This window comes from Ruegeria sp. BHSA191, assembly GCF_059613325.1.
Genome location: NZ_JBXWSH010000002.1, coordinates 1 through 55,548, shown reverse-complemented (window position 1 = coordinate 55,548; position 55,548 = coordinate 1). Strand labels below are relative to the sequence as shown.

53 protein-coding genes, 1 tRNA gene, 1 other RNA gene and 1 riboswitch (1 of these 56 only partly in view) are annotated in these 55,548 nt (G+C 62.0%); of the genes, 33 read left to right on the top strand and 22 right to left on the bottom strand.

From position 1 onward, the window contains the following. Positions 1–993, bottom strand: partial view of a sulfoacetaldehyde acetyltransferase gene (gene xsc / locus AC2FNS_RS02160; RefSeq protein ID WP_496710724.1) — the 5' portion only. The gene continues 786 nt to the left of window position 1, outside the view; only the first 993 of its 1,779 coding nucleotides appear in the window; the start codon lies at positions 991–993; its stop codon lies beyond the left edge, outside the window. A 124-nt stretch (positions 994–1,117) separates the two neighbouring features. After that, the gene (pdxR, locus tag AC2FNS_RS02155) at positions 1,118–2,578 is read right to left on the bottom strand and encodes a MocR-like pyridoxine biosynthesis transcription factor PdxR (RefSeq protein ID WP_496689230.1); all 1,461 of its coding nucleotides are present in this window, start codon (positions 2,576–2,578) and stop codon (positions 1,118–1,120) included. Between the two features lie 128 nt (positions 2,579–2,706). Between pdxR and AC2FNS_RS02150 the strand changes: the two genes are divergently transcribed. Both AC2FNS_RS02150 and AC2FNS_RS02145 read left to right on the top strand, forming a co-directional pair. Further along, positions 2,707–3,015, top strand: coding sequence for an ArsR/SmtB family transcription factor (locus AC2FNS_RS02150; protein ID WP_496680411.1), 309 nt, complete (start codon positions 2,707–2,709; stop codon positions 3,013–3,015). Continuing rightward, on the top strand, positions 3,008–4,039 hold the full coding sequence (locus AC2FNS_RS02145; RefSeq protein ID WP_496797437.1) for a permease: 1,032 nt from the start codon (positions 3,008–3,010) through the stop codon (positions 4,037–4,039). Before AC2FNS_RS02150 ends, AC2FNS_RS02145 begins: the two co-directional genes overlap by 8 nt. Positions 4,040–4,087: 48 nt before the next feature. Here the strand turns inward: AC2FNS_RS02145 and AC2FNS_RS02140 are convergent, their stop codons facing one another. Beyond that, the gene (locus AC2FNS_RS02140; RefSeq protein ID WP_496803763.1) at positions 4,088–4,477 is read right to left on the bottom strand and encodes a hypothetical protein; all 390 of its coding nucleotides are present in this window, start codon (positions 4,475–4,477) and stop codon (positions 4,088–4,090) included. 54 nt (positions 4,478–4,531) lie between these two features. Next, positions 4,532–5,293: a DUF1013 domain-containing protein gene (locus tag AC2FNS_RS02135; RefSeq protein WP_496710722.1), complete on the bottom strand. Its 762-nt coding sequence runs from the start codon at positions 5,291–5,293 to the stop codon at positions 4,532–4,534. 130 nt (positions 5,294–5,423) lie between these two features. Here AC2FNS_RS02135 and AC2FNS_RS02130 point away from each other — a divergent pair, with 130 nt between their 5' ends. Then, entirely contained in the window at positions 5,424–6,053 is a 630-nt protein-coding gene (locus AC2FNS_RS02130; RefSeq protein WP_496710721.1) for a ribonuclease T2 family protein, read from the top strand. On the opposite strand, the gene AC2FNS_RS02125 is transcribed toward AC2FNS_RS02130, so the two are convergent. Continuing rightward, positions 6,050–6,538 carry a hypothetical protein gene (locus tag AC2FNS_RS02125; protein WP_496710720.1) on the bottom strand — a complete coding sequence of 163 codons (489 nt, stop codon included), beginning with the start codon at positions 6,536–6,538 and terminating at the stop codon, positions 6,050–6,052. The two genes, AC2FNS_RS02130 and AC2FNS_RS02125, sit on opposite strands and share 4 nt — an antisense overlap. A gap of 169 nt (positions 6,539–6,707) precedes the next feature. On the opposite strand from AC2FNS_RS02125, the gene AC2FNS_RS02120 reads away from it, so the two are divergent. From AC2FNS_RS02120 to AC2FNS_RS02095, 6 genes are all read left to right on the top strand, one after another. Then, positions 6,708–7,583 carry a carbon-nitrogen hydrolase family protein gene (locus AC2FNS_RS02120; protein ID WP_496797438.1) on the top strand — a complete coding sequence of 292 codons (876 nt, stop codon included), beginning with the start codon at positions 6,708–6,710 and terminating at the stop codon, positions 7,581–7,583. Between the two features lie 88 nt (positions 7,584–7,671). Then, positions 7,672–7,890, top strand: a complete 219-nt coding sequence (gene infA, locus AC2FNS_RS02115) for a translation initiation factor IF-1 (RefSeq protein WP_005620785.1) — start codon at positions 7,672–7,674, stop codon at positions 7,888–7,890. Positions 7,891–7,901: 11 nt separating this feature from the next. Next, positions 7,902–8,480 (top strand): Maf family protein, encoded by a 579-nt coding sequence (locus tag AC2FNS_RS02110; RefSeq protein WP_496710718.1) that lies wholly within the window; start codon positions 7,902–7,904, stop codon positions 8,478–8,480. Next, positions 8,477–9,499: a ribonuclease E/G gene (locus AC2FNS_RS02105; protein WP_496680424.1), complete on the top strand. Its 1,023-nt coding sequence runs from the start codon at positions 8,477–8,479 to the stop codon at positions 9,497–9,499. Before AC2FNS_RS02110 ends, AC2FNS_RS02105 begins: the two co-directional genes overlap by 4 nt. Continuing rightward, entirely contained in the window at positions 9,496–9,678 is a 183-nt protein-coding gene (locus tag AC2FNS_RS02100) for a DNA gyrase inhibitor YacG (RefSeq protein WP_496689214.1), read from the top strand. The genes AC2FNS_RS02105 and AC2FNS_RS02100 overlap by 4 nt, the downstream gene beginning before the upstream one ends. Positions 9,679–9,757: 79 nt before the next feature. Continuing rightward, positions 9,758–9,832: transfer RNA gene (locus AC2FNS_RS02095), tRNA-Phe, on the top strand. Positions 9,833–11,279: 1,447 nt separating this feature from the next. Here AC2FNS_RS02095 and AC2FNS_RS02090 read toward each other — a convergent pair. Next, complete coding sequence (locus tag AC2FNS_RS02090; RefSeq protein WP_496710717.1) at positions 11,280–12,167, bottom strand: helix-turn-helix domain-containing protein; 888 nt, start codon at positions 12,165–12,167, stop codon at positions 11,280–11,282. A gap of 326 nt (positions 12,168–12,493) precedes the next feature. Here AC2FNS_RS02090 and AC2FNS_RS02085 point away from each other — a divergent pair, with 326 nt between their 5' ends. The 4 genes from AC2FNS_RS02085 to AC2FNS_RS02070 all read left to right on the top strand — a co-directional run bounded on the left by AC2FNS_RS02085 (position 12,494) and on the right by AC2FNS_RS02070 (position 17,405). Continuing rightward, a complete protein-coding gene (locus AC2FNS_RS02085) occupies positions 12,494–13,927 on the top strand; it encodes an amidohydrolase family protein (RefSeq protein WP_496710716.1) in 1,434 nt (477 codons plus the stop codon). An 88-nt stretch (positions 13,928–14,015) separates the two neighbouring features. Then, complete coding sequence (locus tag AC2FNS_RS02080; protein WP_496710715.1) at positions 14,016–15,404, top strand: metal-dependent hydrolase family protein; 1,389 nt, start codon at positions 14,016–14,018, stop codon at positions 15,402–15,404. Between the two features lie 58 nt (positions 15,405–15,462). After that, entirely contained in the window at positions 15,463–16,230 is a 768-nt protein-coding gene (locus tag AC2FNS_RS02075; RefSeq protein WP_496710714.1) for a DUF3299 domain-containing protein, read from the top strand. Then, the gene (locus AC2FNS_RS02070; protein WP_496710713.1) at positions 16,227–17,405 is read left to right on the top strand and encodes a carbohydrate porin; all 1,179 of its coding nucleotides are present in this window, start codon (positions 16,227–16,229) and stop codon (positions 17,403–17,405) included. The genes AC2FNS_RS02075 and AC2FNS_RS02070 overlap by 4 nt, the downstream gene beginning before the upstream one ends. Before the next feature lie 770 nt (positions 17,406–18,175). Here the strand turns inward: AC2FNS_RS02070 and AC2FNS_RS02065 are convergent. Further along, positions 18,176–21,037 (bottom strand): ATP-binding protein, encoded by a 2,862-nt coding sequence (locus tag AC2FNS_RS02065; protein ID WP_496710712.1) that lies wholly within the window; start codon positions 21,035–21,037, stop codon positions 18,176–18,178. A 195-nt stretch (positions 21,038–21,232) separates the two neighbouring features. On the opposite strand from AC2FNS_RS02065, the gene AC2FNS_RS02060 reads away from it, so the two are divergent. Then, the gene (locus AC2FNS_RS02060; RefSeq protein ID WP_149776248.1) at positions 21,233–21,514 is read left to right on the top strand and encodes an Os1348 family NHLP clan protein; all 282 of its coding nucleotides are present in this window, start codon (positions 21,233–21,235) and stop codon (positions 21,512–21,514) included. A gap of 6 nt (positions 21,515–21,520) precedes the next feature. Beyond that, entirely contained in the window at positions 21,521–23,500 is a 1,980-nt protein-coding gene (locus AC2FNS_RS02055; RefSeq protein WP_496710711.1) for a RiPP maturation radical SAM C-methyltransferase, read from the top strand. A gap of 62 nt (positions 23,501–23,562) precedes the next feature. On the opposite strand, the gene AC2FNS_RS02050 is transcribed toward AC2FNS_RS02055, so the two are convergent. The 7 genes from AC2FNS_RS02050 to AC2FNS_RS02020 form a co-directional block, all read right to left on the bottom strand. Beyond that, positions 23,563–24,246 (bottom strand): type 1 glutamine amidotransferase domain-containing protein, encoded by a 684-nt coding sequence (locus AC2FNS_RS02050; RefSeq protein ID WP_496803762.1) that lies wholly within the window; start codon positions 24,244–24,246, stop codon positions 23,563–23,565. A 33-nt stretch (positions 24,247–24,279) separates the two neighbouring features. Further along, entirely contained in the window at positions 24,280–25,308 is a 1,029-nt protein-coding gene (curA, locus tag AC2FNS_RS02045) for an NADPH-dependent curcumin/dihydrocurcumin reductase (RefSeq protein WP_496710709.1), read from the bottom strand. Positions 25,309–25,344: 36 nt separating this feature from the next. After that, the gene (locus tag AC2FNS_RS02040) at positions 25,345–25,758 is read right to left on the bottom strand and encodes an organic hydroperoxide resistance protein (RefSeq protein WP_496710708.1); all 414 of its coding nucleotides are present in this window, start codon (positions 25,756–25,758) and stop codon (positions 25,345–25,347) included. A gap of 61 nt (positions 25,759–25,819) precedes the next feature. Further along, the gene (locus AC2FNS_RS02035) at positions 25,820–26,410 is read right to left on the bottom strand and encodes a TetR/AcrR family transcriptional regulator (protein WP_496710707.1); all 591 of its coding nucleotides are present in this window, start codon (positions 26,408–26,410) and stop codon (positions 25,820–25,822) included. 114 nt (positions 26,411–26,524) lie between these two features. After that, the gene (gene recR, locus AC2FNS_RS02030; protein WP_496710706.1) at positions 26,525–27,118 is read right to left on the bottom strand and encodes a recombination mediator RecR; all 594 of its coding nucleotides are present in this window, start codon (positions 27,116–27,118) and stop codon (positions 26,525–26,527) included. Between the two features lie 46 nt (positions 27,119–27,164). Continuing rightward, positions 27,165–27,509, bottom strand: coding sequence for a YbaB/EbfC family nucleoid-associated protein (locus AC2FNS_RS02025; protein ID WP_170360889.1), 345 nt, complete (start codon positions 27,507–27,509; stop codon positions 27,165–27,167). Between the two features lie 86 nt (positions 27,510–27,595). Further along, positions 27,596–29,350 carry a DNA polymerase III subunit gamma/tau gene (locus tag AC2FNS_RS02020; RefSeq protein WP_496710705.1) on the bottom strand — a complete coding sequence of 585 codons (1,755 nt, stop codon included), beginning with the start codon at positions 29,348–29,350 and terminating at the stop codon, positions 27,596–27,598. Between the two features lie 155 nt (positions 29,351–29,505). On the opposite strand from AC2FNS_RS02020, the gene AC2FNS_RS02015 reads away from it, so the two are divergent. Continuing rightward, the gene (locus tag AC2FNS_RS02015; protein ID WP_496710704.1) at positions 29,506–30,009 is read left to right on the top strand and encodes a protein-tyrosine phosphatase family protein; all 504 of its coding nucleotides are present in this window, start codon (positions 29,506–29,508) and stop codon (positions 30,007–30,009) included. A gap of 3 nt (positions 30,010–30,012) precedes the next feature. Here AC2FNS_RS02015 and AC2FNS_RS02010 read toward each other — a convergent pair whose 3' ends face one another. Together AC2FNS_RS02010 and AC2FNS_RS02005 are read right to left on the bottom strand one after the other, a co-directional pair. Next, a complete protein-coding gene (locus tag AC2FNS_RS02010; protein ID WP_496710703.1) occupies positions 30,013–30,420 on the bottom strand; it encodes a hypothetical protein in 408 nt (135 codons plus the stop codon). A gap of 87 nt (positions 30,421–30,507) precedes the next feature. Continuing rightward, a riboswitch (cobalamin riboswitch) is annotated at positions 30,508–30,723 on the bottom strand. 28 nt (positions 30,724–30,751) lie between these two features. After that, positions 30,752–31,324, bottom strand: coding sequence for a TetR/AcrR family transcriptional regulator (locus tag AC2FNS_RS02005; protein WP_496710702.1), 573 nt, complete (start codon positions 31,322–31,324; stop codon positions 30,752–30,754). 83 nt (positions 31,325–31,407) lie between these two features. Here AC2FNS_RS02005 and AC2FNS_RS02000 point away from each other — a divergent pair, with 83 nt between their 5' ends. Beyond that, complete coding sequence (locus tag AC2FNS_RS02000; RefSeq protein ID WP_496710701.1) at positions 31,408–32,265, top strand: alpha/beta hydrolase family protein; 858 nt, start codon at positions 31,408–31,410, stop codon at positions 32,263–32,265. Positions 32,266–32,327: 62 nt separating this feature from the next. Here AC2FNS_RS02000 and ffs read toward each other — a convergent pair. Together ffs and AC2FNS_RS01990 are read right to left on the bottom strand one after the other, a co-directional pair. Next, an RNA gene (ffs, locus tag AC2FNS_RS01995) (signal recognition particle sRNA small type) lies at positions 32,328–32,424 on the bottom strand. A 40-nt stretch (positions 32,425–32,464) separates the two neighbouring features. After that, positions 32,465–34,384 carry a bifunctional 2',3'-cyclic-nucleotide 2'-phosphodiesterase/3'-nucleotidase gene (locus AC2FNS_RS01990; RefSeq protein WP_496710700.1) on the bottom strand — a complete coding sequence of 640 codons (1,920 nt, stop codon included), beginning with the start codon at positions 34,382–34,384 and terminating at the stop codon, positions 32,465–32,467. Between the two features lie 144 nt (positions 34,385–34,528). Between AC2FNS_RS01990 and nudC the strand changes: the two genes are divergently transcribed. Further along, positions 34,529–35,512 carry an NAD(+) diphosphatase gene (gene nudC / locus AC2FNS_RS01985; RefSeq protein ID WP_496710699.1) on the top strand — a complete coding sequence of 328 codons (984 nt, stop codon included), beginning with the start codon at positions 34,529–34,531 and terminating at the stop codon, positions 35,510–35,512. A 38-nt stretch (positions 35,513–35,550) separates the two neighbouring features. Continuing rightward, a complete protein-coding gene (locus tag AC2FNS_RS01980) occupies positions 35,551–36,018 on the top strand; it encodes an SRPBCC family protein (protein ID WP_496710698.1) in 468 nt (155 codons plus the stop codon). 20 nt (positions 36,019–36,038) lie between these two features. Here the strand turns inward: AC2FNS_RS01980 and AC2FNS_RS01975 are convergent, their stop codons facing one another. Continuing rightward, entirely contained in the window at positions 36,039–36,872 is an 834-nt protein-coding gene (locus AC2FNS_RS01975; RefSeq protein WP_490360572.1) for a prephenate dehydratase, read from the bottom strand. 119 nt (positions 36,873–36,991) lie between these two features. Between AC2FNS_RS01975 and AC2FNS_RS01970 the strand changes: the two genes are divergently transcribed. The 5 genes from AC2FNS_RS01970 to AC2FNS_RS01950 all read left to right on the top strand — a co-directional run bounded on the left by AC2FNS_RS01970 (position 36,992) and on the right by AC2FNS_RS01950 (position 43,358). Next, positions 36,992–37,501: a c-type cytochrome gene (locus tag AC2FNS_RS01970; RefSeq protein WP_496680455.1), complete on the top strand. Its 510-nt coding sequence runs from the start codon at positions 36,992–36,994 to the stop codon at positions 37,499–37,501. A 169-nt stretch (positions 37,502–37,670) separates the two neighbouring features. After that, positions 37,671–39,581 carry an extracellular solute-binding protein gene (locus AC2FNS_RS01965; RefSeq protein WP_496710697.1) on the top strand — a complete coding sequence of 637 codons (1,911 nt, stop codon included), beginning with the start codon at positions 37,671–37,673 and terminating at the stop codon, positions 39,579–39,581. Between the two features lies 1 nt (position 39,582). Continuing rightward, entirely contained in the window at positions 39,583–40,677 is a 1,095-nt protein-coding gene (locus AC2FNS_RS01960; RefSeq protein WP_496710696.1) for a microcin C ABC transporter permease YejB, read from the top strand. Continuing rightward, a complete protein-coding gene (locus AC2FNS_RS01955; protein ID WP_496710695.1) occupies positions 40,678–41,784 on the top strand; it encodes an ABC transporter permease in 1,107 nt (368 codons plus the stop codon). After that, positions 41,781–43,358: an ABC transporter ATP-binding protein gene (locus AC2FNS_RS01950; RefSeq protein ID WP_496710694.1), complete on the top strand. Its 1,578-nt coding sequence runs from the start codon at positions 41,781–41,783 to the stop codon at positions 43,356–43,358. The genes AC2FNS_RS01955 and AC2FNS_RS01950 overlap by 4 nt, the downstream gene beginning before the upstream one ends. On the opposite strand, the gene AC2FNS_RS01945 is transcribed toward AC2FNS_RS01950, so the two are convergent. Then, positions 43,355–45,283, bottom strand: coding sequence for an elongation factor G (locus AC2FNS_RS01945; RefSeq protein WP_496710693.1), 1,929 nt, complete (start codon positions 45,281–45,283; stop codon positions 43,355–43,357). The genes AC2FNS_RS01950 and AC2FNS_RS01945 overlap by 4 nt on opposite strands. A gap of 211 nt (positions 45,284–45,494) precedes the next feature. Continuing rightward, positions 45,495–46,850 carry an oxygen-independent coproporphyrinogen III oxidase gene (hemN, locus tag AC2FNS_RS01940; RefSeq protein ID WP_496710692.1) on the bottom strand — a complete coding sequence of 452 codons (1,356 nt, stop codon included), beginning with the start codon at positions 46,848–46,850 and terminating at the stop codon, positions 45,495–45,497. Between the two features lie 61 nt (positions 46,851–46,911). Between hemN and fnrL the strand changes: the two genes are divergently transcribed. Together fnrL and AC2FNS_RS01930 are read left to right on the top strand one after the other, a co-directional pair. Beyond that, positions 46,912–47,655: a transcriptional regulator FnrL gene (fnrL, locus tag AC2FNS_RS01935; RefSeq protein WP_496682877.1), complete on the top strand. Its 744-nt coding sequence runs from the start codon at positions 46,912–46,914 to the stop codon at positions 47,653–47,655. A 101-nt stretch (positions 47,656–47,756) separates the two neighbouring features. Further along, the gene (locus AC2FNS_RS01930; protein WP_496682874.1) at positions 47,757–48,011 is read left to right on the top strand and encodes a GlsB/YeaQ/YmgE family stress response membrane protein; all 255 of its coding nucleotides are present in this window, start codon (positions 47,757–47,759) and stop codon (positions 48,009–48,011) included. 44 nt (positions 48,012–48,055) lie between these two features. Here the strand turns inward: AC2FNS_RS01930 and AC2FNS_RS01925 are convergent, their stop codons facing one another. Further along, positions 48,056–48,895 carry a universal stress protein gene (locus AC2FNS_RS01925; protein WP_496682871.1) on the bottom strand — a complete coding sequence of 280 codons (840 nt, stop codon included), beginning with the start codon at positions 48,893–48,895 and terminating at the stop codon, positions 48,056–48,058. Between the two features lie 195 nt (positions 48,896–49,090). Between AC2FNS_RS01925 and ccoN the strand changes: the two genes are divergently transcribed. From ccoN to AC2FNS_RS01890, 7 genes are all read left to right on the top strand, one after another. Then, complete coding sequence (gene ccoN, locus AC2FNS_RS01920) at positions 49,091–50,698, top strand: cytochrome-c oxidase, cbb3-type subunit I (protein WP_496682869.1); 1,608 nt, start codon at positions 49,091–49,093, stop codon at positions 50,696–50,698. A 14-nt stretch (positions 50,699–50,712) separates the two neighbouring features. Next, positions 50,713–51,441, top strand: coding sequence for a cytochrome-c oxidase, cbb3-type subunit II (ccoO, locus tag AC2FNS_RS01915; RefSeq protein WP_496682866.1), 729 nt, complete (start codon positions 50,713–50,715; stop codon positions 51,439–51,441). Between the two features lie 10 nt (positions 51,442–51,451). Further along, positions 51,452–51,637, top strand: coding sequence for a cbb3-type cytochrome oxidase subunit 3 (locus AC2FNS_RS01910; protein ID WP_496682863.1), 186 nt, complete (start codon positions 51,452–51,454; stop codon positions 51,635–51,637). Next, a complete protein-coding gene (gene ccoP, locus AC2FNS_RS01905; RefSeq protein WP_496710691.1) occupies positions 51,634–52,503 on the top strand; it encodes a cytochrome-c oxidase, cbb3-type subunit III in 870 nt (289 codons plus the stop codon). Before AC2FNS_RS01910 ends, ccoP begins: the two co-directional genes overlap by 4 nt. A 406-nt stretch (positions 52,504–52,909) precedes the next feature. Then, positions 52,910–54,331 carry a cytochrome c oxidase accessory protein CcoG gene (gene ccoG, locus AC2FNS_RS01900; RefSeq protein WP_496803761.1) on the top strand — a complete coding sequence of 474 codons (1,422 nt, stop codon included), beginning with the start codon at positions 52,910–52,912 and terminating at the stop codon, positions 54,329–54,331. Between the two features lie 3 nt (positions 54,332–54,334). Then, positions 54,335–54,793 (top strand): FixH family protein, encoded by a 459-nt coding sequence (locus AC2FNS_RS01895; protein ID WP_496710689.1) that lies wholly within the window; start codon positions 54,335–54,337, stop codon positions 54,791–54,793. Between the two features lie 4 nt (positions 54,794–54,797). Next, on the top strand, positions 54,798–55,548 hold a 751-nt coding region (locus tag AC2FNS_RS01890; protein WP_496803760.1), incomplete at its 3' end, for a cation transporter.

Sequence of the window (55,548 nt, the reverse complement as noted above, 5' to 3'; positions counted from 1 at the left end):
GCTCAGCTGGTTCAGGATGCCGGTCGCCACCTTGGCCGCGTCACCCACGATGCCCACGGTGACCTTCTTGGTCAGGCCGATTCGGTCGGGGTTGATGTCAACTTGGATGATCTTGGCGTCGGCTGGCCAGTATTCCATGCCATAGCCCGGCAGGGTCGAGAACGGGTTCAGGCGGGTGCCGAGGCACAGCACAACGTCGGCCTCCTTGATCAGCTCCATTGCAGCCTTGGACCCGTTGTAGCCCAGCGGGCCGGCGAACAGCGGGTGGCTGCCGGGGAAGGCGTCGTTGTGCTGGTAGCCGACGCAGACCGGGGCATCCAGACGCTCGGCCAGCGCCTTCGAGGCTTCGATCCCGCCCTTGGACAGAACCACGCCGGCACCGTTCAGGATAACGGGGTTCTTCGCCTTCGAAAGCAGCTCGGCCGCCTGGGCCACGGCGGTTTCACCGCCCGAGGGGCGCTCGAACTCGACGATGGCGGGCAGTTCGATGTCGATCACCTGGGTCCACATGTCGCGCGGGATGTTGATCTGGGCCGGGGCGCTGGCGCGCTTGGCCTTCATGATGACCCGGTTCAGCACCTCGGCCACGCGCGACGGGTCGCGGACCTCTTCCTGATAGGCGACCATGTCCTCGAACAGTTTCATCTGCTCGACTTCCTGAAAGCCACCCTGACCGATGGTCTTGTTCGCGGCTTGCGGCGTGACCAGCAGCAGCGGGGTGTGGTTCCAGTAGGCGGTCTTCACGGCAGTGACGAAGTTGGTGATGCCGGGGCCGTTCTGGGCGATCATCATCGACATCTTTCCGGTGGCGCGGGTGTAGCCGTCGGCCATCATGCCAGCCGATCCTTCGTGAGCGCAGTCCCAGAACATGATTCCGGCCTTGGGGAACAGGTCCGAGATCGGCATCATGGCCGAACCGATGATCCCGAACGCATGTTCGATCCCGTGCATTTGCAGCGTTTTTACAAAGGCCTCTTCCGTGGTCATTTTCATCTGGGCGATCTCCGAACAGGGGTGAAAACAGGCAGGCGCGCCGCCTGGGTCGCCATAGGTTTTGGCGCAATGCCGGCCACCGGGTTAGGGCCAGTCGGGCAATCGGCTTAGGTCCAGAGCGCGGTCAGGTTGCCTGAATCGCCCCGGCGATCCTGGCGATCCCGTCGGGAATGCGGTCGGACGAAATCGAGGAATAGCCCAGCCTGTAGAAGTTGCGCGGACGGTTCGGGCCGGAAAAAAACGGCGCGCCGGGTTCGATGTGAACACCCTGTTTCTGCAACTGCCGCGCCAGTTCGGCGGTATCGACATGGTCGGGGGCCCGCATCCACATCGACGAACCGCCGAACACCCCGCGTCCGGCGACGGTCAGCCCGTGCCGCTCGATGGCCTCTTCCATGGTCTGCCGGCGGTGCAACAGGGCTTTGGACATGCGGCGGATCTGGGCGTCATAGTGCCCCAGCGACAGGAAATAGGCCGCGGTGCGCTGGATGTGGCCCGGCGGATGCCGGAACACCAGCGACCGAAGGGCGCGCGCCTCGCGGATGAAGGCCTCGGACCCGACCATGTAGCCCAGCCGCAGACCCGGAAACAGCGATTTGGAGAAACTGCCGACATAGATCACGCGGCCGTCCTTGTCCAAGGACTTGAGCGCCGGGGAGGGGGCGCCTAGAAAGGCCATCTCGAATTCATAGTCGTCTTCGACGATCATTGCGTCCAGCGCGCGGGCGCGTTCCAGCAGGTCGTGGCGCCGCGCCACGGGCATGGTCGCCGTGGTGGGGCATTGGTGGCTGGGCGTGGTGTAGATGACATCGGTGTCATCGGGGATGGCGTCAGGCGGCAGCCCGTCCTGATCGACGCGCAGCGCCGCCATGGTGGCATCCGAGCAGCGCAGCAATTCATGCAGCGCGTAATAGCTGGGATCTTCGATCGCTGCCTTGCGCCCGTGTCCCAGAAGGATGCGCGAGGTCAGCCACAGCGCGTTCTGCGCGCCCAGCGTGATCAGGATTTCCTCGGGCCGGGCCGCGATGCCACGGCGGGGCAGCGTGTGGCGGGCGATGAATTCGACCAGCAGCGGGTCGTCCTGATCCACATAGTCGCCGGTCAGTGAGTCGAAATCCTTGTGCCCCAGTGCTCGCACCGCGCACAGCCGCCAGTTGGCATGGTCGAACAGGGTGCGGTCGGGCTGACCGTAGATAAACGGATAGCGGTAGTCCCGCCAGTCCTGCGGTTTGGTCAGAACGTCGCCGTCCGAAAACCGGCGGGCCAGCGCCCTGTCCCAGTCGACAGTCTCGGCGCCGCGCTGGACCGGCGTGTATTTCGGCGGAACCGGCGCGTTCTCGGACACATAATAGCCCGATCGCCCCCTGGCCGTCAGATAGTCATTCGCCAGCAGCTCGGTATAGGCCAGCGTCACGGTGATGCGGCTGACGCCCAGATGTGCGGCCAGCTTGCGTGACGAGGGCAGCTTTTCGCCCACGTGAAATCGCCCCGACAGGATGCCCTCGGCGATCATCTGCTGGATCTGCGCCTGCAGCGTGCCTTGCCCGTCCGGCTTCAGAAAGAAGGTGTCAACTGAAATCCCCATACCTCGTTATAGGGTGGACCTAAGGTGCGGGCAATCTGGACTTATCCTTGATCACCCTCTTCCGGCATTGACATGTCTCTGATAATAATTCTATAAAACTAGAAATTTAGTTTAATGGAGGGTAGAGCATGTGGGAAAAAGCGGCAGCAGGGTTTTCGGCCATGGGGTCCGAAGCCCGATTGCAGGTGCTCAAGACCCTGGTGCGCGCCGGCGAAGACGGGCTGAGCGTCGGAGAAATCCAGAGCCGGACCGGCATCGCCCCGTCGACCCTGGCCCATCACCTGCGGTTTCTGGCCGCCGGCGGCGTGGTCGAACAGGAAAAAGTGGGGCGCAGCACGATCAACCGGGCCTGTTTCCACGAACTGAAGAACCTCGCGCAGTTCATTCTCAGCGAATGCTGCGCGGACCAGCAAGGAAAGGCCGCCAACGATGGCTGAGTTGACGCAGACCCCAAAGGCGGCTGGCAAGCGCCTGACCGACTATCTCAAGACCCCTTGGGCGCCGATTGTGGCGATCCTTGCCTTGGTTGCCGTGCTGGACCCGGGCAATTGGGTCGCTGTCGTCAGCTTCGCGGGAAGGGCGCTGGCGCATACCGGTCAGTACATCCTGTTTGCGGTTCTGTTGCTTTCGTATCTCAAGGCCACGGGAGCGGAAACGATGGTGGCCCGCGCCTTTGAGGGGCGCGAAGCCCGGATGATCTTTCTGGCCGCCCTGTTCGGCGGGCTGGCGCCGTTCTGTTCCTGCGAGGTGATTCCGTTCATCGCCGGCCTGCTGGCCCTTGGCGCGCCGTTGTCGGCGGTGATGGCGTTCTGGCTCAGCTCGCCTCTGATCGACCCGCCGACCCTGCTGATCACCGCCGGTGCGCTGGGCTGGCCCTTTGCCATCGGCAAGGCCGCGGCCGCGGTGGCCTTGGGCCTGTTCGGAGGCTTTGCCGTGCGCTTTCTGATGCGTCGCGGGGCGTTCGCCCGGCCGTTGCGCCGGTACGAGCCGGCCGGATGCTGTGGCTGCGCCCCGAAGCAAAACGAGAAGCCCGTGTGGAAGTTCTGGCAGGTGCCCGAGCGCCGCGCCCGGTTCCGGGCCGAATTCGTGCAGAATGCCCTGTTCCTTCTGAAATGGATGGCCTTTGCCTATGTGCTCGAGGCGCTACTGGTCAGCTATGTTCCGGCGGACCTGATCGCGCGCGCGGTCGGGGGCGAGGGCGTGGTTCCGATCGTGATCGCGGCCTTCGTGGGCATGCCCGCCTATCTGAACTCGTATGTCGCGCCGCCGCTGCTGGCCGGGCTGATGGAACAGGGGATGAGCGCCGGCGCGGCCATGTCGTTCATGATCGCGGGCGCGGTCAGCTCGATCCCGGCCATGGCTGCAGTGTGGTCGCTGGTCAAAGCACGTGTCTTTGCGGCCTACCTGGGCCTTGGCATCAGCGGCGCGATCGCGGCAGGTTTCCTGTTCCAGATGCTGTGAAACGCATGCCACCCGGCGACGGTCCGGGTGGCGTAGCCCGCCGGCCGATCAACTGCCCGCGCAATATTTCGGCAGCTTGAACCGGTATCGCGGTTCGCCGCTATCCATGTAGACGCGCTTTTCAATGCAGGCGGTCGTGCCGACGGTCTGCGCGATCGGGGCCTCGGTCGCCGTGATCGAAGCGGCAGACCCATCCGGCAGGCGCACCGAAGCAATCACCCCGTTCTTCAGGTCACCGTTGATCGGCGTCGCCGACAGGACCGGCACGGTCAGGAAGGCCTCGTGTTCATGCCTGCCATCACCGCTCAGCAACAGCAGGGCCGCCGCCACTCCGATGACGCTGACGCCACCGAGAATGATCAGTCCCTTGGTTTTCATGAATGCGTAGATCGAGACCGCCCGGTGCGGCCCGACGACTTTGGACAGTATGTTCAGCATAATCCGTTCCGATGAAAAAGGCCCCGTACCTGCGCGGTCGGGGCCCAAATCTGATTAGTTGCGATGGTCATCCTCGTCGTCTTCTTCGGCACCGCCCTTGGGCAGGTTGAAGAAGCTGTCGGCATCGACGATCGGTTCCGCGTCCTTTTCTTCTTCGTCGTCATCGGACAACGAGAAGGTTTCCAGCCCCTCGATTGCCGTGGGGATCTTGGGCGCGGCGTCCATCTCCAGCGACTGTTCGGTCGAGACCAGCTTGCGGCGCTCGTCATCGCTCATCACGCCACCTTCGGCGGCCTTCTTGGCAGCGGCCTTCTGAACGGCTGCATCCAGTTCGGACTGTTTGCACAGGCCCAGAGCCACCGGATCGATCGGCTGCATGTTGGCGATGTTCCAGTGGGTGCGCTCGCGGATCGACTGGATCGTCGGCTTGGTGGTGCCGACCAGTTTCGAGATCTGGCCGTCGGAAAGTTCGGGGTGGAACTTGACCAGCCACAGGATCGCGTTGGGACGGTCCTGCCGCTTGGACAGCGGGGTATAGCGAGGCCCGCGGCGTTTTTCCTCGCCGGCCGCGGCCGGGTTGAACTTTAGCTTCAGCTTGTGCAGCGGATCCTTCTCGGCCTTGTCGATCTCTTCCTGGGTCAGCTGGTTGTTGGCGATCGGGTCGAACCCTTTGACGCCGGCGGCCACATCGCCATCGGCGATGCCCTGAATTTCCAGCTCGTGCATGCCCACGAAATCCGCGATCTGCTTGAAGCTGATCGTGGTATTGTCCACCAGCCACACGGCGGTCGCCTTGGCCATCAGGGGTTTTGCCATGAGCCCGTCTCCTTTGAATACATCTGTCCCGTCGCCGGAATTCGGCGGCCCCGAGGTCTTGGGGCAGGTTTCCGTTGTCGGGGAACTCGGGGCGTATATAGTCGCGCAAATGCCGGAAGGGAAGAGGCGAATGCGTTGGGTGGTTCTGTGGGCGTTCAGTGCGGTGGCCGCGCTGGCCGAGGGCGAGAAGGCAGGGAAATTCGACTATTACGTGTTGTCGCTGAGTTGGTCGCCCAACTGGTGCGCCCGCGAGGGCGACGCGCGCGGGTCCGACCAATGCGATGCGCGCCACGATCACGGCTGGATCCTGCACGGGCTGTGGCCGCAATATCACCAAGGCTGGCCGTCGTATTGCCCAACGCCCAAAGCGCCGCCCTCTCGCGGGATGACCCGTGAAATGCAGGATATTCAGGGCAGTTCCGGCCTGGCCTGGCATCAGTGGAAGAAACACGGCACCTGTTCGGGCCTGTCCGCGGCAGACTATTACGCGCTGTCGCGGCAGGCCTATGAGCGCATCAACCGCCCCGCGGTGTTCCGCAAGCTGGACAAGCCGGTCAAACTGCCGGCGCGCGTGGTCGAGGAGGCCTTTGTCAAAGCCAACCCGGGGCTGGAGCCGGACATGATCACCGTCACCTGCAACAGCGGATACATCGAAGAAGTGCGCATCTGCATGTCGCGTGAACTGGACCCGGTGCCCTGCGGGCGGGACGTGATCCGGGACTGTACCGCCTCGGACGCGGTGTTCGATCCGATTCGCTAGAGCTTCTTGTTCTGGCAGTCGCGGGCATAGTCCAGTGCCTTGGCGGTGCCTTTCAGGTCGATCGCCAAAACCCGCTCGCCCGCCGGATTGTAGACCGTCATCGTCTTGTTCCGAGCGATGGCGGTAACAAAGTTCCGGTCGGTGAAGAACACGGTCGCACCGGGCACCCGATCCTGCTTGAAGCCGATGGCGGTGGCGTCAAAGCTCTTGCCATCCAACTCGAACCGAATCGGATAGGATTTGCCGGGCTCGATGTCGCCCCAACCCTTGTGGAAAACGGTGAAATAGCCCCGATTGTCCAGCGCGTCATAGCCCAGACGCACCACCGACAGGTCCTGATACACCGTTTGGATCAGGCAGCCGTTACCCAGATTGGGATCCATCATGATGTTCCAGCCTTCGACGAACCCCTTGTCTATCAACTGCTGTGACCAAGCGGAGGTGGCGGTGAAGGCGGCAAGAACGAGCGCGATGACGCGGGTCATGGTCGGAATCTCCGGGCAAACAGGGTTCAGACCCGCAGGTTAGAGAAGTATCGTCAGATTTCAATCGGATCGCGACTCGATCCGGGACCTTTCGCCCTGCCGAAGGACCTGTACACCCGGCAATCCCGCCCATACAGTTCGTGCGAATTCGTTGGACAGGACCCGCAGGATGAAACTTGCCACCGCCGCATACCCTCTCAGCTGGCTGGATAGTTGGGCGCAGTATGAAGACAAGCTGGCCGACTGGGTTGCGCAGGCCGCGGGGCAGGGCGCGCAGTTGCTGGTGTTCCCGGAATACGGTGCAATGGAGCTGTCAACTCTGGATGGTGCTGAGGTGGCCGGCGACCTGGAGCGCTCGATCCAGGCCGTTTCCGACCGGATGGAGGAAGTCCACACCCTGCACCGGCGCCTTGCTGTCGAGTACAATGCGTACATTCTGGGCGCGTCCGCACCGGTGAATGCAGGGCAGGGCCGCCCCGTGAACCGGGCCGCGTTCTACTCGCCCGCCGGTGGCCACGACCACCAGGACAAGCAGATCATGACCCGGTTCGAGCGCACCCCTTGGAAAATCGCGCCGGGAGGGCCGCTGAAACTGTTCGACACGGCGTTGGGCAAGATCGGCATTCTGATCTGCTATGACAGCGAGTTTCCTCTACTCGGCCGCGCCCTGTCCGAGGCGGACCTTATCCTTGTTCCGTCCTGCACCGAGGCCCTGTCGGGCTATTGGCGCGTTCGCATCGGTGCGATGGCGCGGGCGTTGGAAAACCAATGTGTGACCGCGATGGCCTCGCTGGTCGGCGACAATGACTGGTCTGAGGCGGTCGACAAGAACACCGGCATGGGCGGAGTGTTCGGCCCGCCCGATGTGGGCTTCCCCGAAACCGGCGTTCTGGCACAAGGCAGCTTGAACCGGCCGGGCTGGACCTATGCCGAGGTCGATCTGGACGCGATCGCACATGTGCGGGCTGATGGCGGGGTTCTGAACCGGTCACACTGGTCGGAACAGGATCCCCGCGTCCAATCGGTCACATTGTCGCGCCTTTAGGCGATTCCGCCCTTGAAAAATTGGCAAAAGGGGACCATTTAAGCGCACACCTGCGGATTCCGCGGGACAACGCAACAATGGAGACAACATGGCCAAGGAAGATACGCTCGAATTTCCCGGTGTCGTGAAGGAACTCCTGCCCAATGCGACGTTTCGGGTCGAGCTGGAAAACGGCCATGAAATCATCGCACATACGGCAGGCAAGATGCGCAAGAACCGCATCCGCGTTCTGGCCGGCGACCGTGTTCAGGTCGAGATGACCCCCTATGATCTGACCAAGGGTCGGATCAACTACCGCTTCAAGTAACGCCTGCCGCAATGGCGTTCATCCTGGGATCGGGCAGCCCCAGACGGCTGGACCTGCTGGCGCAGCTTGGCTTGCAGCCCGATACGATTGCTGCCCCCGACATCGACGAGACGCCGCGCAAGGGGGAATTGCCCTTGCGGTATTGCGCGCGTATTGCCCGCGAGAAGGTGCATGCCGTGCAGGCGAACCCGGACGATATCGTCTTGTGCGCCGACACGACGGTTGCGCTGGGCCGACGCATACTGGGCAAGCCCGAAGATGCCGGCCAGGCCGCCGAGTTCCTGCTTGCCCTGTCGGGACGTCGCCACCGAGTGATCACCTCGGTCGCGGTGCGTCGCGGTGATCGGGTGCTGCAACGCGACGTTGTCAGCCAAGTCAAGGTCAAGCGTCTTTCGGACGTGGAAATCAACGCCTATCTCGCCACCGGCGATTGGCAGGGCAAGGCGGGTGGCTATGCCATTCAGGGTCCCGCGGGTGCGTTCATTCCATGGATCTCGGGTTCGTTCACCGGGATCGTCGGGCTGCCCCTGGCGGAAACCGCCGGGCTGTTGCAAGGCATCGGCTACCCTCTGTATCGCGAGGCATCATGAAAGGTCGAACGATCATCCTGGATCACATTCAGGGCCGCGAAGCCGCCGCGTTGATGGTGGATGGCAAACTGGATGATTTCCTGATCGCCGCCGATGCGCCTGCCCCTGGGACTATCTATCGGGCCCGGGCCGAGCGGCCAGTCAAGGGGCAGGGCGGAATGTTCCTGAGCACCCCGGATGGTCCGGCTTTCCTTCGGCAGGTCAAAGGGTTGGCGCCGGGCGAAATGCTGCTGGTGCAGGTCACGGGTTATGCCGAGCCGGGCAAGGCCCTGCCGGTGACAAACCGCATCCTGTTCAAAAGCCGCTATGCCATCGTCACGCCGGATGCGCCCGGGCTGAACATCTCCCGCTCAATCCGCGATGACGAGGAGCGCGACCGGCTGCTGGTGATCGCGCATGAGCAGATGGACGGCAGCCCCTTCGGTCTGATCCTGCGCTCCGGTTGCCAGGGCGCGGATGCCGATGAGATCGCCGAAGACATCGCCGCCATGCGAGCGCTGGCCGAACAGGTCGTGAATGACACCGGAAACGCGCCGGAAACGCTGTCTCAGGGTGACGCGCCGCATGTCCTCGCCTGGCGCGAATGGGTGGAGCCCGCCGAGGTTTCGACCCAGGCGGGCGGGTTCGCGGACCATGGCGTACTCGAGGCGTTGGACACCGCACGCGGCGCATCCCATCCCTTGATGGGTGGGGCGCATATGTATATCGAGCCCACCCGGGCGTTGGTGGCCGTGGACGTGAACACCGGTTCGGATAGCTCGCTGGCGGCGGGAACAAAGGCCAATTTCGCCTGCGCCAAGGAACTGCCGCGTGCCCTGCGCGTGCGGGGGCTGGGCGGGCAGATCACGCTGGACCTTGCGCCGATGCCCAAGAAAGACCGGCGCGGATTCGAATCCGCACTCCGCGCTGCCTTTAGGGCAGACAGCGAAGAAACCGTTCTTGCCGGCTGGACACCGCTGGGGCATTTCGAGTTGCAGCGCAAACGTGGCCGCATTCCATTGTCGGAGGTCCTGAAATGAGCTGTCCGATCTGCGGAGAAGATACGGTCCAACGGTTTCGTCCATTTTGTTCGAAACGCTGCGCGGACATTGATCTGGCCAAGTGGCTGAACGGCTCCTATGCGGTTCCGTCGCAGCGCGAGGAAGACCTTGATGGTGAGATTCAGGATGCTGTCGAAATCAAGGATCGCCCACACTGAAAAAATCTGAAAAAGCCTCTGGACACGGCGTTTGGCAAGTCATAGAAGGCCTGCACCCAACGGCAAACGCCGTTCCCGTGCCCGGGTAGCTCAGGGGTAGAGCAGTGGATTGAAAATCCTCGTGTCGGTGGTTCGATTCCGCCCCCGGGCACCACTTTTTAAAGCAAAATCAGAACACTAGTCCTCGCACAGTTTTAACTTTGTGCTTTACACACTCATCGCACAGTTTTGAAGTGCGTTGATTGAGGGGTTTGCGGGTTGAAAAGCTGTATTGGACACAGTGTTTGGAATCAATGTGTTGACCACAGCAATCCCAACACAGTCTTTGCCCCACCGTGTTTTGGAACACACTCGAAGACAGCGTTTTTTAGCGTGGTTCGACCACAAAGCTTCTGAGCTATTCAACTGGTCAACGGAAAAAGCAAAACGCCCAGCACAGCTGCCGTTGTCGCTCCTACGGGCCATGCGTTCAGCGGCATCTGCCGCTTCAAAAAGCTCAGAAGCCCGCTGGTACGCAATCTTATCCGTCTGCGTCCCGTACTTGATCGGGGCTACCCCTTCTTGGCGGTTTCGCTTCGTTCCGCCCAAAGTGGGGTGTCGCGCCACTTGCTTAGGTCATCTCCGGCGATCAGTGCCAACGTGTAGTCTCGGTACAAAGGACTGAGAGACTGTAGCGTGGCTTCAGTAGACAAGAAGTCTTTCGCCTAGGTGTGTAGTTCGTTCCACCTCAGTGGAATGCCCTTCTTTGACTTGTTCTACCAAAGCTCGCAGGGCTTTTGGCAAATTGCCACGTCACGCCCACGTTCGATGGGTTCCGTCTTCCTCTCGAAAGAAGGTGCGTCACTTCAAGAGGTCGTCCACCAAAGCTCGTCCCCGTCCTTGTGAACCCAAATATCGCCAACGGTCTCAGCGACAGTAGTCATCAAGTTGAACCAGCGAGAGCTGTCGCCTTGGTCGGTTTCTTTCCTGCCGCAGTGGTGTCACTGGCTATGCGGCTGGACACATAACCCTCGCGGTCAGACACTCGGCTATGACCTGATCAGCGGGTGTCAGGAATTGTTCCACCATAGTCCGCCGCGCTTCCAGCCCGAGGCCGGATCGCCCCTGCCGTTCGGTCGAAACCCGTTATAAAACAACATACTCGGCCATGCCTTGCCCTCTCCGTAAACGACAAACCAGCGTTTGTTGTAGAAGGCTTCGGATTTCTTGGACCAGCGGGCAACAGGTTTTGCTGAGGTGCGTTGTGGCTCCAGTCATGTGGGGGCATGGCTGTTTGTCATCTGACATTGCGCGTCAGATTGGCGAACGAGCAAGATGCGGACGAACAGGTCAATTGTTTGCGGTAGACGGGTGTCTGCCTTTGTTTCCAATTACTCCCTTCGTCAGCACCAGTTGTGGAAACGCGTTGTATGTTTGATCGGCTTGAGGGCAGAAAAAGCTCCCAAGGTAAAGTTTTTCCTAAGAGCCAAATTGCAGCTCCAACATCGAGCATGCGGAGCCCGCATTCGGTGCACGCTCAACTGCTGCATTCAGCCAAAAAAAATCTTTGCTCATTGTCAACCAGTGAAATTTCAGATGTTGGTTGCAGAGATGTTTTGAGTTTAGACGCCTCTCCTGAATTGAGATGGTGTCATTCCTGTGCTTCTGATGAAAGCTCGCGTGAAATGCGCCTGGTTGGAGTAACCCAAGGATTTCGATATCTCAAATATCGTTAACTCCGGCACCTTCAGCATGTCTATTGCGGCTTTTGTCCGTTCCCGGGACAGAATTTCGGAAAAGCTGGTCCCTTCTTTTTGAAGATCGCGCTGCAGGTGACGGTCACTTAGGCCAAGCAACCGTGCGATGAATTGTAGTGACAAGCGTGGATCGTAGAGGTAGGTGCAGACCAGTGCGGCAATGGCGCGCGTCGTGGGAACCATCTGATCATGTGTGTCAGGATCGGGCAAAATGACCGCCTCTGAAACCATTTCCCCGCGTTCGATGTGGATTTCCGTGACCGGCTGAGCAAACCGAAGTCTTTCTTCCGCGGATTGGGCCAGCCATTCGAGGTCGGGGTGATGATCCGACTGTAGGTTCAGCCGCTTCGGAGCCCAGGACGGTCCCAGTGCACTCCGGATGGTTTCTAGCATGAGTTGAAGGACATAGAGTTCAACCTGCCGGATCTGCTCGCGATCGCCGGCAATGGCGTTGCGGCCGAAAACCAGACCATTCCAGACCGGTCGAACAAAGAAATCGGCTCTGCTGTATTCCAGCTTCGCCATTTTGCAGAAGGTGACCAAGCGTTCGAAAAGTGTTTTCTGATCATAAAGTTGCCGCAGGGCGCCATGCATCTGCACGCTGGAAACGGATCCGGCATCAAAGCCGATGTCGAATTTTCCGGTGCTCGTCGCGGCTTCGCTTGCGATTGTCCAGAGCTGGTGCTCCGCGATCATCAGCTCCGGTTCTTGTATCATACGTTCGTCGATATCGACAGCTTGCAGGAGTTTCATTGGGTCACAGCCAGCGTCTTCGCAGGCAATCGCGAAGTTCAGCGCGTACCTAAGTTTTACGACTGCGACCAACACCTTCCGCCATCATCAGAGCGCACACAACGTAGTATCGCAAGGCATTTACCATTTTGCGACCTCAAATTTACCATTTCATCCTGAAACCGAAAAACTGTTAGGCGGCCTCTTTCACGCCTAGTACGCTTTTCGTGCGAGGAGCTAACATTGCCGCCTATGATTTTTCTGTGCGCGAGACACTCAAACAAAGTAATCGATGATCGGCCGAGGCTCCCACATGCCGAAACAAGACCAGGGGAGTCCGACAAATCATGTCCAAGACAATAACCGCAACGGCGGTCGTTGCAGTGCTGGCGATCGCGTCACCTGCGGTTTCGCAGGAAAATACGCCGCCGCCGATTCTGTTCACCAATGCAAACGTGTTCGACGGTTTCAGCCCCGATTTGATCATGGGGGCGAACGTGCTGGTGGAAGGCAACGCGATCACGCAGGTTTCGACCGACCCCATCGATGCGCCGAACGCATTTGTCGTCGATGTCGGTGGCAAGACGATGACGCCCGGTTTCATCGACATGCACCAGCACGTGATGCTGAACCCGCCGGAGGGGACGGCCGCCTATCAGACCCGCTGGGACGATGCGGCGGGCGGTGCCATCGCGCTTCAGTACATGAACGATCACATGCTGATGAAGGGGATCACCACGATTCGGGACATCGCCGGCGATCCACTGGATATTGCCAAGGCCATCGACATGGGCCTGGTCCGGGGGCCGCGTGTCTACTCGTCGGGCGGCGCTATCGGCCAGACCGGCGGTCACAGCGACTGGGCGGGGCGCAACGTGCCGCCGGCCACGCTTGAGAACGGTCAGGACATGGGGCAGCTGACGTCGAATACATGGGTGACCGATGGGGTCGATGATGTGACCCGCGCGGCGCGCCTGAACTTCCGGCGCGGCGCTGCGTTTCTCAAGGTCATGGGCGGCGGCGGCGTGGCCAGCGAATTCGATCCGCTCGAGATCCTCGGGCTTGCCGAGGACGAGGTCGCCCGGGCCGTCGAGATCGCCAGGGACAATGGCACCTATGTCGCCGTGCATGCCTATCACGACGAGAGCTACGACCGGCACCTGCGGCTCGGCACCCGCTCGTTCGAGCATGGCTTCCTGATCTCGGAGGACATGGTCAAGCGCATGGTGGCGAAATACAACGAAACGAAAGACATCGTCTGGAGTTTCCAGTGTTATGTCAGCGTGAATACCTTCGGATCCTACGAGAGCATGCCGGCCTTCTTCACGCACGAGCAGAAGCTCAAGGGCGTGGCGGTTGGCGAAGGCGTACGCGCCATGTCCAAGTGGATGAACGACTATGGCATGTTCATCATCGGAGGCTCGGACATGTTCAGCCCCGGCCTGGTTGAGAAGATCAAGGAGGACATCGTGTGCCCCACGTCGGTCGGGTTCAGCCCGGCACAGGCGCTGAAGCACTACACGGGCAACGCGGGTATCGTGCTGAAATGGTCCGGGCCCAAAGATCCCTATCCGACCTATCACCTCGGCCGGATCGCGCCGGACAGCTATGCCGACATCCTGATCTGGGACGGTAATCCTTTGGAAGACATCAACCTGATCCTCGATGAGAGCAAGCTGCAACTCGTGATGAAGGATGGTCGCGCCTACAAGAACACGCTGGTCGAGAGCGACAGCATTATGTACCGCCCGGCGGTTCGTGAGCCGCAAGTCTATCCATGATCATCTGATCTGGATCGCGCGGGGCGGTTTCTACCTCGGCCGCCCCGCGGTCAAAAGAAGCTCAACAGAAAATTTGCAGGGGACCGCAATGCGAAAACCTCTCATTGTCGTACTGTCGTTTGCACTCGCCTCAGGCGCGATCGCTCAAGATGAGCCGCGACAGCTTTTGTTTACTAATTGCAACGTGTTCGACGGTGTCGCGGACAGCCTCGCCAAAGGCCGCAACGTGTTGATCGAAGACAATCTTGTCGCGTCCATCGGGGATGCGTCGCTCTCGGCCGTGGGTGCCGAAGTCATTGATTGTGAAGGCCGCACCCTCATGCCCGGCCTGATCGACGCGCACACTCATCTTTACATGAATATGCCCGGCGGTGTCGCTGGTATGGAGAGTGGCATGTGGGACGAGATCGGCCCTCGCGCCGCGCATATGGCCAACGAATATCTCTACAGTGGCTTTACAACCGTTCGTGAGATGGGCGGTGGCGGCTCTGGCCTGAAGAAGACGGTCGATGCCGGCCTCGTCGAAGGACCGAGGATTTACCCGAGCGGCGCATTCGTGTCGCAGACATCCGGCCACGGCGATCTGCGCTTCGGCTCGCAACGGAACCCGAACCTGCCGCCTTATCCTGATGACAGCAACGCGCAACGTCTCGGCATCACGACGGTGGCTGACGGCGAGGATGCCGTCCTCGCGGCGGTTCGGCAGAACCTGTCCCAGGGCGCAACGCAGATCAAGCTGATGGCCGGGGGCGGTGTGGCGTCGATCCTCGACCCCCTGCATACGCTGCAATTCCTTCCTGAAGAGATCGAAACGGCGGTCCGGGCAGCGGCCGACTGGGATACTTATGTCGCGGTGCATGTCTTCTCCGACGAAGGCATCAGACGTGCGGTCGATGCCGGTGTGCGCAGTATCGAGCACGGGTTTTTCGCCAGCCGGGAGACCCTGCAGCTGATGAAGGACAAGGACGTGTTCCTTGTCGCGCAGATGACCGGGATCTCTCCCTATCTCGAACAGAACCCCGGGCTGCAGTCCCCCGCGAACCAGGCAAAGCTGACGCTCGCGACCGACCTGTCCAAGGACTTTGTCGAGAACGTCAAGGCGATCCGCCCGAAGATGGCCTTTCAGACTGATGTCGTGTTCGCGACGGGCGAGTTGCTAAGGACGCAACTCGACTACGAGAAGTGGTTTCACGCTGAGCTTTTCGGCAATCACGCAATGCTGGTTGCCGCGACATCGTCGGCAGGCGAGCTCATGGCGTTTTCCGGCAAGGCAAATCCGTATCTTGAGGGTCCACTTGGCGTTATCAAAGAAGGCGCATACGCCGACATCCTGATTGTCGATGGAAATCCCCTCGAAGACATAGGTGTGATCGGCGGAAACGAGAAATGGTACGACGCCGAGCCGCGTCCCCGTGACATCCCGACAATAAGACTGATCATGAAGGACGGCGTTATTTATAAAAACACGCTGAACTGATGATCTTCCGCGGCTTTTTTTACCTCGGCCGCCCAGCGAAACATTTTTGGAGAAAGAGATGCATCGTTTGCTGACTATGAGCTTTCTGACGCTGTTTGTTCCGCTCGCCGCGCCCGCTACGGCTGAGCAGATCGCTTGGGAGGATCTGATCGATCCGTCGGCGCAAACCTATGAGGATCCTTTTGAGGATTTAAACTATCAACAGATCGAATCCTTGCGGACGATCGTCCGAAACAGAGAGCTGCTGAACGACGCCACTCTCAGCGAGGCTCAGATGGCCGACGGTGCCGCAAAAATCAATGCGGCACTTAAGGAACTGTCTGAAGACGGGATTGATGCAGATTGGCTGATCGACCAACGCTGGATCGTTGCCGACCGGCGCAAGAAAGCAGCAACAGCGGCTAATCCGAAGCTTGATGGACAAATCGTTACATTGGCGGGTTACGCTATCCCAGCGCCTGTCGAAGCGGACGGGACCACTGTCGTCTACCTCGTTCCCGTACGCGGCATGTGTAGCCATACCCCACCGCCAAACGCCAATCAGATGATCCGGGCGCGAGTAGTTGACGACTGGAGCCCCAGCACTATGCACGAACCGGTGCGGCTGACAGGCAAACTGTCAATTGAAGAAACAAACCATACTTTCCGCATCGTAGACGGCAATGTGCCAATGACCTCCAGCTATGTTTTGGAGGTCTCGCAGACTGAAACGATGCGAGATCTGATGGCCAGCACGCCAACAACAAATGATTGGGCGGCATCGATTGCTGGTCGCATCCTAGCAGCGGGTCATCGCAAGACCGGCGGGGCAAAGGCGTCGGAATGATAAGACTTCTCGTTGTCGCATTGAGTGTTGCGGTTGCTGGCGCTGCCTCGGCGCAAGGACTGTCCGGGCCTTCTTCGGTCGAAGCTGATCTGGAGCCCGGAGATGGGCTGACCGACCCACAATATCGTTCCGATTTTCCGCGCAATATCGCGCCGGGCTGGTTTCAGTGGAAAGACCGGCTTGCTGAGGGTGGGTTCCGGTTCAACTTGGATTACCTGGCATTGGGCCAAACCACGAACGCTGATTTGGGAACTGGTGAAGCCGCAAGTGGAATCGCTCGTTTCTACGGCAGTTGGCAGGCAACTGAACGGGGTTCTCTGACATTCAAGATCGAAGACCGGCACAGCTATACCGATGTTGCCCCACAGTTTCTTGGGCTGGATGGCGGAGCGCTTTCGATCACAGGGACAGCCTTCAACGATAATGGTTTGTTGTTGACCAACCTGTTCTGGACACAAAGGGCCGAGAACGGTTCGTGGACGCTGCAAGTCGGGCAGATTGATGTAACCGACTTTGTGGATATTTACGGGTTGGTAAGCCCCTATAGTGGTTTCCAAAACCTGTCCTTCAACACCAACCCGACGATAAACACGCCCAACCAAGGCATTGGCATTGCCGGTGGGATAAAGCTGAGCGATAACCTGTACGCCGTCGCGAGCGTCTCAGACGCAAATGCCGACCCGTCTGATCCAAACTTTGATGTGTTCAGCGATGGAAATTTATTCAAATCACTCGAAATCGGCTACACTTCTGGCTTTGATCGTATCTACTTCGACAATATCCATCTGACACTCTGGCATGCGGATGCGGCGGATGATGGTAGCCGTCCAGAGGATTACGGCGCCGCGTTTTCCGCCGCATGGTTTGTTGACAATAAGTGGATGCCATTCTTTCGGGCTGGGGCTTCAAAAGGTACGGCAGCACTCTATGATCGGTCCATTTCTGCCGGTGTCGGCTATTACGGTCGCAATACCGATTTGGCAGGGCTGGGTCTGAACTGGGCTGAGGCAAGAGGCATAGACGGCGATCAGTTCACGCTTGAAGCATTCTATCGCTTTTCAATCTCACCCGGACTGCAGATCACACCGTCGATACAATTCATATCCAACCCGCTTCTGAACCCTGATCAGGATAACATTACATTGTTCGGTCTAAGAACCCGGATCGTTTTCTGATGCGGGCCGAAAGCAGTAACTGAAATCAAAGCAGTTATGGGAGTATTGTTAGGTGAATGTTCTCGGTGGACTGATGGAGGCAGGATGGGCGACTGAACAAGTATTCAAATCTTTCTTTGGTCCAGGATTATTAATTTAATTTTCAATACCTTAAGCTAAATTCGCCTCTGCGATATTCAGAAGTTATACACAAAGTGATGCATTTTGTTATAACCCATTGAAATTAAGTCTGGAAACTTGATTGAAAGTCCTCGTGTCGGTGGTTCGATTCCGCCCCCGGGTGCCATTTCAAGCCCATGAAATAAAACAGAAATCCGCCATTTTGAGCGCTGCGCTTCAGTGCTGGTATTGGTCAAAACGCGACTCGGGGCAACAAATCCACGTGGTGCATCTCGGGGCAACGCACGGGCAGACCTGTCTCGCCGAGACCTGGATCTGCTGTGCAATACCCGGTGACACCAGTATCGCCTCCTAAAGGTCGCGATGCACTGCCGGGTTTATTCCTCGATCTCGGTCGCGCGGAACACGGACGGGAGCGCCGCCTCGGCCTTCTCGGAAACGGCTCGCGGCATGTCGCTCTGATGGCCGTGCTTCTGGCAGTCTGGATAGCCAGTGGCGGCTAGAGGCCCATCGATCGACCCGGCTGTCTGACGTGAGCATTCACCGGACCAGGAACGGTGTGAACTCCATCCTCAGTTATCTCAAACATAGCGGTGGACCACTTCAGTGGAGGATCACCATGTGGAGCGCAGGACACTGGTTCAACCCCGTCAAGGAAGCAAGGTTGGGTCGCATCCGAAATATCCGTTCTGTCGGCAAAGGTCAGCCAGTTCAGCGGCAACCTCTTCGGCTTCGCCGCCTTGACCGTCTTCCTGCAAAACCCGAATCTCGGCACTCAACAGCCAGGCGACGAATGCTTCCATCTGCATTTCCCGTGCAAGGCCGAGGCTTTTGGCCAGGACAAGCCGCGCATTCGCGAAGTCTCTGTTTCGGGCCAGCACACGGGCGAGCGGCGCTGCTGCAAAGCAACTCAGAACATCGATCCCGGCTTCAATAGAAATCTTCAGTGCCGTGCGCAGCGCTTCGGTTGCGCGCGCGTCGTCTTCCAACTTCCAGCAACTGATCCCGCGCGCGATCAGGGCGAAGCTGCGGTCATACACCTTGCCTGTCTCGCCCGCGATTTCCAGCGCTTCGTGGATGTCGTCCTCGGCCTTGTCGAATTGGCCCATCATGCTCAGGGCGTTTGCCCGCGTTGCGATTCCCAGCACTGAAATCGATCCGGTCGTTCCGGTTTCGACGGTGCGGAACTCATTCTTGAAAAGACCGGCATGATGGTCGATCGCCGCTTTCGCGCTTTCGTAATCCCCGTGGAACCAGGCGGCCTGCGCCAAGGCAAAGGCCGCGTTGGCCTGCAGCCGGGCATCGCCCAGTTCGGTCGCGCTGTCCAGAGCGCGTTGCGAAATTCGGCGCGCGTCACGAATATCGAACAGGATCGTCGTCATGATCCCCTGATCGATCTGCGACGTGATCTTCGAGACCCTGTCCCCCGCGTCATCGCACAATTTCTCTGCCTCGTGCGAGATCTCGAGAATGCGGCGGAAATTACCGCTGGCCACCAGCGAGACGCGCAGGCCCCGGCGAACCCGCAATTCAAGCTCGTACACGTTCTGAGACCCGGTCTCGGCCTTCAGCCTGCCGACGCAACGCAGCGCGTTGTCGAAATACGAAACCGCCGCCTCGAACGAGAACAGTCGGCTGGCAAGCTCGCCGCAGCGCAGATAGGCTTCGGTTGCTTCCTGCCACAGCTCACCCTGATCGGCATGGCGGGCGATGGCCTGGGCGATTTCCAGATCATCGGTGTCTGCACCGGCGTGCAGGGCCTCAAAGATGGCCCGGTGCAGGCGCGATCGGCGCAGTCGCGGAATGCTGCGATAGCTGACTTTCTGCACCAGCGCGTGACTGAACCGGATCTGCTGGTTTTCCGCAGGGCCGTAGGTTTCCAGAAAACCGCCTTCGATCAGGGCCGTCAGCCGAGGCCGGGCTTCAAAGCCCAGTCGTTGAAGTGTCTCGGTCAGCGTACTCCATGTCCAGCGCAGACCGCCGACCGCGGCAACCTGCAGCGCCTTTTTGTTCTCACTGTCCAGCGTGTCGATCCTGGACGCGATGAGAGGCTGGACGCGGGCCGGTACTTCCAGATCGGCAAGGTTGCGGTGCAGGCTTTCGTTGCCTTGTGTCCGGTCCAGACGGTTTCGCAGATGGTGGGCGAATTCCTCGACGAACAACGGGGTGCGACCGCTCATGGTGTCGACGAAGTCGCGCAAGCGGCCGTCGTCGCCTCGTGGCCCCAACAGGCGCGAAATCAATTCCCGGCAGTCGTCCTCGCCGAGCGGGGGGACCGGAAGCAGCTGCAGCCTGCCTTTCTGATCGCTTGTGAAGGGCGTCGCGTTGCGCGAAGTGAGCACCACGAGAACCCGCAGGAAGGAGATGCTTGAAAGCAACTCCTGAACCACGTCCAATGTGCCCTGGTCCGCCCAGTGAAGATCCTCGAACAACAGAAGAAGCGGCTTCTCTTTCCGGGTCGACAGGATCATCCTGGACAGGATGTCGTTCAGCTTGCGGCGCCGGCGCGACGGGTCGCCGGCGGCCTGTTCGACTTCGGTCCGGGCGCGGCGAAAGATCGAAAACAGGGCCTGTTTGGTGTGTTTGTCCAGGAATCTGGTGTTGCCGATCCCCTTTGAAAGCTTCGCTTCCAACTCGGTGTCGGATTGGCAGTCGGACAGTTTCATGCGGGCGTTCAAGGCGCGGATGATTGGCAGATAGGCGGCCGTCTGATCCAGCGAGAAGCAATTGAACTCCCATAGGTCGAACGCCTCGGGCGCGATGTTTTCCACAAGTTCGTGGGTCAGGCGCGACTTTCCGACCCCCGCCGCGCCAAGCAGCAGGACCGAGTTGCCTTCACCCTGACAGGCCCTGGACCAGGCTTCGCGCAGCCGGGCCATTTCGGCCTCGCGCCCGACCAGGGGCGAGCGGTCGCGACTCGCCAGCGATGTCCACCGGGACCGTTGTTCGTTTCGGGCCTTGATCTCGAACAGTTTCAGCGTCTTGTTGCGTCCGTCGATCTGTAATTCGCCGGCAGGTTCATGGTCGAACAGGGTTCCGACGCTTTGGATGACCGTTTCCGAGACCGTCACCACGTTCTTGCGGGCTGCGGCCTCGATTTTGCTCGAGATGTTCATGACCGGCCCGAGAAAGGCCTGCTCGCGCCCCTGGGTGTGCTGCAGATCGCTGACCAGCAGTTCGCCGGCGTGGATTCCGATGCGGACGTCGGGGCTCTGATCTCCCTTCCCGGCGATCTGGCGGATGATCTCCTGCGCGCTGGCAATCGCCTTTGCGGCGTGGTCCTCGTCGGCCTGGGGCGAGCCGAAAACCGCCAGCGCGCCGTCCCCTGTGAACAGCGTGGTCGCGCCGTGCTTTTCGCAGATGGTCATGATCTGTTCGATCACCGGCCCCAGATGGCTGACCGCATCTTCGGGGTCCAGATCGCCGATGATCATGGTCGAACGCACGATGTCAGCAAAAAGAACCGAACACATTCGGCGCTCGGTCGGCTCGATCTGTACTCGACTCCGCATTCTCGAAGGCTCCCCCGGTCGGACGTGAGTATGTCTGGTCCGCCCGGATTAATCCAGCCCGATCCGTACGGCCGACCTTACATCAGCGGCGCAGTCGCCTCTGGGATCGGAGGAGGGCGCATGGTGCTTAATCATTGAATTTTCTCCAATAACACTATACGAGTTGCCCATGGTTTTAAGAAATTGGGGACAGAAATGACCGATCACCATACTCGCGGACTGACTTTGGAAGACGTCCAGACCATCATCGGGCGCGGGGTGCTGGACGAGGCGTTTCGCAACGCGTTCATCAAGAACCCCGAAGAGGTCGTGGACCGTCTTGGTATCACGCTGGATCAGGACGATCACGCGCGCAAGCTTCTGGGCGCCATCAGTTCGGTCTTTGCCGGAGAATCGGATCTGAAGACCGCGATGCAGGACATCAAGGCGGCCTACGAACAGACATCCGACGGTGTGCTTCGCCCCCGCTGCGCGTAATCCCGCATGAGCGAGACGCCGCCGGGTCGTGTGACGTCGCAACCTGCGGCGCTTCATCGTCTGTGCCTGGTGTCGATGCCGTTTTCGTCGCTGCAGCATCCCGCGCTGGGGATATCGCTGCTGGCGACCATGGCCAGGGACGCCGGGGTCGCGACCACGGAAAAATACTTCAGCTTCGACTTTGCCGAAACCATCGGCCTTGACGACTATTTCCTGCTGTCGGACGGCAAGGTCTATCAGGCCCTCTTGGGAGAGTGGTTGTTCAGTGATCTGGTCTATCCGCGCCCCGAGCCGGATGCGATGGCCTATCTGCTGGATGTCCTGGGCGACCATGTCGAGGGGGTCGAGTGGCTGACCTATGTGCAAAGCGCGTTGGCAGCCAGAAAACTGACGCGGGATTTTGTGGAGCGGTGCGCCGACGAGGTGATGGCATGCGCTCCGACCGTGGTCGGGATCACATCGTCGTTCCAGCAGGTGATGGCGTCGGTCGCGCTTGTGCGAGCCCTCAGAAAACGATCCGACGACCTGGTGATCGTCATGGGGGGTGCCAATTGCGAGGGGCCGCTGGGCAAGGCGCTTTTGCGGGCACACCCCGAACTGGATGCCGTGTGCCAGGGCGAAGGCGAGCAAGCCTTTGCTGAATTTCTCAACGAGGTGCGAACCCGGCGCGACCTGCCCGCCGTTCGCGGGATGTTGACGCGCTCGGACCTGCGGTATGACCGCCCCGGGCAGCCGCCACTTCTGACGGCAAATCTCGATGCCTTGCCGATCCCGGATTTCAGCGCGTTCTTCGATCGGTTCGAACAGACACCGGGATTGTCCGACATCCTGACGCCTTCGGCCACGATCGAGACGTCACGCGGGTGCTGGTGGGGCGCCAAGCACCATTGCACGTTCTGCGGCCTGAACGGTCAGACGATGGCGTATCGCAGCAAGTCCCCGGACCGGGCGCTTGCCGAGTTCCGCCACCTCGCCGACCTGTACGGGCCCGACATCGTGGTCGTCGACAACATTCTGGACCATCGCTACCTCAGGACGCTGATCCCGCGGCTTGCGCGCGACGAACGCCCGTTTCTGATGCATTACGAGGTGAAGTCGAACCTGTCCCCGTCAGTGATAGCAGCCTTGGCCGATGCCGGCATACGCAAGGTCCAGCCGGGGATCGAGACGTTTGACACGGCAACCCTGATGCACATGAAAAAGGGCGTTTCCGGGATTCAGAACATCCAGACGCTCAAGCTGTGCGCCGAGGCGGGCGTGTTCGTCGAATGGTGCTTTCTGTACGGCTTTCCCTGCGAGACCGCCGAGACTTTCCACAACCTGTCCCGTCTAATCCCGTTGCTTGCGCACCTGCAGCCGCCGGGCTCGGTCGGGCCGGTGCGGGCGGATCGTTTTAGCCCCTATTTCGAACGCCCCGAAGCCTTTGGCATCAAGGTCGCGCCGGCAAAGCCCTATGCGCATGTCTATGCGGTTCCGGCCGAAGATTTGTGGGATCATGCCTATCATTTCGACATTCTCGAGGACGGTTCAGCCCCGGCAGATCAGCGCGCGCAGCCGGTGCTGCACAGCCTGAAGGATTGGCAGGCCAGCGCGGCGGCGCTTTATTTCGATGGCGATCGTGTCGTGGATTCCCGTCGTCCCGAACGCCCGGTCACCCATACCCTGTCCGAGGTCGAACGATCCATTCTGGACCTGTGCCCGACGATCATGGGGGTCGATCTGTTGCACAAGCGGTTGATGGGCAGGTACGACGCCAAAGCCGTCGAGCAGGCCCTTGAACGGTTACAGCGCGCCGGGCTGATCCATGCCGAGGGCAGTTCGGTATTGTGTCTGGTTCTCAGAACGCCGGGCTTTTCGCGTGCGCCGGACTGGGCAGATATTCGCGCAACGCCCCAACACGCCTTCGCCGCACAACGACCGCAGGAATTCGCGCCCGAGAGCCGCTCGGCACCAGCGCCCGGTCCGACGGTCCCGCAGCACGGCTAAGGCAGGGTTGCCCGACGAATGCCCGCCCCCGCAGCGCATCTGCCGCAGGGGCGGTGCTCCGGTCAGTTTCCGTTCAACAGGGTCAGGAGGGCTTGGGCGGCCCCCACGGACGAGGCCGGGTTCTGGCCCGTGACGAGGCGCCCGTCGCTCACCGTCAACGGGCCCCAATCGTCGGCTTTTTCGTAATGCCCGCCATTGGCCTTCAACATGTCCTCGACCAGGAAGGGTACGATGTCGGTCAGTCCCACGGCCGCCTCTTCGGAATTCGAGAACCCGGTGACGCGGCGTCCCGAGACCAGCGGCTTTCCGTCTTGGGCGGTGGTGTGCCTGAAGACCGCAGGCGCGTGGCAGACGGCGCCGACCGGGCGATCCGTCGCGAAGAAGGTTTCGATCAGGCGCTTGCTGTCCGCGTCTTCGGCCAAGTCCCACAGCGGGCCGTGGCCGCCCGGATAGAAGATTGCGTCAAAGCCTTCGGCGTCGATTTCCGACAGGCGCGGGGTCGATGCCAGCTGGGCCTGCGCGTCCGTGTCTGCCGCAAAACGCCGGGTGGCATCGGTCTGCGCGGCGTCTTCGTCGCTGGCCGGGTCGATGGGCGGTTGCCCGCCCTTGGGCGAGGCCAACACGATCTCGGCCCCGGCATCCTTGAACACGTAATAGGGGGCCGCGAACTCTTCCAGCCAAAAGCCGGTCTTGCGGCCCGTGTCGCCGAGTTGGTCATGAGACGTCAGAACCATGAGGATCTTCATTGCTTTTCCTTTCGTTTGGCTTGTCTGAAGCTGTCAGTCTTGCGCAACGCGGATCACGCGTTTGCCGAAATTCTCGCCCCGCAGCAGGCCGATCAGCGCCTTGGGGGCGTTTTCCAGCCCGTCGATCATTTCTTCGCGGTACTTGACGCGGCCGGAATTGACCCAGTCACCCATCTGCGCCGCGAAGTCCGGGTAGAGGTGGCCGAAATCCTCGAAGATGATGAACCCCTGCACAGTGATCCGCTTGCGCAGGACCTGACCCAGAAACCAGTTCATCCGGTCCGGCCCTTCGGGCAGCGCGGTGGCGTTGTACTGCGATACCAGCCCGCACACAGGGATGCGGCTTTTGGGGTTGAGGTTCGGGATCACCGCGTCCAGCACCTGGCCGCCGACATTCTCGAAATAGATGTCGATGCCGTCCGGAACGGCCTGGCCGAGCTGCTCGGCGAAATCAGGGGCCTTGTGGTCGATGCAAGCGTCGAAACCCAGCTCGTCCACCGCATGGGCGCATTTCTCGGGGCCACCGGCCACACCGACGACGCGGCAGCCCAGAATCTTGCCGATCTGGCCGACCGTGGCCCCGACCGGCCCGGTCGCCGCGGCGACCACGATGGTCTCACCGGGTTTCGGCGCGCCGATCTGCGTCAGGCCGGCCCAGGCCGTAAAGCCCGGCATGCCGAGCACCCCAAGCGCCCAGGACGGATGCGAGGGCGCCTGGCCGAGGTTCAGCACGCCCTCGCCGTCCGACAGAGCATAGTCCTGCCAGCCATTGAAGCTGAGCACCCAGTCACCTTCGGAAAACCCGTCGATCTTCGAGGAGACCACGCGCGCCACGGTGCCGCCCACCATGACCCCGCCGATCTCGACCGGCGGTGCATAGGAGGGGGCGTCGCTCATGCGTCCGCGCATATAGGGGTCCAGCGACAGGTAAACCGTGCGCAGCAGCATCTGCCCCTCGGCCGGTTCGGGGATATCCGTTTCGACCATGCGCAGCGTATTGGTGTCGGGTTCGCCCTTGGGGCGCTCGGCCAGAACGATCTGGCGGTTCCTGGTGTCAGACATGTCGTGTCGGTCCTGTGGATTGCGTTGAGTGCGTGATCACGCGTTGGTATCGACATGCAGGCGCACGTCGATATTTCCGCGTGTGGCGCGGGAATATGGGCAGACCTGATGCGTCGCCTCGACCAGCTTGCGGGCGCCTTCATCGGACAGCCCGGGCAGATGCGCGGTGATGTCGAGGTCCAGCCCATAGCCACCATCCGACCGCTGCCCCAAACTGACCGCCACCGTGGTGCTGGTGCCGGTTGCATCCAGCCCCAGCGATTTCGCCATCAAATCCATGGCGCTGTCGAAACAGGCGGCATAGCCAAGGGCAAAAAGCTGTTCGGGGTTGTGGCCGTCGGCCTGAGAACCCGGACGCACCATCGGAATCGACAACGAGCCGTCATCCAGCGCGGTCACCCCCGACCGGCCACCGGTGGCCGTTGCTGATGTTTTGTAGAGAATTTTCATGGGCAGGCTCCTGTTTTCGGCTTTCTAATAGACCGGTCGTCTAGTATATGGTCAAAATTTTTTACATGGGGCGTATCGCGGATGCGGTTGATTTCATGGCCGATTCCAGCGGCTCGACCGATCCGGAGAGGCCAGCGACCAGGCTGGCGCCGAGCCACTGGTGATAGATCGCACGCGCAGTCATTGCCGGGTCCTCGAGCCGGGCCACCGAACCTTCGGCGATGCCGTCGCGCAGGGTCTGGGTCAGGGCCTCGACGATGCCGTCCACGGCGTTTTGCAGAACACCGCTCATGCTGTCTGACAGGTCCGAAACCTCGGCCGCAAGCTTGACGACCAGGCAGCGCTCTTCGGGGTTTTGCCCGGTCTGTTTGCGGATCCAGCCCTGGAAATAGGCAAGGAATCGATCATGCGCGTTCAGCGAGGGGTTGTTCAGCGTGTCCGCCAGCCCTTGTCGGTAATCGTCGGCAAAACTTTCTAGAAGCGCGCAGCCATAATCCTCTTTCGAGGCGAAGTAATGGTAGAACGAGCCCTTGGGGACTCCGGCCTCTTTCAGTAGGTCGCTCAGGCCGACGCCGACAAACCCACGCTCGGCGGTCAGCCGGCGGCCAACGGCCAGAATTTGTTTCCGGGTATCCTTGCGTTGCGTGCTCATGGGTCACGAGATGGCAGTTAATAGACCGGTCGTCTAGTGGTAGTGATGGATAAAAATCCAGATGACGTAACGTCGGGTCATCGCCCACGAAGAAAGCGCACGGATTTCGAAGCCTTACAGTTCCTTCCGCGCCCGCAGCGCTGCGGTGATCGTCCCGTCATCCAGATAATCCAACTCGCCCCCGATCGGCACGCCCTGCGCCAGCGAGGTTAGGCGGACCTGTCCTTCCAGCTGATCTGCGATGTAATGGGCCGTGGTCTGCCCGTCGACGGTGGCGTTCAGGGCCAGGATCACTTCGGTGATGTTTTCGGCAGTCACCCGGTCGCGCAGGCGGGGGATGCGCAGGTCATCCGGGCCGACGCCGTCCAGTGCCGAGAGCGTTCCGCCCAGCACATGGTAGCGGCCTTTGAATACCCCTGCGCGTTCCATCGCCCACAGGTCGGCCACGTCTTCGACCACGCACAGCTCTCCGGTGGCGCGGTCTTCGGAATTGCAGATGTCGCAGATGTCGGTGGTGCCCACGTTGCCGCAGTTCAGGCATTCGCGCGCGGTGGCGGCGACCTGCTGCATGGCGTCCGACAACGGCGTCAGCAGCAGGGTGCGTTTGCGGATCAGGTGCAGCACCGCCCGCCGGGCCGAGCGCGGCCCCAGCCCCGGCAGCTTGGCCATCAGGTCGATCAGGGCGTCGATGTCACTGTTCGAACTCATGGCCTGTCCTGCGTGGCTTTGGCGGCGGGGGTTTGAGGGGCGAAGATTAGAACGGCAGCTTGATGTCCGCCGGCAGACCCATGCTTTCGGTCAGCTTGGTCATTTCTTCCTGCGACCGCTCGGCCGCCTTGGTCTGCGCGTCCTTGATGGCGGCCAGGATCAGGTCCTCGACCACTTCCTTGTCGTCGCTGTTGAAGATCGACGGGTCGATGTCCAGACCTTTCAGCTCGCCTTTGGCCGAGGCCGTGGCCTTGACCAAGCCCGCGCCGGATTCGCCGACGACCATGATGGTGTTCAGATCTTCCTGCATCTGCGCCATCTTGGTCTGCAGTTCCTGCGCGGATTTCATCATCTTGGCCATGTCGCCCAGACCGCCGAGTCCTTTGAGCATCTGTATGTCTCCTGTCATTCGAATTGCGGCCTAAATACGGGCCGTCTGCGTCCTTCACAAGGGCAGCGCGCCTTCTGCGCGGGTGATTAGTCTTCCTCGAATGGATCCCATTCGTCCTCGACCTCGGGCAGGGCTTCGGTTTCGACCTTGGCCGCGCGGTCCTGAGGGGTTTCGATCCGGGTGATGCGGGCCTTGGGGAATTGTGTCAGAACCGCCTGAACCAAAGGGTGTTCTTCGGCCTTGGCCTTCAGCGCCAGCTCGGCCGCGTCGCGCAGTTCGGCGATTGTGGGGGCGTCCCCGTCCGAGACGATCGAGACCGCCCAGCGATTGCCGGTCCAGCGCTGCAGAGCGGACCCGAGCCGCGCGGCCAGGTCGGTGGGGGCCTTTTCGGTGGGCGTGAACTCGATCCGTCCCGGCTGGTACGAGACGAGGCGGACGCCGTTTTCGACCTCGACCAGCAGTTTTACGTCGCGGTTGGCGCGGATCAGTTCGACCACATGCTCGAAAGTTGGATAACGCGCCAGCGCGGTCTGCACGTCCTGGGCCAACGCCGCCGTCGGCGCGCCGCCCACGCCACGCGGGGCTGGCGCATGGGCCGAGGCCGTCGCGGTCACGGGCGGGGCGCTGTTTCCGGCGTCCGGAACGCCGCCCCCCGGCCCGCCGACGGGCGGTGGAGGGCTGTCCTGAAGGCGCTTGATCAACTCTTCCGGGCTGGGCAGATCGGCCACATGGGTCAGGCGGATCACCGCCATTTCCGCGGCCATCATCGCGTTGGGGGCGGCCGAGACTTCCTCGAGCGCCTTCAGCAGCATCTGCCACATCCGGGTCAGCACCCGCATCGGCAACGCCTCGGCCATCTGCTGTCCGCGGGTGCGCTCATCGGGTGAGACGGTCGGATCTTCTGCCGCGTCAGGGGTGATCTTCACCACCGAGACCCAATGGGTGATTTCGGCCAGATCGCGCAGCACTGCCAGCGGGTCGGCGCCCTCGGCATATTGCGCACCCAGTTCGGTCAGGGCCCCGGCCGCATCGCCACGCAGGATCATGTCCATCAGGTCAAGAACGCGGCCCCGGTCGGCCAGCCCCAGCATCGCGCGCACCTGGTCGGCGGTGGTTTCGCCGGCGCCATGGCTGATCGCCTGATCCAGCAGCGAGGTCGCATCCCGGGCCGAGCCTTCGGCGGCGCGGGTGATCAAGGCCAGCGCGTCATCCGAGATTTCCGCGCCCTCGGCGGTGGCGATCTTGCGCAGCAGGCCGATCATCACTTCGGGCTCGATCCGACGCAGGTCGAACCGTTGGCAGCGCGACAGCACGGTGACCGGAACCTTGCGGATCTCTGTCGTGGCAAAGATGAACTTCACATGCCCGGGTGGCTCTTCCAGCGTTTTCAGCAGCGCGTTGAAGGCGCTGGTCGACAGCATGTGGACTTCGTCGATGATATAGATCTTGTACCGCGCGCTGGCGGCGCGATAGCGCACGCTGTCGATGATCTCGCGGATGTCGTTCACGCCGGTGCGGCTGGCGGCGTCCATTTCCAGCACGTCCACATGGCGACCTTCCATGATGGCCACGCAATGCTCGCACTGGCCGCAGGGTTCGGTCGTTGGTCCGCCATTGCCGTCGGGGCCGATACAGTTCATGCCCTTGGCGATGATCCGGGCCGTGGTTGTCTTGCCGGTGCCACGGATGCCGGTCATGATGAAGGCCTGCGCGATCCGATCCGCCTCGAACGCGTTTTTCAGCGTGCGCACCATGGCATCCTGACCGACCAGGTCGGCAAAGGTTTCCGGGCGGTATTTTCGGGCGAGAACCTGATAGGCGGGGCTGGACTGTGTGGTCATGTCTGCTCTGACGGATTCGTACTGACGATGCAGGGTAGAGTTCCCGGTGCCCCGCGTCCACAGCGCCGGTGCAGGTTTTTCGCTTTGGCGGTGGCGCTGGTTGGGCCATACTGGACCAATAGTTTCAGTGATGCGTTTCCCGAGGGGTGGTTTCGATGTCCAATCTGGTTGTTCATGCCCTGCAGGTCGGGGGCGGTTCGCTTGCCCTGACCTCGATACCCGGCGGAGGCGGCGACTACCGCGGCGACCTGGACCTGATCGGGGGCTGGGCGCCGGGTCTTGTGATCTCGATGACGACCCTGGCCGAGATGGTCGCCGTGGGGGCGGGAGATTTCGGATCGGACATCCAAGGGCGTGCTAGCCGCTGGGCGCATATGCCGGTCGCCGATTTTTCGGCGCCGGGGGATGACTTTGACGGCCAGTGGCCGCCAGTCAGCGCCGCCGCCCGCCATGCGCTGAGCGGCGGCGGGCGAGTTCTGGTGCATTGCCGGGGGGGCTGTGGACGATCCGGCATGGCCTTTCTGCGCCTGATGATCGAATGTGGCGAAGCCCCGGAACCGGCGCTCAAACGCCTGCGGGCCGTTCGCCCCTGCGCCGTGGAAACCGAGGCGCAGTTGCTCTGGGCCGTGGCGCCGGCTCGGGTTGCTACCCCGGACTGACCGTCAGATGACTGCCGGCAAGGCGTGTTCCGCCAGGGTGGTGGGATCCAGCGCGACCGCCTGCAGCATCGCGCAGGGTGACGTGTCCAGCCCCTGCGCGAGGCAGGCATCGGCCTGATCATTGAACATCAGGTCGGCATAGGCGTCCAAGCTTTGCGTATCTGCCCCTTCGCGTGCGCCGCAATACACCCGGATCAGGTCGGCGCGAGCGTCAAAGCGGGCCATGCAGCCCGGCGTGCAATGGGTCAGTTCGCTGCTGCCTTCCACCCGGAAATCGGGCGAGGTTGCCGCGTCGGCCGCCGCGACCGCCTGCGCGACCGACCGGGCCAGATGCGTCAGCGCCGGGCAGGTACTGCCCGTGCGTTGGCAGACGGTTGCGGAAAATTCGTGCGTGTTGGTCTTCCAGATCATGATGCGCCCTCCGCGCGCTGGGCGGGGCGGACCGGGGCGGACAGCCGATTTCACGGCCAGACCCTGCCCGGACACCCCGTCCGAGTTTCGGTTTCACGTTTGATGGCAGGTCTCCTGACTTGCGGGTCGTTGCTTTGCCGACCTTCCCAACCTTGCGGTCAGTGGTATCTCGGCATCGCTCTCCGCCTACAGTTGCGGGGGCAGTCCCGGCATTGGCCCGTTCCGATTGTCCCGGGGGGGGCCGCACCGTGTTCCCTTTTCATCCCGGCTGAAGGCGCGGGAACCATCACCCAATCGCTAGCGGTCAGGGTCGGGCCGAGTCAAGCCGCATTCAGTCGCGCGGCTGGAACCGGTCCCACGGGACATGCTCGGGCAACCGGCGCAGCACATTCGAATCCCGACGCGCGCGCGCCAGTTGCCAGCCGCCCTGCATCATGATGAACAGGGTGTCGGCCGCCATGTCAGGATGCGCGACGCCGAACCGTTCCGCGTGGCCGCGCACCTCGTCGATCCAGCTTTCGTACAGCCGGTCGGCATGGTCGCGGAAGGCCCGGTTGTCGGGGCTTTCGAACAGGGTGGCGGCGATCGGGCAGGTCTCCCATTGCGGCGAGGTGTCGAACAGTTTCGCGATCTTGTGGCAAAGGGTGGTGACCCCTGCGCGGAAATCCTGCGCGTCGTTGAACGCCGCCGCGATCATGTCGCGCATCCCGTCCGAAGCCCAGCTGGCCGCAGCGAGGGCAAGATCCTGCTTTCCCTTTGGAAAATGGTGGTACAGCGAGCCTTTGGGCGCCCGGGCCTCGGTCAGGATCTCGGTCAGGCCGACACCGTTGTAGCCCGAGCGCTGGAACAGCCGGGCGGCGGTCTGGGTCAGGCGATCGCGGGTGTTTTGCGGACGTCGGGTCATCTTGCACGCATCTTGACAGGGCTGGACCGATCGGTCCAGATGCAATGATTAGACCAATCGGTCCAGAGCGCTTGGAGGCATGGATGTTGGATTCGCAGCAGACCGTGAAAGTCGAGGATTTCGAGTTTTCGGCGAGCGAGGCAAACCTGTCGGCGCGGCTCTATGCACCGATGGCCAGGCCGGAAATCGCTGTCGTACTGAACGGGGCAACCGGCGTGCCGCGGGACTACTACCAGCATTTCGCGCGGTGGCTGGCCGCTGAACGGGGCATGGCCTGCCTGACCTATGACTATCGCGATTTCGGGACATCTCTGAAACGGCGCCTGAAAGACTCGGATGCCACTATGGCCGGTTGGGCGCTGAAGGACATGCCGGCGGCGCAGGCCGAGATGCGGCGGCGCTATCCCGATGCCAAGCTTTGGGTCATCGGTCATTCGGTTGGCGGGATGCTGGGGCCGCTTCAGCCCGGGATCGACCGGATCGACCGGATGATTTGCGTGTGTTCGGGGCTGGTGACCCTGGCCGATCATCCCTGGCCCTACAAAGGGTTGGCGAGCCTGTTCTGGTATGGTCATGTGCCGCCTCTGGTGCGTCTGCTGGGCTATCTGCCGGGGCGGATGCTTGGGTTCGGGTCCGACCTGCCATCCGGGGTCTATTGGCAGTGGCGCAAGTGGTGTACGTCACCCGACAGCTATCTGCCGGAACTAGGCGACACGCTTCCGCCGGCCGATTGGGGCCGAATGACGGCCCCGGTGGACGTCATCGCCCTGGAGGATGATCAGACGGTTCCGCCGCCCGCGGTCTGGCGGCTGGTCGAGTTGTACGGGCCTGCGGCGCGGCGTCATCTATTGACCCCGGCCGCCTTCGGCCTGCGCGAGGTCGGCCATGTCGGCGCCTTCGCCCGGCGCAGCCGCGCAATCTGGCCGCGGCTGATTGCCTGACGACCAGTCCGGCGGCCCTGCATCAGGGAATGATCGGAAAACAGTGTGCCATGACGGCATCAAGTGAGAGGTTGGACAGCGACCCAAGCGGGGCTCGTTGTGGCTGCTTCCTTCCGGACCTGACCAGGTTGGCGAGGCGCTTGCCCGCGCCAACCTCTCGACCGCCGATATAGGCATCACGCAGGCGCTTGGCAACCCGTCACGGCCACAGCCGAATCCGGAGAAAGCCCTGGTCGTCCAACCCAAGCAGCTCGGGGCTGAAAGCGGCCAGTTCATCCAGGTATTTCTCGGCGCCCGGTCCGGTGCGCAGCACGGCCGCACGCCCGTGGAAACCGGTCAGGGAAAAGCTGGCCGGAGCATCTTCGAGCGGATCGCGTTCCAGCGCTCCGGACAGGTAATCCCGGACGATCGCGCGGATATTCATGCGCGGCATCTGGATCGCCGGACTTTGCCGCAGGATCGGGAAATTGCCACCGCCATTGGCCCGATAGTTGTTGACGGCCACGACATAGGCCTGTTCCGGCGTGACCGGGGTGCCGTGATGGCAAAGGTTTCGTATCCGCCCATTCTCGTTACCGGTCCGGTGTCCCCCAAGGTCGAAACGCGGCGGGCATGACGGATCGATTTCGTAGGTCACCCCGTGCAGGACGTCAAAATTGTGCCCGGTCGCCTGCGGGTCTATCAGGTCTGCTTCGCGGGCGCCGTCGATTTGCCGGTAGACTGCTGCCGACATTTCCAGCCAATCCCGCAACTGCGCACCGGTAACGACGACCGCCCGCAACTCATTGGGAAACACATGCAGATCCGACACGTGGCGCAGGAACACGTCGCCCCGCGGAACATCGGTGAAATGGCGTGGCCCGGCCCGACCCCCGAATTTGGAGGGTGCTACGCTCGACAGCAGCGGAAGGTTTTCCAACTTCGACTCTTTCAGAACCGGCCGCAGCGCTGCGGCCTGGGCGGCGGCGACCAAGGTCAGGCCGCGATCCAGCCCGCAGAAAGTGAAATAGCTGTGCATGGCCTGCTCCGTCCGCCCGACCGGCGATGCCGCACGGCGGCGTGTCCGTGCGTGTCCGGTTTGGAACACTTGCATCATCTCGGGGTCTTCGGGCACAGGCCCCGCATCCGGCTGCGCAGGCTGAACAGAGCGAAGTCGGCCGGATTTCGCGACGATTTTCCACCTTGTCGCATCTCGCTCCAGCGTCAGGTCGATCACGCCCAGATGCGTTCCGGCGGTTCCGGGCATGACCACGGGCTTGCCGTGGATCAGACCGTTTTGCAGGTCCATGCTGGCCACCGGGTCCGGGACGTCTGCGGGAAACAGCATGTGCGTGTGCCCGGCCACGATGGCATCCACGCCGGCCAGAGCCGCCAGCTGGATCACCACGTTTTCGGACATGGGGGCAGGTTCGGCGTCACCAAGGCCGGAATGGGCAAGGGCAATCACCAGGTCACAGCCGCGGTCGCGCAGTTCGGCAATGCAGGTCCGGGCGGTGGAAATCGAATCGGCGACCTCGACCTGCCCGTCCAGATGGTGCGCTTCCCACCGGGCGGTCTGCGGCGGCAGGATCGAAAAAACGCCGACGCGCAGCGGAACCTCTTGGCCGCCGACCCGAATCCGACGTGTTAGTACGGTCCAGGGCTGCCAGGCCTGCGCCCGTCCAATGCGCCGGAGATTGCCGCACAGCACCGGAAACGGCGCGTGTTCGACGATGGCTTCCAGAACGGGCAGCCCGAAGCTGAAATCGTGGTTGCCAAGCGCGATTGCGTCATAGCCCAGTTTCTCGAAAGCCGACAACAGAGGATGCTGAGGGCCGGGCTGGTCGGCGGCCCAATCACCCAGCAACGTGCCTTGCAGCGCGTCGCCGTTGTCGAACAGCAGTACTTCGGCGCCCGACTGCCGGGCCTCTTGCCGGGCGACGCGGATCAGGCTGGCCGTGCGGGTCAGCCCGATGGCCTGGTCCGGCTGGTCGGCGTAATAGTCGAAGCTGGTCAGATTCATGTGCAGGTCCGTCGTCGCCAGGATGCGAAGGACGGATTGGATCGCTTGGCCATGCGCTTCGTGCGCCAAGGTTTTTGTTTTCAACTGCTCTGCTTTTGTGCGTTGTTTTAAATGCATGTTCGCCGAAAGGTAGAATATCCGTTTATTTGTCGGGCATCCATGTGTCTTTTTTGCAGGCGGTGCCGAACGGCGGCCTTGGCTTGGGCATTGCGCTGGGCCGACAGTCGTGGCAGCCCTTGAGCCAATCGCAGGAGCATGGACATGAAACGGGCAGAGCAGGTTACATTCGGCGGATCGGGGCTGAACCGTGCCGCTGATATTCGTGCCAACGGCGAAGAACTGGAGGCGGCCCGCAGGGACCCGATGTCGCGCTGCCTGTTGCTGTGGCGGGGCAAGATCTTGGTGCAGGGCGGCGATCTGGATCAGCTGGCCTGGGTGCCGATGACCCACGCTCTGGTGCAGAGCGGCCCCGGGGGTGCCGTCGAACAGCCCGTTTTCATGGGGACGTCCGACGCGGGCGCGCCCTTGTTTGCCGCCGACATATCTGATTGGCCGGCCGACGGGCTGGACTTGTCTGGAGTCGGGGCCTTTGTCGATCGCTCCGAGCAGCAGCATCCGAACCTGCCCACCGGTCATGTCTTTGCCGAGCTGCGTCGCATCATGACCCGTCTGTCGCCCCGCGATGCCGAAATCGCCGCGACGGCGAAGGCGGTGATCGGCTGGCACGAAACCCATCGGTTTTGCGCCCGGTGCGGAACCCGCAGCGCCCCGGCACAGGGCGGCTGGCAGCGGGCCTGCCCCGAATGCGGCGCCCAGCACTTCCCGCGCACTGATCCGGTGGTCATCATGCTGGTCACCTTTGGCGACGCAGTGCTGATGGGGCGCTCGCCCGGCTGGCCCGAGGGGATGTATTCACTGTTGGCCGGATTCGTCGAACCGGGCGAAACGCTCGAGGCCGCCGTGCGACGCGAGGTCATGGAAGAAGCCGGCGTGCCGGTCGGTGCGGTCAGCTATCTGGCCAGCCAGCCCTGGCCGTTTCCAGCTTCGCTGATGTTTGGATGTGCGGCACAGGCCCTGTCGCAGCGGCTGATGATCGATCCGGTCGAGATCGAAGACGCGATCTGGGTGTCGCGCGCTGACATGATGCAGGCCTTTGCCGGGGAACACCCGCGGTTGATGCCGGCGCGAAAAGGCGCGATCGCGCATTTTCTTCTGCGCAACTGGCTTGCGGATACACTGGACTAGCGAGACACTGGCAAAAATACCGAACGATCAAGGCGTACATGCAGTTTTCGGCACAGGAAGACATTCAGGTCCCCATCTCGGACGTTTTCGAGATGGTCGCGGATTTCGGGCGTTTCGAACGCATGGCGCTGCGGCGCGGGATCGAGGTGCGGCGGACCTTCGATACGCCTTCCCCCGGGGTCGGCGCCTGTTGGGATGCCGAATTCAAGGTGCGCGGTCGAACGCGCCGCATGTCGGTCGAACTGGCCGAGTTCGAACGCCCGTCGCTGATGCGGTTCGTGGCCGCGGGTAAGGGCATGACCAGCCTGACCACGGTCGAGTTGCTGCCGCTGTCGCAGCGGCACACGAGGTTGTCCATCGAAATGTCGCTGGCCGCCCAGACTTTGCCCGCACGGCTGTTGCTGCAATCGTTCAAGCTGGGAAAAACTCGGTTTCGCCGCCAGTTCCAGTTGCGGCTGGGTGATTTCGCCCGCGAAATGGAAACCCGGTACGCGCACGGGGGCTGACGGCGCCCGGCAGCAAGTCGCTAGCCCCGAGGCCGCGCGGCGGGATAGACCCCCAGTATTTCGACATTCGTGGTGAAATGCTGCAACTCGTCCATCGCCAACTGCACGTTGCGGTCGTCGGGATGGCCGACGATGTCCGCATAGAATTGCGTCGCCGTGAAGGAACCGTCGACCATGTAGCTTTCCAGCTTGGTCATGTTGATGCCGTTCGTCGCGAACCCGCCAAGCGCCTTGTACAGCGCCGCCGGGATGTTGCGGACCTGGAAGACGAAGCTGGTGATCATGCCATGCGCACCCCGGCGCGTCTCGTCCACTTCGCGCGACATGACAAGGAACCGGGTGGTGTTGTCGTCATTGTCCTCGATATGCCGAGCCAGAACGTTCAGCCCATAGATCTCGCCCGCCAGTTCGCTGGCAAGGGCTGCCGAGTGTTTGTCTCCGGCCTCGGCAACCTCGCGCGCGGCGCGGGCATTGTCGGGGCTGACCCGGCCCCGGATGCCGTGTTCCTGCAGAAAGCCCGCGCATTGCGGCAGCAGGACCAGGTGTGAATGCGCCTCGGTAATGTCTTCAAGCGTTGCGCCGGGGACCGCCAGAAGGTTGATGTGCACACGCACGAAGGCTTCGTCGATAATGTGCAGCCCGCTGTGCGGCAGCAAACGGTGGATGTCGGCGACGCGGCCATAGGTGGTGTTCTCGACCGGCAGCATCGCCAGATCGGCCTGGCCCGACCGGACCGATTCGATCACGTCCTCGAAGGTGCGGCAGGGCAGGGGCTCCATGTCGGGGCGGGCCATGCGGCAGGCTTCGTGGCTGTAGGCGCCGGGTTCGCCCTGAAATGCGATGCGATTGGTCATTTGGTCGATTCCGTGCAACAAGTTACAGAATTGGGCGTTTGGTCGCGGTGTCTATACCTTGCCTCTTGCAAGGGGAAGCCTTAGACACCCCGCAGACAGCTGAAATGGACTCGCGATCAATGTTTGACACGATGACAGTTACCAAGGCCGCAGCCGGCCTGTTCGGTGCCTTTCTTTTCTTCCTCCTGGCGAAATGGGGGGCTGACGTTCTGTATAGCACGGACGCGCATGGTGAAATGGCCGCCTATGTGATCGAAACGGAAAGCGCCGGCGAAAGCGCTGACGGCGAAGAAGTGGTCTTTGCCGATCTGCTGGCCGCGGCCGATCCTGAAAAGGGAGCCAAGGTGTTCCGCAAGTGCTCGGCCTGCCACAAGCTCGAGAAGGGCGCGAACGGCACCGGCCCGTACCTGTACGCCGTCGTGAACCGTCCGATCGCATCGGCCGAAGGGTTCGGCGGGTATTCCGCCGCGATGCAGTCGCATGGCGGCAACTGGACGCCCGAGGAACTGGATGCCTTCCTGGCCAATCCGAAAGGCTATATCCAAGGCACTTCGATGAGCTTTGCGGGCCTGAAAAAACCTGAAGACCGTGCCGATCTGATCGCCTATCTGCAGACGATCGGCGGCTGATTGGTCAGGGTCCGTGACTTGCGAAAGCCGCTGCCGATGTGCAGCGGCTTTTTCGTCTCAACAAATCTTCACAAAGCGCTCACGCAGTCTAAACTTGCAACTGCCATCGCTGGCCCGTTAGCTAGCGTGGACAGACATGGAACCGAGACGAACGCGAAGGATGACCTGCATGAAACCCGTTTTACCTGGCGCGCGTGTACTGAGTATTCGGCATTGGGCGTCAGCGTTGGGGCTTTCGGCGGCGATCATGGCGCTGCAGACAGTGCCGGGCGTGGCAGATGAGGACGACATCATCCGCAGCCACGGGTATTCGTATTTCGGCAATCTGGACTATCCGGCCGACTATGCGCATCTGAACTATGTGAACCCCGATGCGCCCAAGGGGGGCGAGCTGTCGCTGGCGGCGTCGGGGACGTTTGATTCGCTCAACCCCTATTCCCGCAAGGGGCGGGCCGGTGCGTTGACCACGTTGCAATACGACCGGTTGATCGACAGTTCGGATGACAGCATTGGCCAGTATTACGGCGTGCTGGCCGAAAGTCTGGAATATGACGCCGACCGCAACTGGGTCATCTTCCATCTGCGCCCCGAGGCGACCTTCTGGGACGGCACACCGGTCACGGCCGAGGACGTCGTCTACAGCCACCGCCTGTTCATCGAGCAGGGCCTGCCATCCTATGCGCAGGCCGTGGGCCGCATGGTCACTGGCGCCGAAGCTCTGGACACCCACACGGTGAAATTCACCTTCAATCCTGAATTGACCGCCCGCAGCCGGATCGAGACGGTGGGGTCCACCCCGGTGTTTTCGAAGGCCTGGTTCGAGGCCGACCCGTCGCGTCGCCTGGACGAGCCGCGGCTTGAGGTCGCCGTGGGGTCGGGACCCTACAAGCTGGACAGCTACGACATCAACCGGCGCATCGTCTACAAGCGGCGCGACGACTATTGGGGCAAGGACCTGCCGTTCAACAAGGGGCGGTTCAACTATGACAGCATCCGGGTCGAGTATTTTGCGGATCAGACCGCGGCCTTCGAGGCGTTCAAGGCCGGCGAATACACATTCCGCATCGAAAGCGACCCCAAGCTGTGGGCGACCGGGTATGATTTTCCCAAGGTCGCGCAGGGCTATGTGGTGAAGGATGCGATCCCCGACGGCAGTCCGCCGAATCCGTCCGGTTTCGTGTTCAATCTGGCGCGCCCGCAATTCGCCGACAAGAATGTGCGCAAGGCGCTGGCGCTGGCGTTTAATTTCGAATGGGCCAATGAATCGCTCCTGTACGGTCTGAACTCGCCGCGTGATTCCTTCATCGAAGGCACCCCGCTCGAGGCGAAGGATGTCCCGCAGGGTCCCGAGTTGGAGTTTCTGAAGTCGCTGGGCGACGTGGTGCCGCCGGAACTGCTCACCCAGCCGGTGGAAACGGTGCATCAATCGAACCCGGCACGGCTGAACGACCGGCGCAACCTGCGCAAGGCCGCGAAGCTGCTGGACGAGGCCGGATGGCCCGTGGGCGAGGGCAACGTGCGCCGCAACGCCCAGGGTCAAACCGTGCGGGTGAACATCCCGTACCCCTCCAACCTGCCGACCTCGACGGCCACGATGATCGAGACCTTCGTGCAGAACCTACAGGCCATCGGCGTGGACGCGACGGCGGAAAAGGTCGACCCGGCGCAATATACGCTGCGCAGCCGCGAACGTGACTACGACATGGTGTATTCCACCCGCTACAGCGCTTTCCTGTCCACCGGCGGCGGGCTGAGCCAGATGTACGGCTCGAAAGAGGCCGCGTTCAGCCTGTTCAACCCGGCCGGACTTGCCAGCCCCCTGGTGGACGCCATCATCGAGGCGTCTTTCGCCACGACCAACCAGACCGAGCAGGACGCGGCGCTGATGGCGCTTGACCGGGCCCTGCGGTACGAGTTCTTCATCATCCCCGACGGGTATATCGCGGAATACTGGACGGCCTACTACGACATGTATGAATATCCCGAACAACTGCCGCCCTATTCGCTGGGTTATCTGGATCTGTGGTGGATCAACCCCGAAAAGGAAGCGGCCCTGAAAGCGGCAGGCGCGTTGCGGTAATATGGGCGCCTATATCCTTAGACGCCTGTTGCTGGTCATTCCGACCCTTCTGGGCATCATGATCGTCAACTTCACGCTGGTGCAGTTCGTGCCTGGCGGGCCAATCGAACAGATCATCGCCCAAATCGAAGGGCAGGGCGATGTGTTCGCGGGTTTTGCCGGATCGGGCGATGCCGGAGCCGGTGCCGAACCCGGCGGCGGCGTCTTCGATGACAAATACGTGGGCGCCCGCGGGTTGCCGCCGGAATTCATCGCCGAACTGGAGAAAGAGTTCGGGTTCGACAAACCGCCGATCGAGCGGTTCCTGAACATGATGGGCAACTATCTGACGCTGGATTTCGGCGAAAGCTACTTCCGCTCGGTCTCGGTGATTGACCTGGTGCTGGAAAAGATGCCGGTCTCGATCTCGCTCGGCCTTTGGTCGACGCTGATCGCTTATCTCGTCTCGATCCCGCTGGGCATCCGCAAGGCGGTCAAGGATGGTTCACGCTTTGACACCTGGACCAGCGCGGCCATCATCGTGGCCTATGCGATTCCGGGCTTCCTGTTCGCGATCCTGCTGCTGGTTCTGTTTGCGGGCGGGTCCTACTGGCAGATTTTCCCGCTCAGGGGGCTGACCTCGGATAATTGGGAAGACCTCAGCCTGCTGGGCAAAGTGGCCGACTATTTCTGGCACATCGCCCTGCCGACCATCGCGCTGACAATCTCGGCCTTTGCCACGCTGACGCTGCTGACCAAGAATTCGTTTCTGGACGAGATCAAGAAGCAATACGTCATGACTGCCCGCGCCAAGGGCCTGAGTGAACGGCGGGTTTTGTACGGCCACGTATTCCGCAATGCGATGCTGATCGTGATCGCCGGCTTTCCGGCGGTGTTCATCGGCGTGTTCTTCGGCGGGTCGATCATCATCGAGACGATATTCTCGCTGGATGGTTTGGGCCGTCTGGGCTTTGAGGCCGCGGTGGCGCGCGATTATCCGGTGATCTTTGGGACGCTGTTCATCTTCGGTCTGCTCGGGCTGGTCGTCGGCATCATCAGCGACTTGATGTATGTGCTGGTCGATCCGCGCATCGATTTCGAGAAACGCGAGGGGTAAATGGCACTTTCTCCTCTGAACCAGCGCCGCTGGCGCAATTTCTGCCGCAACCGCCGGGCCTTTTGGTCGCTGATCATCTTCACGGTGCTGTTCGGCCTGTCGCTGTTTGCGGAATTCATCGCCAATGACAAACCGATCCTGGTGAAGTACCGGGGCGAGTTCTACACGCCCATCTTCAATTTCTACGCCGAGACCGAGTTCGGCGGCGATTTCGAGACCGAGGCGATTTACCGCGATCCCGAGGTTCAGTGCCTGATCGACAGCGGCGGGCTAGAGGAGTGTTTCGACGACCCCGAAGGCATCATCGAGCAGATCGAAGCGGGAACATTCCAGGCCGAAGGTTTCGAGCGGGGCTGGGCGATCTGGCCGCCGATACCTTATTCTTACAACACCAGCGTCGACCGCCCCGGCGCAGCACCCCTGCCGCCTAACGGGCAGAACCTGCTGGGCACTGACGACACCAAGCGCGACGTTCTGGCGCGTGTCATCTATGGCTTCCGCCTGTCGATCCTGTTCACCCTGATCGTCACCGGTGCGGCCAGCCTGATCGGCATATTCGCCGGCGCGCTGCAGGGCTTTTTCGGCGGCTGGCTGGACCTGATCTTCCAACGCATCATCGAGATCTGGTCAGCGACGCCTTCGCTTTACGTCATCATCATCATGTTCGCGGTGCTGGGGCGAAGTTTCTGGCTGCTGGTGTTCCTGATGATCCTGTTTTCCTGGACGGGGCTGGTGGGCGTGGTGCGGGCCGAGTTCCTGCGCGCCCGCAACCTGGAATATGTGCGCGCGGCCAAGGCGCTGGGCGTGGGCAACCTGACGATCATGTTCCGCCACATGCTGCCCAACGCGATGGTGGCCACGCTGACCTTCATGCCCTTCATCGTGACCGGCACGATCGGGGGGCTGGCCAGCCTCGATTTCCTTGGCTTCGGGCTGCCGTCCTCGGCCCCGTCTCTGGGTGAGCTGACCCTGCAGGCCAAGCAAAACCTGCAGGCCCCGTGGCTGGCCTTCACCGCCTTTTTCACCTTTGCCATCATGCTGTCGCTGCTGGTCTTCATCTTCGAAGGCGTGCGTGACGCGTTCGACCCGCGAAAGACCTTCTCATGAGCTTGCTGGATGTGAAAAACCTCAGGGTCTCGTTCCGCCAGGACGGGCAGGTGACCACGGCGGTTCGGGGCGTGTCGTTCCATGTCGATCGCGGGGAAACCGTGGCGCTGGTGGGCGAATCCGGCTCGGGCAAATCGGTCACCGCGCTGTCTACCGTGTCGCTGCTGGGCGACAGCGCAATCGTCGAAGGATCGGTCACCTATGACGGCCAAGAGATGATCGGCGCCTCGGAGCAGCGTCTGATGGAGGTGCGCGGCAACGATATCAGCTTCATCTTCCAGGAGCCGATGACCTCGTTGAACCCGCTGCACACGATTCAGAAGCAGATGGCGGAATCGCTGGCCCTGCACCAGGGGCTGACGGGCGACGCGGCGCGCGCCCGGATCGTCGAATTGTTGAACAAGGTCGGCATCCGCGACCCCGAGGAACGGCTGGACGCCTATCCCCATCAGCTGTCCGGCGGACAGCGGCAGCGGGTGATGATCGCCATGGCGCTGGCCAATCAGCCCGATATCCTGATCGCTGACGAGCCGACCACTGCGCTGGACGTGACCATTCAGGCGCAGATCCTCGAGCTGCTGGTCGAGCTGCAGAAATCGGAAAACATGGGGATATTGTTCATCACCCATGATCTGGGCATCGTGCGGCGCATCGCCGACCGGGTCTGCGTGATGAAGGATGGCGAGATCGTCGAGACCGGCCCGGTGGCCGAGATCTTCGACAACCCTCAGCACCCCTATACCCGCAAGCTGCTGGCGGCCGAACCCAAAGGCATTCCCGATCCGATAGACCCCGCGGCCGAAGAAGTGGCCCGGACCGAGCATCTGAAGGTCTGGTTCCCGATCCAGCGCGGGTTCCTAAAACGCACGGTCGGCTATGTGAAGGCGGTGAACGACGCTACGCTCAGCGTGCGGGCAGGCGAGACCTTAGGGATCGTGGGCGAAAGCGGCTCGGGCAAGACCACGCTTGCGCTTGCGATCATGCGTCTGATCGCTTCCGAGGGCGGGATCACCTTCCGTGGGCAGGATGTGCGCCGCTGGTCCACGCGTGAACTGCGCCGCCTGCGGAAGGACATGCAGATCGTATTCCAGGACCCGTTCGGCAGCCTCAGCCCGCGTATGACCTGCCAGCAGATCATCGCCGAGGGTCTGGCGATCCACAAGGTCGATCCGCACCGTGCCCCGCGCGAGTTGGTGGCCGAGGTGATGACCGAGGTGGGCCTGGACCCGGCGGCCATGGACCGCTACCCGCACGAATTCTCGGGCGGGCAACGCCAGCGCATCGCGATTGCCCGCGCCATGGTGCTGCGGCCCAAGCTGCTGGTGCTGGATGAACCCACCAGCGCGCTGGACATGACGGTTCAGGTGCAGATCGTCGAACTGCTACGCGACTTGCAGAAGAAATACGGGCTGGCCTACCTGTTCATCAGCCACGACCTGAAGGTGGTGCGGGCGATGTCACACAAGGTGATCGTCATGCGCAACGGAGACGTGGTCGAGATGGGCGCTGCCGAAGACCTCTTCGTCAACGCGCAGGATGACTACACCCGCGAACTGATCGCTGCGGCGGGTTAGGCGTTGGCCGCTTCGCGCGCCGCCGATTTGGGCAGCGGGCCGCGCAGCTCTTCATAGTGGTCGAACTGCAGCTTGACCCAGCCGGTACCGCGTGTGGCGCTGGCCAGCGTGCGGTGCAGTTCGTCCTCAGCCACGGCGGGCAGCTGGGCGTTGAAGATCTCCCAGCCCGGCGCGTTCGGGTTGCCCTCGAACCCCAGGACCTGCCCCTGAAGCGAGCTGATCGTGGGCACCAGATCGCCCACGAAGGCCGACGGAACATGGATCTCGGCGTTCAGGATCGGCTGCAACACGACGGGTTTGGCCTGCGGCAGGGCCTCGCGGACTGCGTTTTTTCCGGCCGTCCGGAAGGCAAAATCGGAACTGTCCACGTTGTGATGCTTGCCGTCATGCAGCGTGACCTTCACATCCACCACCGGAAAGCCCTCGGGGCCCTGCGCCAATGCATCGACCGCGCCTTGTTCGACCGAGGGGATATAGTTCTTGGGCACCGCGCCGCCCTTGACCACCTCGTCGAACTGAAAATCTGATCCGCGCGGCAGCGGCGCGACCGAGATCACCACATCGGCGAACTGCCCCGCGCCACCGGATTGCTTGCGGTGGCGGTGCCGGTGTTCGACCGCGGCGCGGATGGTCTCGCGATAGGCGGTCTCGACCGGGGAGGTCTCGATCTCGATCCCGAAATCCTCGGCCAGCTTGGCGACCACCCGCCGCATGTGCTGCGGCCCCTGCGAGCCCAGAACGGCGTGGCCGCTCAGCTCGTCCTGTTCCAGCGTCAAGCCCGGGTCGATCTCGACCAGCCGGGACAGCGCGTTGGACAGGCGCACGTCGTCGCGTTCATGGGCTGGCGACACAACCTGCCGATAGGCGACCGGATGCGCCGTGGCCCAATCCGGCAGCGGCGTGGAGTCGCTGCTGTCATAAACATTGCCGGGGTTGAGGTGATCGGATTTTACCGCCAGCCCGATCTCGCCGGCCTTCAGCCCGTCGATCTGGGTCTTGGCATCCAGCGCGGTCAGGTTGCCAACGGTTTCGCCGCCCAGCGGATCATGCGCCTTGATCCCGTCGCCCAGCCCCCGCAGGACGATGATCTTGCCGATGTGCTTCTTGACGTCGGCAAAACCGGTGATGGCGCGGGCGGCCTCGGGCGCCGCGTCGCGGTCGGCGGCGATGTCGAACTCGGGCGCCTCGTGCCGCAGGGCCTTCATCAGGCGGGTCAGCCCGTTGCCATGGCTGGCCGCGCCCAGACAGGCCGGGATCAACTGGTGGTTCTGCAACACCTGCGCGGCCAAGTCATAGATCTCGGCGCTGGGCGGCTGCTTGTCCTCGATCAGCTGCTCAAGCAGGTGGTCGTCGAAATCCGACAAGGTCTCGAGCAGTTCGGTGCGGGCTTCGGCCTCGCGATCCGCAACCGATTGCGGCAGTTCGATCAGCGCCGAGGGCTGACCTTCTTGATATTTCCAGGCGCGCTCCGAGATCAGGTCGACAGCCCCGATAATGGTTTCGCCTTCACGGATCGGCACTTGCCGCAGGGTAATGTGATGGCTGCAATAGGTCTGCAGTGCGGCGACGATGTCTCGGATGCGGCCGTTGGGGTTGTCCATCCGGTTGATGAACAGAAAGCAGGGAATGCCCGCCTCCTCGACCAGCCGCAGGTAGGGGGCGCACAGAACAGCCGCGTCCGGGTCAGGCGGGACCACGACCACCGCCGCGTCGGAAATGGCCATGGCGGGCCCGGCATAGGCCATCGCATCGCCTCCGCCATCGACATCTATCGCGCACCACGGTTCGTCCAGATAAGAAAAACCGTGCAGATGCACGGTTCCGGATACCTCGAATGTGGTTGGCCGGCCATCAAGGCGACTGATGGCCTCGACCAGGGTTGTCTTGCCCGATTGGCTGGGGCCGAGGACGGTAAAAACGCGCATGGGTGCTGTCCCTTCGTCAAGTTGCAGAGTGGTTGCACGAAAGGAGCTGTCGAACGCGGATGCGCCGGCGAGTCTGTCTGAATGATGGCCTGCCTCGGGGTCGGGCGGCCTGCCGCCCGCCTTCCGAGTGTGGGGAAAAGCCACCGCACGCGTCAACCCCCCGCTTTTTTGCATTGTGGCGACCGGCCGGGTTGCGGCCTGACGCCTGCCGTCAGATCGCCGAGCTGTGGCCCGCCTTGCTCAGGTCATAGGCGTCGAAGGTCCGGGCAATCATCCGGGTCAACGCGCGCGCTTCGGGCGGGATGAACAGCCCGTTATCGGTGATCTGCAACAACCCGTCGAAGGTGTCATTGGCGCGCTGGTACATCGCCGTCAGCTCGGCCGCCGAGATGTCGTGGTCGCGCAGGATCTCGGCCGTGTCGATGCGGAATTCGCACATCAGGGCCTCGATCAGGCGGGCGCGCAGGATGTCCTGACCCTTGAACAGATGCCCGCGCGAGGTCGAGAATTGGCCTTCGCGCACCGCGTTGGTATGGGCCGAAGTGGCCGGTGCGTTCTGCGCATAACCCTGTGGGAAGCGCGAGATCGAGCTGGCGCCGACGCCGATCAGAACCTCGGCCTGATCGTCGGTATAGCCCTGGAAGTTCCGCTTGAGCCGTCCGGCTTTCAGCGCGTGGGTCAGCCCATCATCCTTGGTGGCGAAATGGTCAATGCCGATTTCTTCGTAATTGTCCCACAGGAACAGACGGCGGGCGGTGTCGAACAGCTCAAGCCGCTGTTCCGGCGTCGGCAGGGCGTCGGACGGGATCAGCTGCTGGCGTTTCGCCATCCACGGTACATGCGCATAGCCATACAATGCCACCCTGTCGGGGCTTAGCGACAGCAGCTTCTGCACGCTTTCGGTCATCCGCGCCTTGGTCTGGTGCGGCAGTCCGTACAAGATGTCAGCGTTCAGGCTGGGCACGCCGCGCTCACGGATCATGTCGATCGCCTCGCGGGTGGTGTCATAGCTCTGGATGCGCCCGATGCTCTTCTGGATCTCGTCATCGAAATCCTGAATCCCGATCGAGGCGCGGTTCATCCCGGCTTCGGCCAGCGCGTCAAGACGGGCGGCGTCCACCTCGTTGGGGTCGATCTCGACCGAGAATTCCGCGTTGGGTCCAAGTGGGACGATGCCCAGAATATGCGCGGCCAGTTCGCGCATCAGGTCGGGGTTGAGCAGCGTGGGCGTGCCCCCGCCCCAGTGCAGGCGCGACAGGGTCACCCCGCTGGGCAGGCGCGCGGCCAGCAGGTCCAGTTCGGCCTTGAGGACATCGACATAGGCGATGACCGGGTTGTCGGTCTGGGTGCCCTGGGTGCGGCAGGCGCAGAACCAGCACAGCCGGCGGCAGAACGGCACATGAACATAGAGCGAGATCGAACTGCCCGGCCGGATGGCGGAAATCCAGTCGCTGAACATGTCGGGCCCCACGTCATTGCTGAAGTGGGGGGCGGTCGGATAGCTGGTATAACGCGGTACCTTCGCGTCAAATAGTCCAAGCTTTGCCAATTGAGGTTTTACTATCATGGCGACACCGGTATAGGCTCGGAAACCAGAAGACCTTGACCGAGATCAAGTGGACGCGCGCATGACTCTGACTACACTCGTTGACCATTCGAACTGCGAAGACTGTCCAATTCGTCACCGAGCGGTGTGCGCGCGCTGTGACGCGGACGAGTTGGTCGCGTTGGAAGAGATCAAGTATTATCGCAGCTTCGAGGCGGGGCAGACGATCATCTGGTCGGGCGACCAGATGAATTTCGTCGGCTCGGTGGTGTCTGGAATTGCATCGTTGACGCAAACCATGGAGGACGGGCGCACCCAGATGGTGGGCTTGCTGCTGCCTAGCGATTTCGTCGGCCGCCCGGGGCGCGAGTCGGCGCCTTATGACGTGGTGGCCACGACCGACGTGGTCATGTGCTGTTTCCGCAAGAAACCGTTCGAAGACTTGATGAACAGAACGCCGCATATCGCGCAGCGTCTGCTGCAGATGACGCTGGACGAACTGGACGCCGCGCGTGAATGGATGTTGGTCCTGGGCCGCAAGACCGCGCGCGAGAAGATCGCCAGCCTGCTGTCGATCATCGCCCGTCGGGACGCCTCGGTCAGCCAAAAGGGGCTTTCGGGGCCGATCGTGTTCGATCTGCCGCTGACGCGCGAGGCGATGGCCGACTATCTGGGCCTGACGCTGGAAACGGTCAGCCGTCAGATATCGGCCCTGAAAAAGGACGAGGTGATCCTGCTGGAAGGCAAGCGCCACGTCACCGTGCCGGATATCGGGCGCCTGATGGAAGAAGCCGGCGACGATGCCGATGGCGGCTTTCTGGTCTGAGGGCATATCTGACAGCACAGTGCCCGGCGATCTTGATGCGTGACGCCAAGGCGCGTCCGTGCTCTAACTAAGGGCGCATCAACCCAAGTCAGGGAGCGGTCATGGAATTCAGCAGTATATTAGCGATGTTGTTCATCGGCGCGATTGCCGGTTGGCTGTCGGGCAAGATCATGTCCGGCCGCGGGTTTGGCTTGGTCGGCAACATCATCGTCGGTGTCGTCGGGGCGTTTCTGGCGGGGACGATCTTTCCGGCGCTTGGATTTTCCGTAGGCGGCGGGATTTTCTCGTCGATCTTCTTCGCCACGATCGGGGCGGTGATCCTTTTGTTCCTGATCGGGCTGGTCAAGAAGGTCTGAGCCAGTGGGCCGCCCCAACCCGAGGCGGCCGACCCTGTTTCCCGTCAATGCGCCATGAAAACCGGCACGGCGGATTTTTCCAGCATGTTCCGCGTGGCGCCGCCCAGAATGGCCTCGCGGAAGCGGGAATGTCCGTAGGCCCCCATGACGATCATGTCGGCCGCGGTGTCCTCGGCATGGCGGTTCAGAATGTCCGACACGCGGGTCATCGTCTTGCTGAGCACGTCGATTTCGCATCTCACCCCGTGCCGGGCCAGCATTTGCGACAACAGCCCGCCCGGGTCCGACCGATCAGGGCCGTGGGTCGGCGGATCGATCACGACGATCCGGGTCAGATCCGCCGCCATCAGGAACGGCAGGGCGAACCGGATAGCGCGCATCGCCTCGACACTTTCGTTCCACCCGATCAGAACGGTGCGCGGCCGAGACACGATTTCCGCGTTATCCGGCACCACCAGAACCGGGGCGTGGCCGTCGAACATCGCGGCCTCGATGATGGGCTCGGCCTCGGCGCCCCGGCCTTCGCCATAGGGTTGCGGCAGCACCACCAGATCCGAGAAGCGGGCCCTGTGGGCGACATGCCGGCCAAGATCTGCGATCTGCGCGACGCCGCTTTCGGCCGACCAGCGCACGCCGGACTTGCCCAGGAACTCTTCGGCGAATTTCAGGTTCTCCTCAGCCTCGGCATTGGCCCGGTTCAGGGTTTCCTGCAAGATCAACGCATTGGCCCCGGCATAGTAGTATCCGGTCTGGCTGCGATCGACGCCCAGACACAGCGCTTCGGCATGGGCATCCTGGGCTTCGGCCAAAGCAGCCATCTGCTCCAGCGCCTTTTTTGCGAATTTTGTTTCCGTCACGACTGAGAGAAGCGATTTGTAAGCCATCTTGACCTCATTGTTCCATTGCTCGGTGCGGCGGTTTCGAGCAGGTCATTCATTTGGTTATGCGTGTCACAGTTTTCACTCTATTGTCTTGATACAGATCAAAGCAGTAGGGCCCGCGGTTGGCCGATACAGCAGGCAGTCAAAAAAGCCGCGCGCGGCAAGAGAATCGCGTGCGGCATGGCAAAGGGACGCAATATGTCGAATTACATCAAGCTGATCGCGCTTGGCCTGGTCACGCTGTTCGCAGCGATCGGGGCCAACTATGCGCGGGATTTGGCGTATCAGGTGCATGCGATACTGGTGATGCTGATCGCCGGTGGCCTGTTCATCTGGACGCTTCGCAACACCGACGAGCCCGACATTCTTGTCGATCGCTCGGGGGAATACATGGACGGCGTGATCCGCTATGGCGTGATCGCAACCGCCTTTTGGGGCGTCGTCGGATTCCTCGCGGGTACGTTCATCGCATTTCAACTGGCTTTCCCGGTGCTCAATTTCGAATGGGCCCAAGGATACCTGAACTTTGGCCGTCTGCGTCCGCTGCACACCTCGGCCGTGATCTTCGCCTTTGGCGGCAACGCGCTGATCGCCACGTCCTTCTACGTGGTGCAACGCACCAGCGCGGCACGTCTATGGGGCGGAAACCTCGCCTGGTTCGTGTTCTGGGGCTATCAGCTGTTCATCGTGCTGGCCGCGACCGGCTATGTGCTGGGCGGCACCCAGTCCAAGGAATATGCCGAGCCGGAATGGTATGTCGATCTGTGGTTGACCATCGTCTGGGTGGCCTATCTGGCCGTGTTCCTGGGCACGATCGTGAAACGGAAAGAGCCGCATATCTACGTGGCCAACTGGTTCTATCTGTCCTTCATCGTGACCGTCGCGATGCTGCACCTGGTCAACAACATGACCCTGCCGGTCAGCATCTGGGGCTCGAAATCCGTGATCGTCTGGTCGGGCGTGCAGGATGCGATGATCCAGTGGTGGTACGGCCACAACGCCGTGGGCTTCTTCCTGACCGCAGGCTTTCTGGGCATGATGTACTATTTCATCCCGAAACAGGCCGAACGCCCGGTCTTCAGCTATAAGCTGTCGATCATCCACTTCTGGGCGCTGATCTTCATCTATATCTGGGCCGGTCCTCACCACCTGCACTACACCGCGCTGCCTGACTGGGCCTCGACGCTGGGCATGGTGTTCTCGGTCGTGCTGTGGATGCCTTCGTGGGGTGGCATGATCAACGGTTTGATGACGCTATCGGGCGCATGGGACAAGCTGCGCACCGACCCGGTCATCCGCATGATGGTCATCTCGGTCGGTTTCTACGGCATGTCCACCTTCGAAGGCCCGATGATGTCGATCCGTGCGGTAAACTCGCTGTCGCACTACACCGACTGGACCATCGGCCACGTGCACTCGGGTGCGCTGGGCTGGAATGGCATGATCACCTTTGGTGCGCTGTACTTCCTCGTGCCGGTTCTTTGGAAACGTGAGCGCCTGTACTCGCTGCAGATGGTCAGCTGGCACTTCTGGCTCGCCACCATCGGCATCGTGCTCTACGCCGCGTCGATGTGGGTGACCGGCATCATGGAAGGCCTGATGTGGCGTGAAGTGGACGCCAACGGCTTCCTGGTGAACTCGTTCGCCGACACCGTGGCGGCCAAGTTCCCGATGTACGTGGTGCGTGCCCTGGGCGGCGTGCTGTACGTCGCGGGTGCAGTGATCATGTGCTACAACCTGTGGATGACCGTCCGGAAGGCGCCGGCCAAAGAGGCCAGCCTGACCGTCGCGGTCCCGGCTGAATAAGGAGGGCCGGAGCAATGGCAATTCTTGACAAACACAAGATCCTCGAGACCAACGCGTCCCTCCTGCTGATCTTCAGCTTCCTGGTCGTGACCATCGGTGGCATCGTGCAGATCACGCCCCTGTTCTACCTTGAGAACACCATCGAGAAGGTGGAGGGCATGCGCCCCTACACCCCTCTCGAAATGGCGGGACGGGAAATCTACCTCCGCGAAGGCTGCTATGTCTGCCACAGCCAGATGATCCGCCCGATGCGGGACGAGGTCGAACGCTATGGCCACTACTCGCTGGCGGCCGAGTCGATGTACGACCACCCGTTCCAGTGGGGCTCCAAGCGCACCGGGCCGGACCTGGCCCGCGTCGGCGGCCGCTACTCGGACGAATGGCACGTGGACCATCTGCGTGATCCGCAATCGGTGGTGCCGGAATCGGTGATGCCGAAGTACGGCTTCCTCGAACGGCGCAAGCTGGACGGAAAGTATATCGGCGACATCATGGCGGCGAACGCCGCGGTCGGAACGCCCTATACCGACGAGATGCTGGAGAACGCGGAGGCGGATTTCCGCGCTCAGGCCGATCCCGACAGCGACTATGACGGTCTGCTGGAGCGCTATGGCGACAAGGTGAACGTGCGCAACTTTGACGGCCAGCCCGAGCTGACTGAAGCGGATGCGCTGATCGCCTATCTGCAGATGCTGGGGACGCTGGTCGATTTCTCGACCTTCACCCCGGACGCGAACCGGTAAGGGGGCTGTCATGGAGCAATACACGATCCTTCGGCAATTCGCCGACAGTTGGATGCTGCTGGCCCTCTTCGCCTTCTTCATCGGCGTGGTGATCTGGGTGTTTCGGCCCGGTGCCAGCAAGCAATACGAAGATACTGCCGGCATACCGTTTCGGCATGAAGACAAACCCGCCACATCCGAGGAGGCGCGGAAATGAGCAAAGCACCCGAAAAGAAGCCGGGCGATCCCGGTACGACCGGCCACGAATGGGACGGCATCGAAGAGTTCAACAACCCGCTTCCGCGCTGGTGGCTGTGGACCTTCTACGTCACGATCTTCTGGGGCCTCATCTACACGATCCTCTATCCGGCTTGGCCGCTGGTGAACCACGCGACGGCCGGTGTTCTGGGATGGTCGTCGCGCGCCAAGGTGGATGCGGAAATCGCCGCGGTGGAGGAGGCGAATGCACCGATCACCGCACGCCTTGAGCAGGCCGAACTGATCGACATCGCTGCCGATCCCGACCTCAGCAGTTTCGCGGTATCCTCTGGCGCGGCGGTGTTCCGGACTTGGTGCGCTCAGTGCCACGGTTCGGGCGCGGCGGGCGCCGTCGGTTATCCGAACCTCCTGGACGACTCGTGGCTCTGGGGTGGAGATCTGGAATCGATCTATCACACCGTCGCCGCCGGCATCCGCAACGAGGAATATGACGAGGCGCGCTATTCCGAGATGCCCGCCTTCGGTCGCGACGAGCTGTTGACGACCGAGGAGATCTCGCAAGTCGTCAACTATGTCATGTCGCTTTCCGGAGAGCCGAACGATCCCGCGCTGGTCGAGGCCGGATCCGTCGTCTATGCCGACAACTGCGCCTCCTGCCACGGCGAAAACGCCGAAGGCGACCGCGACCAGGGCGCGCCGAACCTGGCGGACGCGATCTGGCTCTATGGCGGCGACTACGACACCCTGACCGACACCGTGACCAACAGCCGCTTCGGCGTCATGCCCGGTTGGCAAAACCGTCTCAGCGAAGCGCAGATTCGCGCGGTTTCGCTCTACGTCCATCAATTGGGTGGCGGTCAGTAGACACAAGAAAACCTTCGGGCGGTTCGCCGCCCGAAGGCCTAGGTGCCGGCTGTTCCATCTGTTCGCGCGTTTCCTGAACAGCCGGCACCATTTTTCCAAACCTAGAGCGTGTCGCGGCGCCGGTCCAGAATTTGGCGCGGCAGTTGCGCGCATCGCCCCGGCTGCCTGCGGCATTTCGTCGATGATGATACACGACCGGTTGGCGCCTATTTTGAGACATGCCAGATCCGGCGCGTTTATGACTCTGTCCGGCAGTAAGGTTTCGCCGAAACGGCGGCAATGCGATAGTGTCGGGTTCAGGTGTGACAAAAGATGTCTGTACGATGCGCTTTTGACCCATGTCAAAGTTAACGCGTTCATGATCTGGAACAAGTCGCCAGAAAACAGCCTGATCCGGAGCCAGCCCGTGAGCGATTCCAATCCCGCCCCCAGCCTTTATGCCGCCCGAGAGCCGATCTTTCCCAGACGCGTGTCAGGAAAGTTCCGCGATCTCAAATGGATCATCATGGCAGTCACGCTCGGCATCTATTATGTGACGCCGTGGATCCGCTGGGACCGTGGCCCCAGCCTGCCGGACCAGGCGGTACTTTTGGACCTGGCGAACCGGCGGTTCTATTTCTTCTGGATCGAGATCTGGCCGCACGAATTCTATTTCGTCGCGGGTCTGCTCATCATGGCTGGTCTCGGGCTGTTCCTGTTCACCTCGGCGCTTGGGCGCGTGTGGTGCGGCTATGCCTGCCCGCAAACGGTCTGGACCGATCTGTTCATCCTGGTCGAGCGCTGGATCGAGGGCGACCGCAACGCCCGCCTGCGTCTGCACAGGCAGAAAAAGCTGGACTTCCACAAGGCGCGGCTGCGCCTGTCGAAATGGACGGCCTGGTTTCTGATCGGTCTGGCCACGGGTGGGGCTTGGGTTTTCTATTTTGCCGATGCGCCGACGCTGGCGCGCGATCTGATCACTGGCAATGCCCACCCGATCGCCTATACAACGATGCTGATCCTGACCGGCACGACCTTCTTCTTCGGTGGATTCGCACGCGAACAGATCTGCATCTATGCCTGCCCCTGGCCGCGCATCCAGGCAGCGATGATGGACGAGGACACGCTGGTCGTGGGCTATCGCGAGTGGCGGGGTGAACCCCGCGGCAAGGGCAAGAACCGCGAAGGCCTGGGCGACTGCATCGACTGTTATGCCTGCGTCAACGTCTGCCCGATGGGGATCGACATCCGCGACGGGCAGCAGCTGGAATGCATCACCTGCGCCCTGTGCATCGATGCCTGCGACGAAGTGATGGAAAAGGTCGGCAAGCCACGCGGCCTGATCGACTACATGGCGCTCAGCGACGAGCAGCGCGAACGCGCAGCGCATCCGCCCAAGAGCATCTGGAAGCATATCTTCCGTCCGCGCACGATCCTGTATTCGTCGCTGTGGTCGGCGGTGGGGGTTGCCCTGCTGTTCGCCCTGTTCATCCGGTCGGACATCGACCTGACGGTGGCGCCGGTGCGCAACCCGACCTTCGTGACCATGTCCGACGGCTCAATCCGCAATACCTATGACGTGCGGCTGCGCAACAAGCACGGCGAGGACCGGTTGTTCAAGCTGTCGCTGGTGGGCGATCCCGCGATGAAGCTGCAGATCGAAGGTACGCCGCTGGATACCGTGAACGTCCCGGCCGATACCGCGCATTTGACGCGCGTGTATATTGTCGCCGACAAGGATTCGGCTCCGGCGGCGGCGGACACGACACCAGTCCGCATCTGGGTCGAGGATTTGGCCAGCGGCGAGCGGGCCTACAAAGACACCACTTTCAATGGGCGGGGGAACTGAGACATGAGCGAACGGCAATTCACCGGCAAACATGCTCTGGCCGTATTCGTGGGGGCGTTCGGCGTCATCATCGCGGTCAACCTCGTTCTGGCCTACAGCGCGGTCAAGACGTTCCCGGGACTCGAGGTCAAGAACTCGTACGTGGCCAGCCAGGAGTTCAACGAACGTCTGCGCGAACAGCAGGCGCTGGGTTGGGACGCCACGGCTGAGACCAAGGGCGGGCTGTTGATCCTCCGCATCACCGACGCGCAGGGCGATCCGGTGCGCGTGGCCGAATTGCAGGCCGTCGTGGGGCGTGCCACCCATGTGCGCGACGATTTCACGCCGGATTTCACCTTTGACGGTGTGGCCTATTCCGCCCCGGCGACTCTGGCCAAGGGCAATTGGAACATCCGGCTGGTGGCGCGTGACCATGACGGAGCCGAGTTTTCCCGCCGCATTCCGCTGTATGTGAAGGGGTAATCCGATGAGCGGGCAGATCACGCCGACTGCTGCAGCCTGTCCCGGGTGCATTGCCGCCCCGGCTGATGCGGCCCGTCCGGTTCCGCCGGATGCACAGATCGCGTTGTCGCTGCCCGGCATTCACTGCTCAGCCTGTATCGCGAATGTCGAGCAGGCCCTGAACGCCGTGCCCGGCGTGCAGGACGCACGCGTGAACCTGACGCTGAAGCGGGCGCTGATCAAGGCCGCACCGAATCTGCGTGCCGCCGATCTGATCCCGGTGCTCGAACGGGTTGGATACGAGGCGCACGAGTTGGACGCCGGCGCGCTGTCCGCCACCCAGACCGACAAGGCCGGGCGCGATCTGCTGATGCGGTTGGCGGTTGCCGGCTTTGCCTCGATGAACGTGATGTTGCTGTCGGTGTCGGTCTGGTCCGGGGCCACGGACGCGACACGCGACATGTTCCACTGGATCTCGGCGGCGATCACACTGCCGGCGATCGCCTTCTCGGCCCAGCCCTTTTTCGAAAACGCCTGGAGAGCGCTGCGCGTGCGCCGCCTGAACATGGACGTGCCGATCGTGCTAGCAATCCTGCTGGCGCTGGTCACTTCGCTGTGGGAAACCGCGCTGAGCGGTAAGCATGCCTATTTCGATGCGGCGCTGACGCTCACCTTCTTTCTGCTGGCGGGGCGGTATCTGGATTACCGCACCCGTGCCGCCGCCCGCTCGGCGGCCGAGGAATTGACGGCGCTCGAGGTCCCCCGCGCCATTCGCC

Excerpts from the sequence above, each read along its gene's own strand:
- pdxR (WP_496689230.1), bottom strand. The coding sequence starts at position 2,578 with ATGGGGATTTCAGTTGACACCTTCTTTCTGAAGCCGGACGGGCAAGGC.
- AC2FNS_RS02150 (WP_496680411.1), top strand. The coding sequence starts at position 2,707 with ATGTGGGAAAAAGCGGCAGCAGGGTTTTCGGCCATGGGGTCCGAAGCC.
- AC2FNS_RS02145 (WP_496797437.1), top strand. The coding sequence starts at position 3,008 with ATGGCTGAGTTGACGCAGACCCCAAAGGCGGCTGGCAAGCGCCTGACC.
- AC2FNS_RS02140 (WP_496803763.1), bottom strand. The coding sequence starts at position 4,477 with ATGCTGAACATACTGTCCAAAGTCGTCGGGCCGCACCGGGCGGTCTCG.
- AC2FNS_RS02135 (WP_496710722.1), bottom strand. The coding sequence starts at position 5,293 with ATGGCAAAACCCCTGATGGCCAAGGCGACCGCCGTGTGGCTGGTGGAC.
- AC2FNS_RS02130 (WP_496710721.1), top strand. The coding sequence starts at position 5,424 with ATGCGTTGGGTGGTTCTGTGGGCGTTCAGTGCGGTGGCCGCGCTGGCC.
- AC2FNS_RS02125 (WP_496710720.1), bottom strand. The coding sequence starts at position 6,538 with ATGACCCGCGTCATCGCGCTCGTTCTTGCCGCCTTCACCGCCACCTCC.
- AC2FNS_RS02120 (WP_496797438.1), top strand. The coding sequence starts at position 6,708 with ATGAAACTTGCCACCGCCGCATACCCTCTCAGCTGGCTGGATAGTTGG.
- infA (WP_005620785.1), top strand. The coding sequence starts at position 7,672 with ATGGCCAAGGAAGATACGCTCGAATTTCCCGGTGTCGTGAAGGAACTC.
- AC2FNS_RS02110 (WP_496710718.1), top strand. The coding sequence starts at position 7,902 with ATGGCGTTCATCCTGGGATCGGGCAGCCCCAGACGGCTGGACCTGCTG.
- AC2FNS_RS02105 (WP_496680424.1), top strand. The coding sequence starts at position 8,477 with ATGAAAGGTCGAACGATCATCCTGGATCACATTCAGGGCCGCGAAGCC.
- AC2FNS_RS02100 (WP_496689214.1), top strand. The coding sequence starts at position 9,496 with ATGAGCTGTCCGATCTGCGGAGAAGATACGGTCCAACGGTTTCGTCCA.
- AC2FNS_RS02090 (WP_496710717.1), bottom strand. The coding sequence starts at position 12,167 with ATGAAACTCCTGCAAGCTGTCGATATCGACGAACGTATGATACAAGAA.
- AC2FNS_RS02085 (WP_496710716.1), top strand. The coding sequence starts at position 12,494 with ATGTCCAAGACAATAACCGCAACGGCGGTCGTTGCAGTGCTGGCGATC.
- AC2FNS_RS02080 (WP_496710715.1), top strand. The coding sequence starts at position 14,016 with ATGCGAAAACCTCTCATTGTCGTACTGTCGTTTGCACTCGCCTCAGGC.
- AC2FNS_RS02075 (WP_496710714.1), top strand. The coding sequence starts at position 15,463 with ATGCATCGTTTGCTGACTATGAGCTTTCTGACGCTGTTTGTTCCGCTC.
- AC2FNS_RS02070 (WP_496710713.1), top strand. The coding sequence starts at position 16,227 with ATGATAAGACTTCTCGTTGTCGCATTGAGTGTTGCGGTTGCTGGCGCT.
- AC2FNS_RS02065 (WP_496710712.1), bottom strand. The coding sequence starts at position 21,037 with ATGCGGAGTCGAGTACAGATCGAGCCGACCGAGCGCCGAATGTGTTCG.
- AC2FNS_RS02060 (WP_149776248.1), top strand. The coding sequence starts at position 21,233 with ATGACCGATCACCATACTCGCGGACTGACTTTGGAAGACGTCCAGACC.
- AC2FNS_RS02055 (WP_496710711.1), top strand. The coding sequence starts at position 21,521 with ATGAGCGAGACGCCGCCGGGTCGTGTGACGTCGCAACCTGCGGCGCTT.
- AC2FNS_RS02050 (WP_496803762.1), bottom strand. The coding sequence starts at position 24,246 with ATGAAGATCCTCATGGTTCTGACGTCTCATGACCAACTCGGCGACACG.
- curA (WP_496710709.1), bottom strand. The coding sequence starts at position 25,308 with ATGTCTGACACCAGGAACCGCCAGATCGTTCTGGCCGAGCGCCCCAAG.
- AC2FNS_RS02040 (WP_496710708.1), bottom strand. The coding sequence starts at position 25,758 with ATGAAAATTCTCTACAAAACATCAGCAACGGCCACCGGTGGCCGGTCG.
- AC2FNS_RS02035 (WP_496710707.1), bottom strand. The coding sequence starts at position 26,410 with ATGAGCACGCAACGCAAGGATACCCGGAAACAAATTCTGGCCGTTGGC.
- recR (WP_496710706.1), bottom strand. The coding sequence starts at position 27,118 with ATGAGTTCGAACAGTGACATCGACGCCCTGATCGACCTGATGGCCAAG.
- AC2FNS_RS02025 (WP_170360889.1), bottom strand. The coding sequence starts at position 27,509 with ATGCTCAAAGGACTCGGCGGTCTGGGCGACATGGCCAAGATGATGAAA.
- AC2FNS_RS02020 (WP_496710705.1), bottom strand. The coding sequence starts at position 29,350 with ATGACCACACAGTCCAGCCCCGCCTATCAGGTTCTCGCCCGAAAATAC.
- AC2FNS_RS02015 (WP_496710704.1), top strand. The coding sequence starts at position 29,506 with ATGTCCAATCTGGTTGTTCATGCCCTGCAGGTCGGGGGCGGTTCGCTT.
- AC2FNS_RS02010 (WP_496710703.1), bottom strand. The coding sequence starts at position 30,420 with ATGATCTGGAAGACCAACACGCACGAATTTTCCGCAACCGTCTGCCAA.
- AC2FNS_RS02005 (WP_496710702.1), bottom strand. The coding sequence starts at position 31,324 with ATGACCCGACGTCCGCAAAACACCCGCGATCGCCTGACCCAGACCGCC.
- AC2FNS_RS02000 (WP_496710701.1), top strand. The coding sequence starts at position 31,408 with ATGTTGGATTCGCAGCAGACCGTGAAAGTCGAGGATTTCGAGTTTTCG.
- AC2FNS_RS01990 (WP_496710700.1), bottom strand. The coding sequence starts at position 34,384 with ATGCATTTAAAACAACGCACAAAAGCAGAGCAGTTGAAAACAAAAACC.
- nudC (WP_496710699.1), top strand. The coding sequence starts at position 34,529 with ATGAAACGGGCAGAGCAGGTTACATTCGGCGGATCGGGGCTGAACCGT.
- AC2FNS_RS01980 (WP_496710698.1), top strand. The coding sequence starts at position 35,551 with ATGCAGTTTTCGGCACAGGAAGACATTCAGGTCCCCATCTCGGACGTT.
- AC2FNS_RS01975 (WP_490360572.1), bottom strand. The coding sequence starts at position 36,872 with ATGACCAATCGCATCGCATTTCAGGGCGAACCCGGCGCCTACAGCCAC.
- AC2FNS_RS01970 (WP_496680455.1), top strand. The coding sequence starts at position 36,992 with ATGTTTGACACGATGACAGTTACCAAGGCCGCAGCCGGCCTGTTCGGT.
- AC2FNS_RS01965 (WP_496710697.1), top strand. The coding sequence starts at position 37,671 with ATGAAACCCGTTTTACCTGGCGCGCGTGTACTGAGTATTCGGCATTGG.
- AC2FNS_RS01960 (WP_496710696.1), top strand. The coding sequence starts at position 39,583 with ATGGGCGCCTATATCCTTAGACGCCTGTTGCTGGTCATTCCGACCCTT.
- AC2FNS_RS01955 (WP_496710695.1), top strand. The coding sequence starts at position 40,678 with ATGGCACTTTCTCCTCTGAACCAGCGCCGCTGGCGCAATTTCTGCCGC.
- AC2FNS_RS01950 (WP_496710694.1), top strand. The coding sequence starts at position 41,781 with ATGAGCTTGCTGGATGTGAAAAACCTCAGGGTCTCGTTCCGCCAGGAC.
- AC2FNS_RS01945 (WP_496710693.1), bottom strand. The coding sequence starts at position 45,283 with ATGCGCGTTTTTACCGTCCTCGGCCCCAGCCAATCGGGCAAGACAACC.
- hemN (WP_496710692.1), bottom strand. The coding sequence starts at position 46,850 with ATGATAGTAAAACCTCAATTGGCAAAGCTTGGACTATTTGACGCGAAG.
- fnrL (WP_496682877.1), top strand. The coding sequence starts at position 46,912 with ATGACTCTGACTACACTCGTTGACCATTCGAACTGCGAAGACTGTCCA.
- AC2FNS_RS01930 (WP_496682874.1), top strand. The coding sequence starts at position 47,757 with ATGGAATTCAGCAGTATATTAGCGATGTTGTTCATCGGCGCGATTGCC.
- AC2FNS_RS01925 (WP_496682871.1), bottom strand. The coding sequence starts at position 48,895 with ATGGCTTACAAATCGCTTCTCTCAGTCGTGACGGAAACAAAATTCGCA.
- ccoN (WP_496682869.1), top strand. The coding sequence starts at position 49,091 with ATGTCGAATTACATCAAGCTGATCGCGCTTGGCCTGGTCACGCTGTTC.
- ccoO (WP_496682866.1), top strand. The coding sequence starts at position 50,713 with ATGGCAATTCTTGACAAACACAAGATCCTCGAGACCAACGCGTCCCTC.
- AC2FNS_RS01910 (WP_496682863.1), top strand. The coding sequence starts at position 51,452 with ATGGAGCAATACACGATCCTTCGGCAATTCGCCGACAGTTGGATGCTG.
- ccoP (WP_496710691.1), top strand. The coding sequence starts at position 51,634 with ATGAGCAAAGCACCCGAAAAGAAGCCGGGCGATCCCGGTACGACCGGC.
- AC2FNS_RS01895 (WP_496710689.1), top strand. The coding sequence starts at position 54,335 with ATGAGCGAACGGCAATTCACCGGCAAACATGCTCTGGCCGTATTCGTG.